The organism is Paenibacillus endoradicis (genome assembly GCF_024721975.1).
Map to the genome: position 1 here is coordinate 173,015 of NZ_JANQBB010000007.1, position 57,671 is coordinate 230,685.

Annotated in this window: 49 protein-coding genes, 1 riboswitch and 1 other annotated feature (2 of these 51 running past the window's edge); of the genes, 30 read left to right on the plus strand and 19 right to left on the minus strand. The window is 36.5% G+C overall.

Translation table 11 applies throughout. The features are described from left to right. Positions 1-3,595 carry the end of an immunoglobulin-like domain-containing protein gene (locus NV377_RS21125; protein WP_258202784.1) on the plus strand. 3,959 nt of this gene lie to the left of the window's left edge, so only the last 3,595 of its 7,554 coding nucleotides appear in the window; the start codon falls outside the window, past its left edge; the stop codon is at positions 3,593-3,595. A 338-nt stretch (positions 3,596-3,933) separates the two neighbouring features. Further along, on the plus strand, positions 3,934-5,352 hold the full coding sequence (gene wsfD / locus NV377_RS21130) for a glycan biosynthesis hexose transferase WsfD (protein ID WP_258202785.1): 1,419 nt from the start codon (positions 3,934-3,936) through the stop codon (positions 5,350-5,352). A gap of 94 nt (positions 5,353-5,446) precedes the next feature. On the opposite strand, the gene NV377_RS21135 is transcribed toward wsfD, so the two are convergent. After that, positions 5,447-6,109: a hypothetical protein gene (locus NV377_RS21135; protein ID WP_258202786.1), complete on the minus strand. Its 663-nt coding sequence runs from the start codon at positions 6,107-6,109 to the stop codon at positions 5,447-5,449. Between the two features lie 151 nt (positions 6,110-6,260). Between NV377_RS21135 and NV377_RS21140 the strand changes: the two genes are divergently transcribed. Then, the gene (locus NV377_RS21140) at positions 6,261-7,004 is read left to right on the plus strand and encodes a response regulator transcription factor (RefSeq protein ID WP_258202961.1); all 744 of its coding nucleotides are present in this window, start codon (positions 6,261-6,263) and stop codon (positions 7,002-7,004) included. Further along, positions 6,982-8,355 carry a sensor histidine kinase gene (locus tag NV377_RS21145; protein WP_258202787.1) on the plus strand — a complete coding sequence of 458 codons (1,374 nt, stop codon included), beginning with the start codon at positions 6,982-6,984 and terminating at the stop codon, positions 8,353-8,355. The genes NV377_RS21140 and NV377_RS21145 overlap by 23 nt, the downstream gene beginning before the upstream one ends. 81 nt (positions 8,356-8,436) lie before the next feature. Here NV377_RS21145 and NV377_RS21150 read toward each other — a convergent pair whose 3' ends face one another. Further along, positions 8,437-9,066, minus strand: coding sequence for a YfbR-like 5'-deoxynucleotidase (locus tag NV377_RS21150; protein WP_258202788.1), 630 nt, complete (start codon positions 9,064-9,066; stop codon positions 8,437-8,439). A gap of 319 nt (positions 9,067-9,385) precedes the next feature. Next, a riboswitch (cyclic di-AMP (ydaO/yuaA leader) is annotated at positions 9,386-9,560 on the plus strand. Positions 9,561-9,689: 129 nt separating this feature from the next. On the opposite strand from NV377_RS21150, the gene kimA reads away from it, so the two are divergent. Both kimA and NV377_RS21160 read left to right on the plus strand, forming a co-directional pair. After that, entirely contained in the window at positions 9,690-11,516 is a 1,827-nt protein-coding gene (gene kimA, locus NV377_RS21155; RefSeq protein ID WP_258202789.1) for a potassium transporter KimA, read from the plus strand. A 197-nt stretch (positions 11,517-11,713) separates the two neighbouring features. After that, the gene (locus NV377_RS21160; RefSeq protein WP_258202790.1) at positions 11,714-12,139 is read left to right on the plus strand and encodes a universal stress protein; all 426 of its coding nucleotides are present in this window, start codon (positions 11,714-11,716) and stop codon (positions 12,137-12,139) included. A 145-nt stretch (positions 12,140-12,284) separates the two neighbouring features. On the opposite strand, the gene NV377_RS21165 is transcribed toward NV377_RS21160, so the two are convergent. The 3 genes from NV377_RS21165 to NV377_RS21175 all read right to left on the minus strand — a co-directional run bounded on the left by NV377_RS21165 (position 12,285) and on the right by NV377_RS21175 (position 14,840). Next, positions 12,285-12,758: a MarR family winged helix-turn-helix transcriptional regulator gene (locus tag NV377_RS21165; RefSeq protein ID WP_258202791.1), complete on the minus strand. Its 474-nt coding sequence runs from the start codon at positions 12,756-12,758 to the stop codon at positions 12,285-12,287. 173 nt (positions 12,759-12,931) lie between these two features. Beyond that, positions 12,932-13,900: a serine hydrolase domain-containing protein gene (locus NV377_RS21170; protein WP_258202792.1), complete on the minus strand. Its 969-nt coding sequence runs from the start codon at positions 13,898-13,900 to the stop codon at positions 12,932-12,934. Positions 13,901-14,072: 172 nt separating this feature from the next. Continuing rightward, positions 14,073-14,840, minus strand: a complete 768-nt coding sequence (locus tag NV377_RS21175) for a YheC/YheD family protein (RefSeq protein ID WP_258202793.1) — start codon at positions 14,838-14,840, stop codon at positions 14,073-14,075. A gap of 173 nt (positions 14,841-15,013) precedes the next feature. Continuing rightward, positions 15,014-15,236 (plus strand) — a binding site (T-box leader). A gap of 112 nt (positions 15,237-15,348) precedes the next feature. Between NV377_RS21175 and tyrS the strand changes: the two genes are divergently transcribed. Both tyrS and NV377_RS21185 read left to right on the plus strand, forming a co-directional pair. After that, a complete protein-coding gene (gene tyrS, locus NV377_RS21180) occupies positions 15,349-16,608 on the plus strand; it encodes a tyrosine--tRNA ligase (protein ID WP_258202794.1) in 1,260 nt (419 codons plus the stop codon). Positions 16,609-17,060: 452 nt separating this feature from the next. Next, complete coding sequence (locus NV377_RS21185; RefSeq protein WP_258202795.1) at positions 17,061-17,300, plus strand: DNA-binding protein; 240 nt, start codon at positions 17,061-17,063, stop codon at positions 17,298-17,300. A gap of 207 nt (positions 17,301-17,507) precedes the next feature. Here the strand turns inward: NV377_RS21185 and NV377_RS21190 are convergent, their stop codons facing one another. Further along, entirely contained in the window at positions 17,508-17,696 is a 189-nt protein-coding gene (locus NV377_RS21190; RefSeq protein WP_258202796.1) for a hypothetical protein, read from the minus strand. Between the two features lie 261 nt (positions 17,697-17,957). Between NV377_RS21190 and NV377_RS21195 the strand changes: the two genes are divergently transcribed. Further along, positions 17,958-19,493: a glycine betaine uptake BCCT transporter gene (locus NV377_RS21195; RefSeq protein WP_258202797.1), complete on the plus strand. Its 1,536-nt coding sequence runs from the start codon at positions 17,958-17,960 to the stop codon at positions 19,491-19,493. Positions 19,494-19,604: 111 nt separating this feature from the next. Here NV377_RS21195 and NV377_RS21200 read toward each other — a convergent pair whose 3' ends face one another. Next, a complete protein-coding gene (locus NV377_RS21200; RefSeq protein WP_258202798.1) occupies positions 19,605-20,135 on the minus strand; it encodes a helix-turn-helix domain-containing protein in 531 nt (176 codons plus the stop codon). A gap of 208 nt (positions 20,136-20,343) precedes the next feature. Between NV377_RS21200 and NV377_RS21205 the strand changes: the two genes are divergently transcribed. Both NV377_RS21205 and NV377_RS21210 read left to right on the plus strand, forming a co-directional pair. Further along, positions 20,344-20,748: a DoxX family protein gene (locus NV377_RS21205; protein ID WP_258202799.1), complete on the plus strand. Its 405-nt coding sequence runs from the start codon at positions 20,344-20,346 to the stop codon at positions 20,746-20,748. Between the two features lie 23 nt (positions 20,749-20,771). After that, entirely contained in the window at positions 20,772-21,428 is a 657-nt protein-coding gene (locus NV377_RS21210) for an alpha/beta hydrolase (RefSeq protein WP_258202800.1), read from the plus strand. Positions 21,429-21,567: 139 nt separating this feature from the next. On the opposite strand, the gene NV377_RS21215 is transcribed toward NV377_RS21210, so the two are convergent. From NV377_RS21215 to NV377_RS21225, 3 genes are read right to left on the minus strand one after another with little or no spacing between them, the layout of a single operon-like run. After that, the gene (locus NV377_RS21215; RefSeq protein ID WP_258202801.1) at positions 21,568-22,479 is read right to left on the minus strand and encodes a MerR family transcriptional regulator; all 912 of its coding nucleotides are present in this window, start codon (positions 22,477-22,479) and stop codon (positions 21,568-21,570) included. A 21-nt stretch (positions 22,480-22,500) separates the two neighbouring features. Next, complete coding sequence (locus NV377_RS21220) at positions 22,501-23,274, minus strand: DUF1295 domain-containing protein (RefSeq protein WP_258202802.1); 774 nt, start codon at positions 23,272-23,274, stop codon at positions 22,501-22,503. A gap of 3 nt (positions 23,275-23,277) precedes the next feature. Next, entirely contained in the window at positions 23,278-25,104 is a 1,827-nt protein-coding gene (locus NV377_RS21225) for a DegV family protein (protein ID WP_258202803.1), read from the minus strand. Between the two features lie 229 nt (positions 25,105-25,333). On the opposite strand from NV377_RS21225, the gene NV377_RS21230 reads away from it, so the two are divergent. The 4 genes from NV377_RS21230 to NV377_RS21245 all read left to right on the plus strand — a co-directional run bounded on the left by NV377_RS21230 (position 25,334) and on the right by NV377_RS21245 (position 29,926). Next, positions 25,334-25,954, plus strand: coding sequence for an NAD(P)-dependent oxidoreductase (locus tag NV377_RS21230; protein ID WP_258202804.1), 621 nt, complete (start codon positions 25,334-25,336; stop codon positions 25,952-25,954). A 113-nt stretch (positions 25,955-26,067) separates the two neighbouring features. Then, positions 26,068-26,271 (plus strand): DUF378 domain-containing protein, encoded by a 204-nt coding sequence (locus NV377_RS21235; protein ID WP_258202805.1) that lies wholly within the window; start codon positions 26,068-26,070, stop codon positions 26,269-26,271. Between the two features lie 259 nt (positions 26,272-26,530). Then, entirely contained in the window at positions 26,531-27,400 is an 870-nt protein-coding gene (locus tag NV377_RS21240) for a hypothetical protein (RefSeq protein WP_258202806.1), read from the plus strand. Between the two features lie 114 nt (positions 27,401-27,514). Further along, positions 27,515-29,926: a hypothetical protein gene (locus NV377_RS21245; protein WP_258202807.1), complete on the plus strand. Its 2,412-nt coding sequence runs from the start codon at positions 27,515-27,517 to the stop codon at positions 29,924-29,926. 91 nt (positions 29,927-30,017) lie between these two features. Here the strand turns inward: NV377_RS21245 and NV377_RS21250 are convergent, their stop codons facing one another. Further along, positions 30,018-30,431, minus strand: coding sequence for a GNAT family N-acetyltransferase (locus NV377_RS21250; protein ID WP_258202808.1), 414 nt, complete (start codon positions 30,429-30,431; stop codon positions 30,018-30,020). Positions 30,432-30,546: 115 nt separating this feature from the next. Beyond that, positions 30,547-31,605 carry a M42 family metallopeptidase gene (locus NV377_RS21255; protein ID WP_258202809.1) on the minus strand — a complete coding sequence of 353 codons (1,059 nt, stop codon included), beginning with the start codon at positions 31,603-31,605 and terminating at the stop codon, positions 30,547-30,549. A 429-nt stretch (positions 31,606-32,034) separates the two neighbouring features. On the opposite strand from NV377_RS21255, the gene NV377_RS21260 reads away from it, so the two are divergent. Further along, entirely contained in the window at positions 32,035-32,235 is a 201-nt protein-coding gene (locus NV377_RS21260) for a cold-shock protein (protein ID WP_258202810.1), read from the plus strand. Between the two features lie 84 nt (positions 32,236-32,319). Then, on the plus strand, positions 32,320-32,532 hold the full coding sequence (locus tag NV377_RS21265; protein ID WP_258202811.1) for a cold-shock protein: 213 nt from the start codon (positions 32,320-32,322) through the stop codon (positions 32,530-32,532). Between the two features lie 107 nt (positions 32,533-32,639). Here the strand turns inward: NV377_RS21265 and NV377_RS21270 are convergent, their stop codons facing one another. Further along, on the minus strand, positions 32,640-33,578 hold the full coding sequence (locus NV377_RS21270; RefSeq protein WP_258202812.1) for a TRM11 family SAM-dependent methyltransferase: 939 nt from the start codon (positions 33,576-33,578) through the stop codon (positions 32,640-32,642). A gap of 761 nt (positions 33,579-34,339) precedes the next feature. Here NV377_RS21270 and NV377_RS21275 point away from each other — a divergent pair. From NV377_RS21275 to NV377_RS21290, 4 genes are all read left to right on the plus strand, one after another. Then, positions 34,340-35,782: a DEAD/DEAH box helicase gene (locus tag NV377_RS21275; protein ID WP_258202813.1), complete on the plus strand. Its 1,443-nt coding sequence runs from the start codon at positions 34,340-34,342 to the stop codon at positions 35,780-35,782. Between the two features lie 421 nt (positions 35,783-36,203). After that, positions 36,204-36,950: a hypothetical protein gene (locus NV377_RS21280; protein ID WP_258202814.1), complete on the plus strand. Its 747-nt coding sequence runs from the start codon at positions 36,204-36,206 to the stop codon at positions 36,948-36,950. 12 nt (positions 36,951-36,962) lie between these two features. After that, the gene (locus tag NV377_RS21285; RefSeq protein ID WP_258202815.1) at positions 36,963-38,651 is read left to right on the plus strand and encodes a vWA domain-containing protein; all 1,689 of its coding nucleotides are present in this window, start codon (positions 36,963-36,965) and stop codon (positions 38,649-38,651) included. A gap of 682 nt (positions 38,652-39,333) precedes the next feature. Beyond that, the gene (locus NV377_RS21290; RefSeq protein WP_258202816.1) at positions 39,334-40,473 is read left to right on the plus strand and encodes a toxic anion resistance protein; all 1,140 of its coding nucleotides are present in this window, start codon (positions 39,334-39,336) and stop codon (positions 40,471-40,473) included. A gap of 350 nt (positions 40,474-40,823) precedes the next feature. On the opposite strand, the gene NV377_RS21295 is transcribed toward NV377_RS21290, so the two are convergent. Together NV377_RS21295 and NV377_RS21300 are read right to left on the minus strand one after the other, a co-directional pair. Beyond that, a complete protein-coding gene (locus NV377_RS21295; protein WP_258202817.1) occupies positions 40,824-40,997 on the minus strand; it encodes a hypothetical protein in 174 nt (57 codons plus the stop codon). Positions 40,998-41,166: 169 nt separating this feature from the next. Beyond that, positions 41,167-42,477, minus strand: coding sequence for a uracil/xanthine transporter (locus tag NV377_RS21300; RefSeq protein ID WP_258202818.1), 1,311 nt, complete (start codon positions 42,475-42,477; stop codon positions 41,167-41,169). 304 nt (positions 42,478-42,781) lie between these two features. Between NV377_RS21300 and NV377_RS21305 the strand changes: the two genes are divergently transcribed. After that, positions 42,782-43,057: a hypothetical protein gene (locus tag NV377_RS21305; protein WP_258202819.1), complete on the plus strand. Its 276-nt coding sequence runs from the start codon at positions 42,782-42,784 to the stop codon at positions 43,055-43,057. A gap of 84 nt (positions 43,058-43,141) precedes the next feature. Here NV377_RS21305 and NV377_RS21310 read toward each other — a convergent pair whose 3' ends face one another. The 4 genes from NV377_RS21310 to NV377_RS21325 all read right to left on the minus strand — a co-directional run bounded on the left by NV377_RS21310 (position 43,142) and on the right by NV377_RS21325 (position 49,212). Next, entirely contained in the window at positions 43,142-44,035 is an 894-nt protein-coding gene (locus NV377_RS21310) for a carbohydrate ABC transporter permease (RefSeq protein ID WP_258202820.1), read from the minus strand. 38 nt (positions 44,036-44,073) lie between these two features. After that, complete coding sequence (locus NV377_RS21315) at positions 44,074-44,985, minus strand: ABC transporter permease (RefSeq protein ID WP_258202821.1); 912 nt, start codon at positions 44,983-44,985, stop codon at positions 44,074-44,076. A gap of 70 nt (positions 44,986-45,055) precedes the next feature. After that, a complete protein-coding gene (locus NV377_RS21320) occupies positions 45,056-46,672 on the minus strand; it encodes an extracellular solute-binding protein (RefSeq protein WP_258202822.1) in 1,617 nt (538 codons plus the stop codon). A 281-nt stretch (positions 46,673-46,953) separates the two neighbouring features. Then, a complete protein-coding gene (locus NV377_RS21325; protein ID WP_258202823.1) occupies positions 46,954-49,212 on the minus strand; it encodes an AraC family transcriptional regulator in 2,259 nt (752 codons plus the stop codon). Between the two features lie 473 nt (positions 49,213-49,685). Between NV377_RS21325 and NV377_RS21330 the strand changes: the two genes are divergently transcribed. From NV377_RS21330 to rfbG, 8 genes are all read left to right on the plus strand, one after another. Further along, positions 49,686-50,558, plus strand: a complete 873-nt coding sequence (locus tag NV377_RS21330) for a hypothetical protein (protein WP_258202824.1) — start codon at positions 49,686-49,688, stop codon at positions 50,556-50,558. A 496-nt stretch (positions 50,559-51,054) separates the two neighbouring features. Continuing rightward, on the plus strand, positions 51,055-51,840 hold the full coding sequence (rfbF, locus tag NV377_RS21335) for a glucose-1-phosphate cytidylyltransferase (RefSeq protein WP_258202962.1): 786 nt from the start codon (positions 51,055-51,057) through the stop codon (positions 51,838-51,840). 79 nt (positions 51,841-51,919) lie between these two features. Next, positions 51,920-52,615, plus strand: a complete 696-nt coding sequence (locus NV377_RS21340) for an LbetaH domain-containing protein (protein WP_258202825.1) — start codon at positions 51,920-51,922, stop codon at positions 52,613-52,615. After that, complete coding sequence (locus NV377_RS21345; RefSeq protein WP_258202826.1) at positions 52,612-53,508, plus strand: NAD-dependent epimerase/dehydratase family protein; 897 nt, start codon at positions 52,612-52,614, stop codon at positions 53,506-53,508. Before NV377_RS21340 ends, NV377_RS21345 begins: the two co-directional genes overlap by 4 nt. Positions 53,509-53,526: 18 nt before the next feature. Beyond that, positions 53,527-54,600 (plus strand): class I SAM-dependent methyltransferase, encoded by a 1,074-nt coding sequence (locus NV377_RS21350; RefSeq protein WP_258202827.1) that lies wholly within the window; start codon positions 53,527-53,529, stop codon positions 54,598-54,600. Between the two features lie 112 nt (positions 54,601-54,712). Beyond that, positions 54,713-55,285, plus strand: a complete 573-nt coding sequence (rfbC, locus tag NV377_RS21355; RefSeq protein WP_258202828.1) for a dTDP-4-dehydrorhamnose 3,5-epimerase — start codon at positions 54,713-54,715, stop codon at positions 55,283-55,285. Continuing rightward, a complete protein-coding gene (locus tag NV377_RS21360) occupies positions 55,278-57,101 on the plus strand; it encodes a glycosyltransferase family 2 protein (RefSeq protein WP_258202829.1) in 1,824 nt (607 codons plus the stop codon). The genes rfbC and NV377_RS21360 overlap by 8 nt, the downstream gene beginning before the upstream one ends. Positions 57,102-57,133: 32 nt before the next feature. Further along, positions 57,134-57,671, plus strand: the 5' end (the start) of a protein-coding gene (rfbG, locus tag NV377_RS21365) for a CDP-glucose 4,6-dehydratase (RefSeq protein ID WP_258202830.1). Its footprint extends 557 nt past the window's final position; the window shows 538 of its 1,095 coding nt (coding positions 1-538); it begins with the start codon at positions 57,134-57,136; the stop codon falls past the right edge of the window.

Genomic DNA, 57,671 nt, shown 5'->3' on the forward strand with positions numbered 1-57,671 from the left:
TAAGCCGACTGCACCTAGTATAAATCTGCAGCCTGATAGAGACTTCTATAATGATGAATACACGATCTCTGTTACACCAGGTCAAGATACATTATCTGGAGTAGATTATACAGAATATCGTATCATCGGGGCAGTAGAACAAGACTGGACGCAATATGAGGAACCGCTTGTATTTACTGAAGAAGGCACATATACGATTGAAACAAGAACGTACGATAATGTAGGAAATGTTAGTGACACTACTGTACGTACTATTGTAATTAATCGAGAAATTGTAGTATTTCCAAGTGTAAGTATTTCACCAGACGTTCCTTCTAGCAATGAGGATATTACGGTGACAATTTCAAAATCATTTGATGAAACAGCTGAAATTGAGGCAGAGCACTCTATTATTTACTACAAGCTTCCTGGTATGGATCAGTTTGTTGAGTACAATGGTCCGTTTGTCATTGAGCAGGAAGGACAAACTGTGATTGAAATTATGATCATTGATAGATCAGGAAATGAAGTCACAATTACTAAAGAAGTAAATATTGATAAGACACCACCTATTAATCAAGATCAAATTCTTGAAGAGGATGTCATTACACAAGGAAACACTTTAATTACGATTAAGCCTTCCGATGATAGTGAGGATACAATTTGGTTGGCACCAGTAGGAACAGTTTCATTTACAGAAGGTGAAACAATGACAAAAGCTTCTGGTGATGCAACGAAAATTGTTACACCACAATTGGATGGAGAGTATAAAATTTACGTTGTTGACAAAGCAGGGAACATTTCCTTAGCTAGCGACAAGACAGTAAAAGTAGATAATGTACCTCCAACGGTAACTGGTATTAAAGATGGCGAAACGTATAAGGAATACCCAACTGTAAGCTTTGATGAAGGAGTAGCTACATTAAATGGTGAGCCATTTGAAAGTGGTACCAAGATTGAAGCGAACGGTGAATATACATTTACTCTAACTGATGCTGCTGGTAACGTTACGGTTGTCAAAATTACAGTAGATTATGATAAAGAGTCTGTGGAGAAGGATACTGCAGCGCTACAATTAGGTTTTGCTCCAGGGGATCATCTTGAATGGGTATCTACTGACATTACACTAAGTGATGAAGGGTATTTTGGTAGTGATATTAAATGGAGTAGTAGTCATGAAGAGATTTTATCTTCAGAAGGAAAAGTTACAGCTCCATCAGTCGATACTGTCGTAACGTTAACTGCTACGATTACGAAAGGCGATTACACACTAGAAAAGACCTTTATTGTACATGTTATTGCGGATCCTGTTAAGCCTGTTATTGTATTGAATGGTAGCAGCAACATAATCGTTGAACAAGGCAAAATCTACGTAGAACTAGGTGTTCAAGCGATTGATAACATTGATGGTAATATTACAGATAAAGTTACTATGAGCGGTTATATTGATACTAAAACGGTTGGTGTATACACACTAATTTATACGGTATCTGATAACGCAGGTAATGTTGCACAAATTGAACGTACAGTTACTGTAGTGAAACCATCCATTCCAGCTAGCACAATTATTCATGTAGATGGTGACCAAAAATCTACAGATAATAAAATTAAAGAGGCAATAAGAGAAGCGAATAAACAAAAAATTGGTCAAATTACACTTGTAGTTGATGGAGAAGTTGAGAATGGCGCTCCTATTCAAATCAGCATTGGTAAAGATCAATTGAAAACGGCATATAATCAAAATACTAAAATTGAACTGCGAACAGATAATGCTACAATGATAGTGCCAATTCGTGACCTTGATATGACTCAATTTACTGGAAATTCTAGACTAGAATTAGTCATTGAAAAGGTTGATCTGGCTCAACCAGAAAATCAAGCATTAGTTACAGCTATTCAAAATAACGTTGCAATTTATAATAATAAGGTTTTTGACTTCAAAATGAGAATTGTTGAAGTGGATTCCAAAGGGAATATTATAAGTTCAAAGAATATTGAAAATTTCCAAACAACAGAAGACATTGTCTTGAAAATTTTCATTGGAACTAACATCAATGAGCAGCTATGTTTTATGACATTCTACTTTAATGAAACATTGAATGAATGGGAATATATCAGAAGCAGCTATGATGAACAATCTGGTAATATGATCTTATTAACAAATCATCTTAGTATCTACTCTGTTATGGAGCTTACTAAGGAGCAGAAGCAAATAGAATTGACTAATATTTTGAATAAAGAAAATATTACGGTCAAAGAAGTGCGTAGCATTCTTGAAGATCCAGATATGGACTTTGATAGTGATGCAATGAATAAGTATGATAAATTTACAGATGTTCACAAAGACGCTGTAGCTCAAGATATTATTAATAAAAAGCCTACTGGTGGTTATAATTACCCTTCACTTAGTGATCAAGTAACAAGCAGTGTAAATAGTAAGCACGATGCTATCACTACGGATACAGAAAAACCTGTTATTAAGCTTGTTGGTCCTAGTGTTGTGTATATATCTAGAGGTAATGCGTATGTTGAGCAAGGTGCAACTGCAACTGATAATCAAGATGGAGACATTACTGGTCGAATTATTTTGATTGGTTCAGTTGATACAACTAAAAATGGTACTTACATTTTGCGTTATCTTATTACAGATATAAAAGGTAACCAATCTGAAATTACAAGAAAAGTTGTTGTACAAAACCCTAGCTCAACTGAAGAAGTAGAAGAGCCAACATTGCCAGTAATTATTGTGGACAAAAATACTGGTTATGTCATTAAAGAAAATAAAGACAATGCAATTGTGTCTACGAAAGAACCACAAATGCAAATTGTCGGCCAAGTGTACAACGTTGAAGCAGTCTCAGAAAAGACTACTGGAAAAATAGAAGTACAATTTAGCTATGACCCAAGCAAGGTTACCAATCTTAATCAGCTTGCTGTCTATAAATACGATGAGACTGAAAAACGCTGGGTAGCTGTTGGAGGCATTATTGATCCTCAAAACCATACGGTTACTATTACTTTGGATTCACCTGCAACACTTGTGTTAATGGAAAACAAGGTAGTATTTAAAGACCTTGATGGACATTGGGCTAAGAATATTGTTGAATTCCTGGCAGCAAGACAAATTATTACAGGCGATAACGAAGGAAACTTTAATCCTAACATGGGGATTACGAGAGCGGAGTTCTCTACATTAATCGTACGAATGCTTAATCTTCCAATTAATGAATCTCAAAGTCAGTTTATAGATGTAACGGATAAATGGTATGAGTCTTACATTACAACTGCGCAAGAGTTTGGTATTGTAAAAGGTGTAAGTGAGACTAACTTTGAGCCTGAGCGAGTTGTTTCTAGACAAGAGATGGCAGCAATTATTATTAGAACACTTAAGAAATACAAGGATGTAACGATTACCGAAGAAGATCTGAACCAAATAGCTGAGTTTGCAGATACAGATAACATAAGCGCTTGGGCGTTTGAAGACGTGTATGCAGCAAGAAAGCTAGGGCTAATGATCGGTAGAGATGGTAATAGGTTCGCACCTCAAAGCCCAACATTAAGAGGAGAGGCAGCTTCAGTTATTTATAACTTATTGAAGGAGCTTCAACTTATTTAATTGTTATTGAAAAAGGCTTTCTATCTGTCCATATGACAGATAGAAAGCCTTTTACTTCTTCTAGTATTTCATTCTCAACTCCGAACCTTAAGGATGCTAGTAAAACTTTTATTAATGGCCTTACTAATGGCGGCTTATGTGTAGAGAGCAATTAGATACGAAAGTAGAGAATTGAAGTAATAGTCTCAATTTATTGAAAGGACGAAACGCAAAAGCGTTAGTACAGAAAGGGATTTCTGTACTAACGCTTTTTTCTGTCTTAATGGTATGCGTAGTTTTATTTACGGAATAACAGGAAAAGATGAAATGTATTACATTATTGAATAGGAGAGAAAGATATGAGGAAACTTTGGACATTTGAATTCACCTATTTGATCGTGGCTGCTTGCATTACGATATGGCTCCTCTTTGCGAAGAACTTTATTGGTGTTGCGGACAATGGTGATTTCTTACGAATCATGGGAACAGCAGGACTAAATTATTATGATATTTTTGAGATATACGAGGAGCGTTTTTTCTCTTTTTCCCATGCTAACTTTGCTTACGACAGCTTTTTTCGTGGTTTCTACCCATCTACGCAAATTATTCTAGTCGTAATGGCTCGAATAATTAGTCTGCTCTTTAATGGAGCAGTATTCGATATTCGTTTTCTTGGTGCTATATATGTCGTGCTGTTGCTCACGGCGGGGTTTTTGCTCATTAAGTATAATAAAGGGAAATCTCATCTAATAGCTGTTTCGATTGCTTTATTAATGTTGTTTATCTTTTCTGATATTGGATATTTAGCCTACTTTAATTCGTTGTATGGTGAACCAGTCTCTTATGTATTTCTTTTACTAACGTTCGCACTTGGGCTTAAGTTGACGAAGCAAAGGAATGCAACAAAACGGTTATTACTGCTCTTTTTTGTAACTGTTTTATTTTTAGTATGCTCGAAAACTCAAAATGCACCAATTGGCATTGTCTTTTCGATTCTTGTGCTTCGTTACGGCTGGATGAAGACAAATGATCCTCGTTGGCGCAAGCTCGCTATTATACTTTCTGCAGTGACATTTATTATTTCGATCGTTATGTATGTGGCTGCACCTAAAGATTTTAAGAGCATTAATATTTATCAGACGGTGTTCTTCGGTATTTTGAATGGTTCACCTAATGTTGAAGAAGATTTGCAACAATTGGGTTTGCCAAGTAAGCTATCGGTACTGGCTGGCACGAATTATTTTCAGACAGATACAGTAATTAAGCAAGATGATCCTATGCTAACAGTAGACTTTTATAATGAAATCTCCCATACAGATGTCCTCTTTTTCTACATGAAAAATCCCGATCGTTTGCTTAGTAAAATGGAATACGCTGCAGAGAATGGCATGAATATAAGAGCGTATTACTTGGGAAACTTTGAAAAATCGGTAGGCAAACCACCTGGTGCTATATCTTTTGAATACAGTGGTTGGAGTGAATTCAAAAGAACATATATTCCGAATACGATGTGGTTTATTACACTGTTCTATGTATTATATTATGTTGTTATTACATACGAATGGTTGCGTAGTAATGAAATTCGTACACGTATTGCAGTTGAGCTGTTCATAATTCTAGGTCTTATAGGAATTTTCAGCTTTCTCATACCAATTGTTGGTGATGGGCAGGCAGATCTAAGTAAACATCTGTTTTTATTCAATGTAGTTTTCGATATGATGATAGCATCGGCAATTGTATGGGTTGTTAATAAGCTTAAGTTAATATTTATCACTTAGATTGAAATATGCATAGGAAAAAGGTCCACTACCCAAGCGGGTGAATTGGACCTTTTGCTATGTTGTTGCAGTTATTTTTGAGTATCAACAGATATTACTTCTTTGATTCAGACTGTGCGATTTCTGACTTGTATTGTTCTAGTAATTTAGCTAGAGTTTGTTTGATAGCTGTTGTATCTTTTGATTTCACTGCTTCTTCTAAATCCATTTTTACACGGAAGAAAGCTTGATGTGGATCGTTAGCTTCATCCATCATAATCTCCGTCTTTATCAGATTTACAGCAGATACACTATCAGTAGATGATATAGAATTAGTAGGGGATATACTAATAGACCCACCTAGTGAAACGATTTCTTCAGCTGAAATAACTTCAGCTAATGTGGAACTGGACATAGCAGTAGAAGGTAGTGTGATGTTTTCTGATCCTTCTAGATTTAAATTAACAGCTTCAATAGTGGAAACGATATTGGTTTGGATAGTTCCAATCGTTTTTTCATATAAAGCTAAAGTTTTTGTCCAGTCCTCTACAGTGTCAGGTGCATACTTTTTCGCTAAGTCTAAAGGGTTACTAAAGCTGTTTGCAATAGTAACCATCTGAGTACCCTCAAAAGCATTGCTCAATATTGTCTTTTGAAACGTTTGGACCTGTGTGTTCTTTGTTGTATTAGCTGCATTCGTTATTGCAGGGTTAGCGACGATAGAGACTAGTAATGCTGTAGATAATGCGAATTTAGTTAACATTAATTTGTTACTCATTGTTTCACTCTCCTAATAGTTTGTGCTTACTCCATTTACTATATCGAACGAGTGTGGCAGAACATTGGTGTAATTATGGAAAAACGATGGCACGACCCATTTGGCATGATGATTTTGTTATACTTGTTCAAGAAATAAGCAGGAGGTAATGATGTTGAACAGCAATTTTCGGATCGCCATTGTTGATGATGATCTACATATACGTAATTTGGTGGAAGTCTATTTGCAGAAAGAAAACTATAAGACGATTAGTATGGAAAGCGCAGAGGAAGCTTGGGAGCTGTGGAAAGAAAATCCTCCGGATCTATGGGTGCTAGACATTATGTTACCTGGAATGGATGGCTATGAATTATGTAGTCGAATTAGACAAGAAGCAGAAGTTCCCATTATTATGATCTCTGCTAAAGATAATGTAGTAGATAAAATAATGGGGTTGGAGCTTGGGGGTGATGATTATTTGGTGAAGCCATTCAGCCCAAGTGAGCTAGTCGCTCGCATTAAGCGTCAACTACAGCGTTGGTACAAATTCAAACATCCCGAAGAGGTTATCGCGAATACTATTTCTTCATCGTCCCTTATTGAAGTAGGAGATCTGCAATTATCAGTAGCGGAGAGACGAGTGTTTTGGCAAGGGGAAGAAGTTGATATGACAAGCAAAGAGTTTATCATGCTTAAAGTGTTTGCAGAGCAACCTAATCGTGCTTTTACACGGGAGGATCTGTTGTCACTTGTCTGGGATGATGATTATTTCGGAAGCGATCGTGCAGTAGATCATTTGATCAAACGGATACGTAAAAAAATAGAACATTTACCTATAGAATCTGTATGGGGACATGGTTATCGGATGAGACTAGATCGGAGTGTGCATGAGAATGAAGCTCGTTCATCAAATTAATATAGCGTTTGGCATAGCGCTTGTACTCGTCATAAGTATTACTGCCATATTAATTCATTATGTACTGCTAGATCATTTTATGGTGACACAACAAGCGGATATGAAGTTGGTCGGAAGTGCATTGACAGATACTTTGAAGGCAGAGGTTATGACAGAGTCTTCAAATACTTTGGAATCAACTATTAATCCAATGATATCTACGCATGGAATTACCTCTATTGCTGCTATTGTAACCGATGCTCAAGGTAATATTATTGAGAACACCTTGTCTAATAGTTCTAGTGCACTTGAAATATTTTCATCCGTGGACGCGATTGAATCAACCAACCTACAGCAAATATGGAACGGCACAGATGAACGGTTTTTAACGGAAGTGAGCATCGTTCCCCAAGGAACGTTAACGCTGCTTACTCCTGTCAGCAAAATCAAAGCGATTGAACAGGATCTGTTCGGTAGATTGCTCATTGTGTTCTGTATAGGTGGGCTATTGATTATGGTACTGAGTCATTTCATAACAAAGAAATTAATCACTCCATTAATAAAATTGAAGGAAGAGCTGACTAAGGTAAAGGAGAGACAATTTGCCTCAGTTAATCTCGTAAAAGCAGGAGGAGAGATTGGTGCTGTAGCTCAGACTGTATATGAGATGGCTGATGAACTGAATCGTTTTAATCGCGCTCAGAAACAATTTTTTCAAAATGCATCTCACGAACTGAAATCGCCCTTAATGTCTATCGCTGGTTATACAGAAGGGATAAGGGATGGTGTATTCGAAGGTGAAAGTGTCCGCAGGGGATTAGATATTATTTTAATTGAAAGTAGCAGGTTAAAAAATATAATTACCGAAATGACACTATTAGCAAAGCTAGATAGTGAAGAGGATGTCTATAAGCCTTCTACCGTCAGTATAAAGGATTTGATGCAGGAGACGTTAGAACGAGTTAATCCGATGACCGTCAAAAGAGAAGTGACGTTACATTGTTCTTACGATGATGATGAACAACTGGAAGTATTCGCGGATCAAGATAAGCTACTTCAAGCTTTCATAAATGTTACATCCAATGCTATTCGCCATGCCCAAAAGCATATCTATATTCATGCTGTAATTAAAAAAAATAGGATTGAACTATCTATTTCTGATGATGGGAGCGGGATAGAAGAAGAAGTATTGCCGTACCTCTTTCATCGATTTTTGAAAGGAAAGAATGGTGATACTGGGTTAGGATTAGCTATCTCGCGTGCAATTGTTGAACGATGCGGAGGAACAATTACAGCTGAAAATCGTAAGGAAGGTGGAGCGCTATTCACACTAAGTTTCCCGATGATGACAGAACATCAGCTGACTGCTTAATATGAAGTGTTGCCGTTACCATGCTACAGTTTCTTTCGATGACAAATACCCTCATCTTCTTATAGATGGGGGGAAGAAATTTTATAAAGCCAAAGCTTCATTTGTTATTTTCTCAATATCAACATGACAATGTGAACCTTCGCTAACGAGATCAGGTAATATATTTTGAAGGAAATAAGCAACACAATGCAATTTGATTTGCTTGATTTTTATTAATGCGCTTCTATACATCACGATAAATTCTTTCTCTGTATTGCCTCGTTGCAGCTCCGTGAAAGCTTCGTAAATTTGATCAAGTTTATCGGCAACCTCTAAGATTAGCCCCTCCACGGAATCATCTTTACCTTCACGCAATTGTCTACGGAATGTAGGTTTGAATTCCTCAGGAATATGCTCATCAATGAAATGCTCAACCATGCCTTCTTCAACTTTTTGTAGCATGGCACGTAGCTCTAGTGAGTAGTGTTTAACAGGTGTTTTAATATCCCCGATAAATATTTCTCCGTAATCATGACTGCTCGTAATTTCGTAAAGTTTTTTCCAATCTACTGAAACTCCATTACTTTCTTCGATATCTGCTAATGTTTTGGCGTATTGTACAACCTTCCACGAATGAGCAGATACACTATGTTCCTCGAATTTGAATTTACCTGGACAACGAATGATACGTTCTAAATCGTTTAATGATTGAAAATACGTATGAATACCCATAGGATGAATTCCTTTCTGAATGGAATGTTATGAATGATGCCTTACACACAGTATAGGTTTTATTTGTTATAGGATGATTAACTTTAAATTGAAGTTTTTAGAAATTGTTAAGTACGTATTAAGTTTGAAGTGAATTTTGCAAACAACGATATTTCAAGAGAAACGATAATAATCGGAGCCTGAGAATGTGCGGAGGAGATGTATACGTTATTCATTAGATAATTGAGGTGAAATGAACGGATTTTGACTTCACATAAGTTTTACAAAAGAGTAAAGCAGGAGTAGTATTCAATTGAGATAATAACAATATATGGTTTTCAATTCTTATTCGCTGAGTTTCCATTATGGAAAACGGGGGAACCAATTATGATGAATGCTTGCTGCAGCAAGCACTTATTGTATGGGGTGAATCCTGATAAAAGTTTCTAATCAGGTAGGGCGACTCTTCCGCCCGAATCCGACAGCTAACCTCGTAAGCGTTGATAAAGAGAGGGTTGTTAACTTGTGTAAAAAAACACAGGTTATAGCCTGTGTTTTTGTTATGCCAAAATTCTGAAATGATCACATTAAAATTGATAATTTTGGAAATTATACGAAGCAAATAGAATAAGGAAGTGACATAAATGATGGCCACTCTTAAAAGGATATTAGTAGGTAGACCATTAAAAACTACAGAACTAGGAGAACAAAAGCTTAATAAAAGGAAAGCACTTGCTATTCTTTCATCTGATGCATTATCTTCAGTAGCTTATGGTCCTGAACAAATACTGATTGTATTATTTACAGTTGGTGCAGCTGCATTTTGGTATTCAATCCCGATAGCGATTGGGGTATTAATATTATTACTTGCGCTTATAGCATCTTATCGACAAATCATTTTTTCTTATCCACATGGTGGTGGAGCATACGTTGTATCTAAGGAAAACTTAGGTACATATACAGGATTAATCGCAGGTGGTTCTTTACTAGTAGATTATATATTAACCGTTGCAGTTAGCGTATCTGCAGGTACAGATGCGATAACCTCTGCATTTCCAAGTTTGCATGAGTACACTGTACCGATTGCTATTATTTTCGTCATACTTATTACGCTTTTGAATCTAAGAGGAGTTACAGAATCTGCATCAGTGTTAGCATATCCTGTGTATTTATTTGTTCTAGCGTTACTGTTATTAATTGGAGTCGGTATTTTTAATATTGTCACCGGAAATGTTCATACGAATGTACAACTTTCATTCGGTGAACCTATTGCAGGAATTAGTTTGTTTTTACTGCTTAAAGCATTCTCCTCAGGAAGTTCTGCTTTAACAGGTGTGGAAGCTATTTCAAATGCTATTCCTAATTTCAAGAGTCCCGCACCTAACAATGCCGCCAAGACGTTGGTCGCGATGGGAACGTTGCTGGCAATATTATTTATAGGTATCGTTGTATTAGCTTATTTTTATGGGGTTACCCCTAGAGGGGACGTTACAGTAGTTTCCCAAATAGCAGAACAGACCTTCGGCAGAAACTTTATGTATTTCTTTATTCAGGGTACAACTGCCTTAATACTAATTCTTGCTGCGAACACTGGTTACTCTGCATTTCCGCTTCTTGCTGTTAATTTGGCAAAAGATAAATTTATTCCAAGAATGTTCATGATGAGAGGGGATCGGTTAGGTTATTCTAACGGCATTATGATATTAGGACTATTATCTATCGTTCTAATTATTGTATTCAAAGGTCAAACAGAACATCTCATTCCGCTATATGCGCTTGGCGTATTTATTCCCTTTACTCTTTCTCAATCAGGGATGGTCGTCAAATGGATGAAGAGTAAACCCAAGGGTTGGATATCTAAACTTATTATTAATAGTGTGGGTGCAATCATAAGTCTAATTGTATGTATGATGTTTTTCTTAACGAAGTTTTCACAGGTGTGGCCCGTATTAGTATTCCTACCTATCATCCTATATTTCTTCCTTCGTGTAAGAAAGCACTATGAAGCAGTGGGTGAACAATTGAGCGTTGCAGCAACTGAAGCAAATATTCCAATCGAAGGGAATGTTATGATTATTCCTGTAGCGGGAATTACGCATGTCGTAGAAAATTCCTTGAACTATGCGAAGTCTCTACATCCTGAGCAGATTATTGCTGTATATATTGCGTTTGAAAAAGAGGAGGAATCAGCTTTTGAGCAGAAATGGAATCAATGGCAACCTGATGTGAGACTGGTAACGTTACATTCGCCATATCGAAGTATCATACAACCATTATCCAAATTTATTCACATTATAGAGCGAAAAGCTCATGAATCAAATTATCAAGTTACCGTTGTTATTCCCCAGTTCATACCAAAGAAAGGCTGGCACAATATTCTTCATAATCAATCCAGTTTCTTAATTCGAACACATCTACTTCATCATAAAAATGTTATCTTAACGACCGTTCCATACCATTTTAAGAAATAAGTATGTTAGGAATATAGCTTACCAATATATTGTTTTGCGCGTATCAGTATTTAACCGATACGCGCTTTATTATGTAATGGATATTCATAATTAAGGCAAAGCTCCATCGACAAACCAATTATGTAAGCGTTATAATGTAAATATGAAGCAATCATGTCAAGCTTACATTGTTTTCACTCACAAGAGGGGGAATTGGTATGTTTAACAAGATATTAGTTGCGATTGATAGTTCTACTATGAGTAAGAACGTATTGCAAACTGCACTACAATTTGCAAATGACCAACAAGCTCAAATTACATTAATGCATGTAGGGAAAGAGTTTGTGCTTCCACAAGGTGTTGTTGTAACTGATATTTCAGCTGTCAAAAAAGAAATGCGTCAAATGGGTATTGATCTTCTAGAACAAGCCAAAGCAGATTTGGCTAAACAAGGGTTAGAAGTTGAAACGTATTACACAGAAGGTAGTGCGCCTCGTCTAATTGTTGGCTATGCAACAAAAGAACAATTCGATATCATTGTTATTGGTAGCCGAGGGCTTGGAAACATTAAAGAAATGATGCTAGGTAGTGTCAGTCATAAAGTATCCAAATTAAGCACATGTCCTGTTTTAATCGTGAAATAGATTAGAAAAATGCACTTATTCCAATATATGTTCAATTCCATCGTTAATAGTTGTTAACTATAGTATCTCTTAGACTGTAAGCAAACTAGATAATTTCTAGGTTGCTTACAGTCTTTTTATTTAAGTGTAAGTTCACATATCGGGTTTATCTAGTATCTTCTTCACATGTTTCTGGAAGTTCTTTATTGTTAGTTAACTGCAATATAAGGTCAAAAAACTGCTTACGTTGTTCTGCTGAGAGATTTTCTAGCACATTATCAGCAACTTTAGCTTGGTAAGCAAGCACTTGCTCAATATTAGATTGTGCAAGTTCCGTAAGCTGAATCAATGTAGCTCGACGGTCAGTCGGATCAGGAATCCGGACGAGAAGTTTATCTTGTTCAAGCGCGTCGACGAAATCTGTTACCGTTCTAGCTTTGATGCCTAATTGATTGGCTAATTCGTTCATACGAATACTGCCATGTTCTGAAACGACAGAAAGTAAACGTAATCTAGGACCTGTGAGTTGATAAGGAGTATCAAGCTCTGATAACTGAGATTGGAACTCTCTTTGAATGTAGTGGGTTGATCTCATTAATACGTGAATAACGTCAATAGCCGCTGGATGTTCTGAGTTCATGAATCTAATAACCTCCTCGGTATATTCGTAGTTAAATGTTTTTATTTTTAAAGTAAGCAAATTATAAAAAATGATTTAATGAGTATCCTCAATATATAATACGATTATACTTCCTATTAAGCTACAGTTCAAATGTTAAGGATAGGGGATGTCTTGGAAGTTAGATTGTTACACTACAATGTTGAAGCTAGATGATGAGAGACTAACATAGGAGCGATATGTAGGCGGAAGAAATCTAACGGTGATAACCCCTTTTTGCGTTGTTCACGAGTCAATACAATGACGGTATCTAATGTTGGAACAATAATAATAAATTGCCCGCCAAATCCTCTAGCATAATAGTAGTGAAGATCACTTGTAATAGAATCTCCTATCATGTTCGTTACAGAAACAGAATCACACCACCAATGCCAACCGTAGAAACCACGCTCAGGTGGAACAACAGCAATGTCGGGTTTAGTAGAATGCTGTACCATCTCTTCAGCAATGAGCACCTTATTATTCCATACTCCCTTATGTAGATAGAGCAGACCAAATTTCAGCATATCGATTGCAGATAGTTGTAGCCCATACCCACCAGTATGAATCCCTTGAGGGTCACTTTTCCACTCATAATGCTCTATACCAAGCGGGCCAAAGAGATGAAGATCGGCGTATTGAGTAATGCTTGTCCCGGTGGATTGAACGAGTATTGCAGCTAGTAATTGTGATACACCAGAATTGTAGACCATTACAGTCCCAGGTTCATCAGACGTAGGTTGTTCGAGTACATAGGTTATCCAATCCGAAGATCGAGTCATTTTCGGAAAAGAATTAATTCCTCCAAATTCAGTCCAATTAAATCCTGCGGTCAAAGTTAATAAATGCTCTAAAGTAATAAGTCGTTTTCGCTTATCAAGATCTTGTTGCAACTGCGGGAAAAATTGAGTAATGTGTGTATCGGGTGAAGGGATTAGCTGTTGATCCATACCAATGCAGATTAACGCAGAAAGAATACTTTTCGTGCAGGAGTTAATCGGCATTAGATTAGAAGAAGCATGAAGTGATTTTTCATAATGATATATGAGTTCTCCTCCATAATGGATAATACAGCTACTAACGTCATATGGCTTGATCTCTTGTGACAATGTAATGGTATTCATATATTTCATTCCTTATGTGGTAGTATGGATTTTTTCACGATCATAGCAGAAAACTCTTTACTAGTGCATGTTTAATAAGCGGGATTTCGAAAGCTTAATCAATGGATATAGTAAAGTGCATGTCCAAGTTAGTAGTGCTGCACCAATGGACATGCACCTCAAGTTTTATTATTTACTTTGTTCTTCCATATTGTTTGGCATAGGAAAGTACTCGAGCATAAAGTCTTTGATCTTTCAAAGTTTTTAACGGTGCAATTTGAGGACGCGTATTTACCTCGAGAATCCAAGGGTAGCCTGTGGCATCTAATGCTACATCTAGTGCTACATCTAGTGCCAGCTCTTTGAAGTCATTATAATACTTTTCGAAATGTTCTCCCGTAGCAACACCAATGTTGTTTAATTGAATGTTGATACGTTCTGTCGTAATTGCATCAAATCCTGCTCTTATCATAGTTTCATGGAAAAGAGCTAATGTTCCGCCTTGATGATAGTTAGTGACTATTTTACCGTGTTGTCCAATTTTAACAGAAACAGCAGAACTTACCCAACTACCCTTATTCGTTTTTTGAACCATGATTCTGATATCAAAAGGATTTTTGTTGATTGTAGTTAGATTTATTCCTTTTTGCAATACATAAGATTGACTATTAGCAAATAGGAATAAATGTTGAAATAAAAGTTCTGGCGTAGAAAATTTTAATTTATTTAGATTGTATTGAATATGATAACCGTTGTCTTTAATATCAATTCTAATAATACGAGATCCTCCCGTCCCACCGGTAGGTTTGAAATAGACAGAAGAATACAAAGATAACATTAAGTCTAGATTTGTTTTGTTGAAAAGCATAGTATGAGGAACATATTTACTTAACTCTCGATGTTGTAATAACCATTTGGTTTTAATCCATTTACTTTTTATTGTTCTGCTTTCATATGTCATTTTCTAATCCTCCCTTCTTCAATATATATATGAATAGGGGAAAGGTTGTGCCTCCATGCTTGTCTAGGTATTATGTGGAACTGTTATGATGTTTATCTCATGTAAACCGTCTTTATAGTCTTAATATTGACAATGATTTTACATATCGGATATACTGTCTGTAATCTAATAGATTTTATACGTTGAAAGAGCGCAGTAACAACCTTGTCCATGTTACAGAAAGCTAAGGGTTGATGGAACTTAGCACATACAAGGCATGTGAATTACACTCTGGAGTATCTTGGGTAATGCCAAGCGGAGTAAGCGAACGATAATTCGCTTAGAGTGGCACGAATGATGTTTTATCGATCATTGTGCAATTTGGGTGGTAACACGGTTAATTCAATCGTCCCTATGTCTACAATAGACGAGGGGCGATTTTTTGTTTTAAAATCGCATAGGTGAACGAATTATTACGGTCTTATCTAAGATAGGTGTAAAAAGATCATACTCGAAGGAGATGTAATGAATGAATATTATTGATGAATTAGAATGGCGCGAAGCGATTAACCAACAAACGGATGCAGAGGGTTTACGTGAACTAACAACTACTAAGGCAGTATCGCTATATTGTGGTGTAGACCCAACAGGCGACAGTATGCATATCGGGCATTTGATTCCATTTATGATGCTGAAAAGATTCCAATTAGCAGGACATCGTCCGGTTATTCTAATTGGTGGCGCAACAGGTACAATCGGTGACCCAAGTGGTCGTCAATCAGAGCGTTCTTTGCAAACATTGGAGGAAGTTCAAGCTAATGTTGAGGCATTAACAGCACAACTGAAAAGACTATTTATTACAGATGGTGATAACCAAGTTCGTATGGTTAACAACTACGACTGGACACATAAAATCAATGTAATTGATTTCTTGCGTGATTACGGTAAAAACTTCAGCATTAATACGATGCTTGCGAAAGATGTTGTATCAAGCAGACTTGATAGTGGTATTTCTTTCACTGAGTTTGCTTACCAAATTCTACAGTCACTTGATTACTTACATCTATACCAGAATGAAGATGTTCAACTGCAAATTGGTGGATCGGATCAATGGGGTAATATTACAAGTGGACTTGACTTAATTCGCAAGAAAGAAGGATCTGAAGCGAAAGCATTCGGACTTACGATTCCATTAATGTTGAAAGCTGATGGTACGAAATTCGGTAAAACAGCTGGTGGTGCAATTTGGCTTGATCCAAATAAAACAACACCGTTCGAATTCTATCAGTTCTGGGCTAATACAGATGATCGTGATGTTGTGAAATACTTGAAGTACTTCACGTTCTTAGATAAAGAGACTGTTGAATCATTGGCTGAGAAAGTTCAAACTGAGCCTCATAAACGTGAAGCACAAAAAGCATTAGCAGAAGAAATGACGAAATTCGTACACGGTGAAGAAATGTTAGAACAAGCGAAACGCATTACTGCAGCATTGTTCAGTGGAGATATTCGTTCACTAACTGCTGATGAAATTGAACAAGGATTCAAAGAAATGCCAACATTCACAGTAGATAAAGAATCTAAAAATATTATTGATTGGTTAATCGATATCGGGATTGAACCATCTAAGCGTCAAGCACGTGAAGATATAACAAAAGGTGCGATCTCGATGAATGGTGAGAAGGTTGCGGATATAGAATTTACTGTTACTGCTGATCACGCAATTGGTGGACGCTTTATTATTATTCGTAAGGGTAAGAAGAATTATAGTCTTGTGAAATTAACTTAATTTAGCGGTAGTTCAAAAAGTGGGCTTTGATAACGATGACTATGCTAACGTAGTGTAATCGACTTCGAATATGCTCCCCATCGAAAGCCTGCGTGTGCTCACGTACACAATACGTACGCTGCGCTACTCGTTTCCACTGTGGGTCATATTCTCGGCTCTGAAAGCCCACTTTTCGAACCTTTATTGGAAGAGGTAGTTCAAAAAGTGGGCTTTGATAACGATGACTATGCTAACGTAGTGTAATCGACATCGAATATGAAGTGAATTTGGGAAGTCCGGTATTGGTGTAATAATTACAGTATTATGTAGTGAGTCTTTTCTCCATTAAATGATGGGGGAGAGGCTCATTTTAAATTGAAAAATATATGAATTAGTAGCATTTTAAGTTTAAGACCCATTTACATGATATAATGGATAGTGTTCAGCATGAAGAAGAATGAGAGGGCGCTAATATGCAGGTTTTTGAGGACTGGAATCAAAAGGTAAAGACTACATTTAATGAAACTAGTACGGAAGCAGTACTTACGGTTATGGAGGCAGGTAAACTTCTTGGCCTTTCCAAAGACCATATGAAGCTTTATGTGGAAAAAAATCGCTTAACTAAGGTTCCTATTTCAAGAAGCGTACACCGCTATTTGCTCTTGAAAAGTGAGATTGAACATATTGCTCAAACGAACAAAGTAACAAAGTAAATATTTGGGTTTGCTTAGCGTGATGTAGAGTTTCACAGCTATCGTATGCATCTACCCTGATCAACCCTGTCCAAATAAGGATGGGGTATTTGATCATTAAATTATTCCGCATTATCTGTGTTTATAATAAACTTAATCGTGTTAACAAAAAAAGAACCCAATCTTATAAGAATGGGTTCTTTTTTTGTTATTTTTCCAATATGAGAACTATTGTTGATTTTTAGAATTTTTATTGTTTTTCTGACGATCGCTTTGTTCGAATGCTTCTGCAGCAATCTCGGCAGAAAACTCATTAGAGAATTCAGTTGCATTATTTTCAGGGGTTGGAACTTTGTTAAGTTTTGTTGTTTGAACCTCTGCTTTTGTTGGTTGATTGTTATTTTGATTTGGTGTCATATCGTACCTCCTTGTCATTGTGATGATTACTCAATTATTGTTTCACAAACAAAGAAGAAGTATGTATTAAGAAATAATATGTTTTCGATCGGAATAATAGGAATAATGATACGTCAATCCTTACAACAACAGAGCAATAATACGTAAGGAACATGATCACTAGCTCAAATGGCTTTAAAAGTGCATACCTATGTTAATAATTGGACATCATTATTTAGTACAATCTTGATTATTGATTACATAGGAAGTACTGGTGATATAATGAAAAAAATCTCTAATGTGTTTTGGATTACGCTTGTTTTTGTATGTGCTGCAGTTTTATATGGAGCGCTAGCATCAGAAAGCTTTGAAGCAATAACAAATGCAATGAAGCAATACATAACTAATTCCTTTGGTTGGTATTATTTATTATTCGTTACATGTATCGTATTGTTCTGTCTTTTCTTTATTGTAAGTCCAATGGGGCAAATCACATTAGGAAAACCAGATGAACAACCTGAGTATTCAAGAATTAGTTGGTTTGCAATGTTATTTTCAACAGGTATGGGTATTGGTTTAGTATTCTGGGGAGCAGCAGAACCACTTTCACATTTTGCGATTAATCCACCTACTGAGCAACCAGGAACAGATGCGGCCTTTCGTGAAGCGATGCGTTATACCTTTTTCCATTGGGGAATTCATGCGTGGGCAATCTATGCCATTGTTGCGATGTCACTTGCTTATTTTCAATTTCGCAAAGGTGAACCTGGCTTAATATCTGCAACGCTAAGACCACTCTTCGGAAACAGAATTAACGGGGGAATTGGAACGGTTATTAATGTATTAGCGGTATTTACTACAGTTATTGGTGTTGCGACTACATTGGGCTTTGGTGCCATTCAAATCAATGGAGGATTGTCATTTCTATTTGATGTTCCTATAAAAATTTCTGTTCAAATTATCATTATTATCGTTGTGACATTCCTCTTTATTATCTCTGCTTGGTCGGGAATTGGGAAAGGCATTAAATATTTATCGAACGCTAATATGATACTCGCGATAGCATTGCTGATCTTAGTCATCTTTTTGGGGCCGACAGTTATGATTATGGATACATTTACAGATACGATTGGATCTTATTTGCAAAATCTCCCTCGTATGAGTTTCAGAGCAGCCCCATTAGATAATGAAGACAGACAATGGATTAATAATTGGACGATATTTTATTGGGCGTGGTGGCTATCCTGGTCGCCTTTCGTTGGGATTTTCATTGCACGAGTGTCCCGTGGCAGAACGATTCGAGAGTTTCTAACAGGGGTATTATTGCTTCCGACCTTAATTAGTTTCATATGGTTTTCGGTGTTTGGAACGACAGCAATAAATATTCAACGTAGCGGGGTAGATCTAACACATTTGTTAACAGAAGAATTACTGTTTGGAGTCTTTCAACAGATGCCCATGTCAATGTTACTATCGATCTTTGCGGTTTTATTAATTGCCATTTTCTTTATTACATCGGCAGATTCGGCGACTTTTGTACTTGGAATGCAGACGACTAATGGCTCATTACATCCGCCTAATATGGTGAAATTAACATGGGGGATTGCACAAGCCGCGATAGCTATTATATTGCTGTCTGCTAATGGGTTATCCGCACTACAAAATGCTTTAATTATTACCGCATTTCCGTTTTCGCTGGTCATTATTCTCATGATGGTCTCTTTGTATAAGGAATTGAACAAGGAACGTAAAGAAATGGGGTTAATGGTAAGACCGTATACTGCTGAGGAAATGGAACAAATAAGCGAATCAGAGTAGTTTAATATACTATAGTTTTTCTAAAGACAACAATAACCTCATCTCGATGCAGATGGGGTTATTGTTATATTTACAGCATTCCGCACTGTAGAAGATGAAAGATATTGATAGCTAAGATTCTGTATAGACGGTAATAAGTATCGTCGCTGTCTCATCACCAATGTTTTTCACCATATGAGGTGTACAAGCGTTCCAGCTGAATGAGTCACCCTCTGTAAATTCTGCTTCGTCTTCGCCTTGCTTAGCAAAGATCTTGCCTTTAATGACTACGTGTACTTCTTCACCTTCATGTGCATGGGGATCTTGACCTGTAGAAGAGCCTGGAGGCAACTCAACAATCATCATTTTTACCTTTTTGGTAGAGCTTAAATGTTCAACTTTTAATTTATCGCTACCACTACTCGTGATCATTCTATTTTCTTTTCTCACAATTTGCATACGATCTTCATTTTTCAATAATAAGTAAGCTAATGGCACGTTCAATGTATTAGCAATGCTTTCTAAGGTAGATATAGACGGTGATGTTTTATTAGTTTCTAATTGGCTCATAAATCCTTGTGACAATCCTGTTTCTTCACAGATTTGAGCAATGGTCATATTTTTTCGTTTCCGAATTGCTCGTATCGTAGAGCCGATGTCCATTTCATTTCCTCCTCAAAATATAAGTAATACGCATTATAAATTAATAATAACAATATTTTTGTTGACAAGCTAGTTTATTGTACGATAAATTAACTATACAAACATTATATTTCTATTGGTAATAATTTAGTTCGAAGAGGAGCTCATCTTCGAAATTATCAATCGAAATGAGATGAAATATTAATTGTATAGGGTGGAGAAATAAACGATGACAAGAACAACAACAATATCAACAATAATGCGTGTAGTATTGGGTATATTATTTTTGGCACATGGAATATCTAAGTTACAAATGGGTTTAAGTAATGTGGATGCTTGGTTCAGTTCTATGGGTGTTCCAGGGATTTTAGCTTATATTGCGGGGCCGCTTGAGCTAGTTGGAGGAGTATTACTAATTGTAGGACTATTTACTCGTTATGTATCAGTTTTATTTACAATCATGTTAATTGGTGCAATAGCAACTATGAAATTTTCAATGGGATTGCTTGGTACAGATGGAATGGCAGGGTATGAATTAGACCTAGCATTTATATTGGTTTCTATCTATTTGGTTGTCGCAGAGACGACGCCATTATCGCTTGATCATCTTATTTTCAAAAAGCGTAACGTATAAATGAAGTGAAAAGGAGCTTTCATATGAAATCTGCTTATCAATATGACATTCATCTTCCTGCTAATTATGATCCAAATCAGAAATATCCAACGATTTTCACGCTACATGGAAAAGGCTCTGATGAGAAAAATATGTTTCAATTGGTAGAACCGTTGAATGAGCAGTTCATTATTGTTGGTATAAGAGGCAATCTTAGGTTGGGTATGGGGTTTCAATTCTATGAATTAAAAAGTCTTGGTAATCCTATTCGAGAAATGTTTGATCTGGCGATACAAAATTTGGAATCGTTCATTAGATATGCTACAGAGAAATATCCAATCGATGCTAATAAGCGATACTTACTTGGTTTTAGCCAGGGGGCGATATTATCTATGTCGCTTGCTCTTACGATGGGAGATCAATTGAGAGGTATCGTGGCACTAAACGGATATGTTCCACATTTTGTGAAGGCAGAGTATTCGTTACAAAGCATAGAGGATGTCTCAATGTTTATCTCACATGGTGAATACGACTCTGTATTCCCTATTCAAATCGGATATGAAACAGCGGAGTATTTCCAGAAGAAGACGTCAAAGGTTACTTTCAATATCTATCCTTCTGATCATGGTGTAAGCGAGGGAAATCGTACTGATTTTGTACAGTGGCTTATGGAAGATGCTGAAGTGAGCATGAACAACTAACGTATTGGTAAGGAAATATTGTGAGTAGTGTACAACTATAAAACCGGCATGCAGATTGATTGTCAATTTGCATGCCGGTTTTCGAAATTACTAGGTTAATGCTAGTACTAGATTATTGAAGGGAAACATGAAGTGAAATTTATACATGTACTAATTGTTGCTGATACCAATGTTCCCACTCTTCATTGTGCTCGCCAATTAAAAACTTCTGATACGGGTGATTGCTATCTAACGCAGTAAAACCTTTTCCGCCAAGTATGATTTTAACTTGAGGTCGAATAGAAAGGACATGCTCGATATATTTCACAGTATCATCTAATCGTTTAGGATCTGTTAACGTTAAACATAACCAATTCGCATCACTACGAATAAGCATTTCTCCAATACCATCAACAGGAGTATCTGCCCCTAGATAGATAACGTCTAGTCCTTTGCGGCGAAGAAACAGTGAGAATAACAATAAGCCAACTTCATGACGTTCACCTGCAGGGCATAGTGCAATTACTTTTGGTAGCGATGGATTACGTTGAAATAATCTGAAAAACTGAATATAACGTTGCTTTACAAATTCGCTAACCATATGTTCTTGTGCAACAGAAATTAGTCCTTGTTCCCATTCATCGCCAACGCGAATCATAAGCGGAACTAATACTTTATGAATCATCTCATCTAGTGGATACAGTGAAAATCCAATATCGACTATATGTTCAGATTTTTCAATATCCATATTTAATAAGGAATGATATAAATCGTTCTGCACACTGATATAAGTTGATCTAGGCTCTTCATCTGGTAATGTAGCAGAAGGAGTAGAGCTTGCTTGGTTTTGTTTCAGTAGCAATTGAGATGCATGACTGATACTGAGCCCTTTTTCTTTTGTTTGAATGAGCAACCAGCGTAGATCTTCAACATCTTTATCGGAATAAAGACGATGTCCACCCTCACTTCTTTGTGGTTGGATGACTTGATATCGAGTTTCCCATGCCCGAATGGTTATAGGTGATAAACCTAATAGTTTTGAAACCATTTTGATGTTGTAAATTGTTATCACCCTCAATCGATTAATTACAACTTATTTTAATTTTGGGAACCAAGGAATGAAGTTATTGGTTTCTAGTTTGTATTGCTGATAAGCTGCATTGTTTGCGTAACGCTTATCTAGAAACGGTACACCAGAAACTTTTAGTAATAGTAGATTAATAAGTAAAGCGCTGATCAAAGATACAAAGCCCCATTGCAAAGGAAGTAATATAACTGCAATTCCCCACCACATCGTCGCTTCACCAAAGTAATTCGGATGGCGAGTATAGCGCCATAGACCAGAGGTAAGAACATCTTCTTTACTTTTACGTTTCTTCTTAAATGATTTTAGTTGAGCATCTCCAATAACTTGGAACAAATATCCGACAATCCATATTGCTAATCCAATATAAGCGGCTAGATCCAAACCATTACTTTGCTCTGCACTTACACGAATAATAGGATAAGCTAATAATAACATAATAAAGCCTTGCATCATAAATACACGGAAAAATGCAATAATAACTACATTTTTACCCCATGCTTTACGGAAATTAACATAACGGAAGTCTTCGCCTTGCCCAATAGCACGAATTAATATATATACTGCTAATCGAATACCCCAAAGACTGACTAATGCTAAAACAAGTAATTGTCTAGCATCATATCCTTTTTGATAGAAGAAAGTTGAGAAGGCAACAATAACAAATCCTAATCCCCATCCAATATCGACAATAGAATTATCTTTTTTTAATTGTGCAACTAGAAACAATATTACCATAAAAATAAAAATAGCTAACCCACTAATTCCATACAATGACCACATATATTAATTCCCCCTTTGATTAGCGTCGCTAAGTAACATAGCAACACTGACTGCGCCTTTACCAGCATTCAAACCTATAACAGCTGAAACACTTGTTACATACTGTGGCTTTTGACCAGTAATACGGATCATTTCTTTTTCACATAAAGAGCTATCTTGGATTGAATCTGCATGAAGAATAGCGTAGCTCTCGATTTTGTTAATTGCATTAATTTTTTGAGTGAATTGAAGTAATTTTTCTAGACTAGAACGCTTGAAAAATGTTTTTCCGTATAATAGCGATTTACCTTCTTGATCGATCGATACAATAGGCTTCATATCTAACCATCTTGCTATTTTCCCTTGTAGCGGACTAACTCTACCTCCGCGAATCATATGTTTCAAAGTTGGAACACTGACTAAAATTTCTGATGTTGGAATCCATGTTGATAACGATGTTTTTATCTCATCGATAGAATTCCCTTTTTCAATGGATTGGGCGGTTTTTTGTACAAGTAATCCATATGCACCCGACAACGTACGTGAATTCACAACATGAACTCTGGTAGCGTCAATTTGCTCAGCTGCAGAACGACAAGCCTCAAAAGTACCGCTTAATTCTTTTGAAAGATGAATAGAGATAATATGATCATAATTATTTAATAATTGGATGTAGAGATTCGCAATTGATTCTTGTGTAGGCTGTGATGTTTTCGGTTGCTCTGTTACTTTTTCGAGCTTATTATAGAATGTTTCGGGTTTCAATGTAACTTTGTCTAAGTATGTTGAGTTTCCAAGTTGTAGATGTAAAGGCAACATATGAATTTGATACTTATCCAACAAATCTTGTGGAATATCGCAAGCAGAATCGACAACGATAGCAATTGATGATTTTCGTTGATAGAGCGTTTCATGCTGACGTTGCATATCCTCAACTTTTTGATAAATGATAGAGCCATTTTCATTGATTACTTCAGCAACACGTTCTGGAGTATTCGTATGAATATGTACTTTACCTTGATTTTGATCCCCAACGACAATAAATGAATCACCGAGTGAAGATAATTGCTGTTTTATTTCGGTTAAATTTGTATTTACATCGAATAAAAACTCAGAACAATAACGATTTTCGATATGGTCTGTATCTGAAAATGTATGTTTTTCAACAACAGTCGAATATTTAGTAAGATCATCTAAGGAATTCCATTCCGCATTTTCACCATCAGTAGATATGTTATGATGATGTCCTGTTTTCATGGAGTCGATTAAGCCTTGCAAAAAATGTACAAAACCCTTTGCTCCGGCATCGACAACGTTATGTTGCTGTAGAACTGGTAATTGGTTCTTCGTATTTTCGAGTGACACGCACACTTCTGAGAACGAATCTTGCATCACGTCTAGAATACCAGAAGACTGGCTATTATTGTCCTTCATGACATTGACCCAATCTTTCATAACAGTAAGTACGGTTCCTTCTTGTGGTTCATTGACGGAGTAGTATGATCTAGCTACTGAATACTCGCACATTTCTATAAATTGCTCCGTTTTAATTTCTTTATGTTTGCTTAGAAAATCACACATTGAAATAATAAACTGTGAGAAAATCATTCCCGAATTTCCTCGTGAGCCACGTAGACAAGCTGTTTTCATTTTAATTAACATCTCAGTAGATGGCTCAGTCCATTTGGTCTCACGTACAATCATCCTCATTAAATATGCAAGATTACTTCCGGTATCACCATCAGCGACAGGGAATACGTTAATTTTATTCAATTCTCTTTCCTTGCCTATAATCTGCTGCGCTCCAGTTAAGATCATATGGTAAAACGTGCGGTGATTAATAAGTTCCATGGAAACACCTCTCTCATGCAGTCATTTCATTCATTTATATATAGGAAAATGATGTTGTAACTATATAGTATAATATTTGTATAACTTTTGTATAGATATTTGTTAAGAGGATGTTCATATTTAATGGAATGATGATATATGGAATTTCCATTGACTCATAATAAAGTTTATAGTTATAAGATAGAACTTCTGAATAAGTAATAGGGTAGCGGAAAAGGGGAAAGAAGGTATGGGAATGAAGCTATTTGTAATTGGGGCTACAGGTGGTGTTGGTAAGGAGGTAGTGAAGCAGGCTTTAGATAAGGGATATGAGGTAACTGCATTTGTACGTGATCCATCGAAATTAGTAATGGAACATGCTCATTTACATATTGTACAAGGTGATGGGTTAGACAAAAACAGCGTCATTACTGCAATGGAAGGTCATGATGCTGTTATCTGTACTGTAGGTGGGAAAAATCTTGGAACGACTACGCTTATGTCTACTGTTACGAAGCATTTAATTGAAGGAATGAAACAACATAATATCGATCGAATTGTATATTGTGCCTCTGCGGGTATTCATAAAGAACTAAAAGGTATAATGGGCAAATTGATTACGTTCGTACTTCGTAAAGTGTTAGCGGATCATACAAAAGTATATGAATCATTGGTTGCAAGTAAGCTGCATTGGACAATAGCACGACCGATGAGTTTAACGAATGGTCCTTTGTTAGGTTCTTATAATGAAGTGCTTCATGGAGGATCACCTAAAGGATATAGCATCGCGAGGGCAGATGTAGCGGTATTTATGTTAAAGGCAGTGGAGGATAATCAATATTTGGAACAATCTGTTGGGTTATCTTCTTAGAAATATGGAATTGAAGAGATAATAAATATATAAGTTTTATCCTCACATGCATAATTCATATCAAAATAGGGAAATTTCTTAATAGTACCATTATGATTGAGGAGCTGTTAAGAATGAAAACACTAAATATTGTGGCGCTTTTACTATTGATTGTGGGAGGTATTAATTGGCTGTTGGTTGGTCTCTTTAACTATAACTTAGTTGAGGGCATCTTTGGTCATGGTTTCTCTCGAGTGATCTACGTCATTGTAGGGCTTTGTGCAATTTACTCCATTAAGTTCTTCAGAAATGTAAGTGAAGAAGAACACGCTAGATAATTGTCCACTTTCAATAAAGATAAAAGCTCGATGTGTTAAATGTAGCTATAGTTTCTATAGCTAGAGGTCTACATGTTGTAATAAGTAATGAAAAGGAGTTGCACTATGTGTAACTTCTTTTTGTATTATGATAAGAAAATTGTATTGCGACATGAAAAATTGCGTTTTTTATTAATACTGTTAATTTATCAGTGTTGAGATAAAGGTAAATATGATACACTCTAGTCGTAAAAAATGTTGAATAGTTGGAGGGAGTTCTATGGCAATCCCATTAACTGAGAAAGAAGTAAATCGTTTGTTTGAATTATTAGATGGCAAGCAACGTTTGTTTCTCAATACATATCTAACACAAAGCAAAAAAAGTAAATGGTTGGAACAGTTAGCAACGAAAAAGGGTATTGTGTTAGACGGGGATATGACATCTGATGAAATATGGGACAAGTTAGATGATTGGGAACTAGCTGAAGTTCTTGATGGAGGATATGGAAATCGACCTTACCAATGTGAATGTGGCAAACCACTTCGGTTTTGCTATGTCATTCATCATAGAAAAGAGAATAAAACATACCGTCTTGGAGAAACATGTCTAGAAAATTATACTATGCTTTCGGCAGATTTAATTAAGGATATTAAGAGTGGTTTCCATACTATAGACCTTGAACGTGATGATATATTAAGTAAGTATGAGCAATGGTGGAAATTACCTGAAGAATATTTTGATCTTGATCTATCTAGGGAAATGATGGAGCAATTAGAGTTAGATTTACCGCTTTCTTATATACAACTGAACAAATTAGAAAAGCAATTTGAATATGAGTTATCCATGACAAGACCAGAGCAAACCGTGAAGAAATCGAATAAACGTTATAAAAGCAAACATTCTATAATCGTGAATACAGAGCCTGTCGTAGAACATATGGATATTACCTATGAAGAGCTAATGAGTAGGCATTCGGAACAGTTACAGCTCATTAAAGAAAATGAAAATAGAATAGAAAGTGCCTCTAAGCAAGAAAAATGGGAGCTTATACAGCGTATGTTAGGAGCAAGTGAGCGCAACAAAAGATTTAGCTACACTAAATTTCTAACTGAATTATTTGATTTGTTGTATTACTTGAAGCTCTATTGATCCACTCGACAAACATAAAACTCAAAAAAATATTATTCATATAACTAGCAACAATTTCCAGTTATTTTCGTCATATAGAGGAGAGCGTTATGACGGTAAAAGGGGATAACTGGAATGGGAATTAACAAGAAATTAATTATTACAATAGTGATTGGTCTTATTATTGTTGTTACCATTGGTTTGCTTTATTTACTTAACAGAAATACAGACCCGGTAGAACATCCAGCGATAGTAGATCCACATAATGATCCAATAATTTCAAAGTCTATGAGTCGTGAGTTTAATACGGATGTACAAGAAGCCATTGTTATATGGGAGGAAGATCAATCAAAGCTATATGTAGAAAATCTTCACCTATACTATAGCTCTGACGGTGGATTAACTAGTAAAGAACTTTACACATGGGCTCAAGGATACAAAGCACAAGCTTGGATTAATGGCGAGTATATTCTCTTTGGGGCACAATTGATCGAAGCAGATTCAGAGCAAGAAGGACATCGTGGGAGTTGGATGACGGTGAAGCTTGGTTCTGAGCCAACAGTAAGTGCAGAGGAAAATTTTCACTTTGGACTAGAAGAAATGCTGTCGATTAGTTTAGTCAAACAACCTAATTTATTTTTTGTTCAGTTTAGAAATGGTGGAGAATCTGTGAGTGAGATGGTCTACCAATCGTCGACGTATACTTGGCAGGTTATTAATCAAGGATTATATGATACGGTTGCCCTACCCAGGCAGGCTTTATCTGACAAATTACAGCCATTTATTAGTGAAAAGATCATTGATATGGGTAATGATGTGAAAGCTTATGTATTTATTGATGATATAGGCAGCATCGTATATACAGAGCAGCCGTATGAACTAGTTAAGAGATATGTTGGATATGACATGATCGATGCGAAATTAATGAAATTTGTAGATGGGATGGAATTAGTATTAGGACATTTTCGTAATGAAGCGGGAGACGAACGATTTTCGTTTTTGAATCATGGTTTTACATCAAATCTCCCAGCAGATTCTCGATTGTTAACTGGAGAATGGATTGCGATTAATTCTAGTACGTTCGCTCTGATCTCAGATCAACAAATTGAGATAGTTATGTTCAATAATGGCTATGATCTTATGGATAATGAATCACAATACCAAAAGTTTTCAACTAATGGAGCGACGTTAATTGGTTCAGAGGGATCGCTTGCTCGATACGAAGTAGAAGGTGAAACACGATATCTTTCACTTTATGATTTAGTTCATACGCAAAATGCAGATTTTCAATCGCTACTAACTACAGCGTTAACTGATTATAAGATAGACAGTGTAGATAGATTTTCTAAGGATGTTGTATATGAAACTCATCCTATACTTGAACTGGATTCAATCGGTGTAAATACGAATGAGGTGGTACCGGAAGAGCTAGATCGAGCTATTGATGCGTTATATGAGGAAGTAGATTATTCCTTTGCAAAAACGTATCGGAAGTTAGATGGTCTGTGGCACGTTATTGTAGATCGAAAACTATATCAATATAACGATGATACATTAGTTGAAATTGGGACATTGCCAATTACGATGACGACGCGCATAGGTGAAGGTTTCGAAGGATATGGAGTTAAAGATTTCTTGAGGATGAATGGTAAGTGGATTTTCACTGATACGGAAGCTTCAAGAATTATTATGGTAAATGATAAATTAGAAGTGGAGCAAGAATTAGCTATGCATCTGCCAAATCATTTATCGCTTCAAGGTGATCAATTGCATGTCACATCACCGACATGGAAGTACACTGTAGATAAGGATTTTAATCTTATTGATAAGAGGGCCATTGAATGCGCGTCTTCCGCAGATAAAAATTGGGTGGAAGTAGAATATTTTAGTCCGATGCAATATATGGAGGATAAAAAGACTGGTTTAACATGGTATATTCTTAATGGTTATATGTATCAATATAATGAACAGAAGCAACGGTATCGTTCATTCTATATAGGAAATGATGTGAATGCAAGAGGGACAGAACGGATTATTCCTTATGGAGACGAGATTTTACTGATGCTGGATACCCGCTTAGAGCGATTTGATCGCCAAGGGCAATGGTTAGGTATTATTAAATATCCACGTATCGAGCCTGATGGAATATATGACCGTAGCCCAGATGGAGAAAATTCGTACGTTCTTGATGAAGTCAAGGGAGTAATTTATCTAGTACAAGGATATCGAATTATTAGTATTGATTTGAATACTAGTGTAGTGAGTACGATATTTCAACAAAACTACAGTGATATCGGAAATATTCACCGCTACGGAAATACGATATATTTCATCCTTCATAGTAATTATGAAGATCGATATCATCCACTTCGCACACTTGAAGAAACAGATTATAGTCAGCACACCGAATTAGTCCAACTAGATATGAATTCATATGAAGCGAAACGTCTTCTAGTTAGCGGATATGTAGATGGCTTGGAAGTGAAAGCTGATCAGCCAGATCAATCCGATCAACCTACTATCCAATTATATCGTTACAACGAGTAAGCTACTCAAATCGGTAAGTGAATGTCAATTGGCTTAATTAGAAAGGCCCCATCAATGATGAGACGAAACTCATCATTGATGGGGCTTTTAATTATAAATCTAATGAGAATCGCACCATGTCAATACAGAGTAAACCATTCTCAAATATAGGATGATCGTAGTTTCTTATGAAGAAATTACGATCTATATACGACATTCTGAACCCGCATTTCTGATACAGGGCAATCTGATTAATGCTGGAGTTGCCTGTTCCAACTTCCATTATCGTGTATCCTTGTTCCCTTGCCACTTGAATGGCATGTAAAATTAATTGTTTTCCGAATCCTCTACCTTGAAATGGTTCAGCAACAGCCACATTTACAAGTTCACAAGTGTCAGGTCTGGTTGGGAGTAGAACATAGACGCCGATTACTTCATCATTATCGACTAATACATAACTTTCACCTCTAGTAAGGTACTCTTTGACGAGAGTCTCAGACGGATCGGCGAGCAGTAATAACTCCATTGGATATGAATCTACACATTTAATAATGTTAATGATATTTCACCTCTATTTTCTTATGAGCATCTTGTTAGTCTATTATCAAAGGTGATTATCTAGATGATCGTAACATATTGTATTATGCTGTCCAAGGCTCCATCATATAAGCGATAAGTAATGCTGCTGTATTAACAATAGCATCTGCATGTGTACGCTCCATACCATGAGAAGCATGCACACCAGGACCAATCAGCGCGGCTCGAATATTATTTCCGCCACGAAGAGCAGCAGAGGCATCTGAACCATAGTGAGGATAAATATCAACTGCATAAGCAAGTTGCTCACGCTTTGCTAGTTCAATAAGACGTGTTGTCATATTATAATCATAAGGGCCTGACGAGTCCTTCGCACAAATTGATACATCGCATTCTGTAGCAGATAGATCATCGCCAAGAGCTCCCATATCAACAGCAATCATTTCGGTAATATCAGCTGGAATATGAGCTGTTCCATGTCCTACCTCTTCATAAGTAGATAGAATGATTTTTACAGTACGTGTTGGCGTAATATCATTGCGATGAATCCATTCAAGAATGCCAAGCAAAGCAGCGACGCTAGCCTTATCATCCAAATGTCGAGACTTAACCCATCCATTCGGTAGTAACCGCGCACGTGCATCCCAAGAGATAAAATCACCTACGCTAATGCCAAGATTCTCAGTCTCTTCTTTGCTATTAACAAGTTCATCTATTCTCACTTCCATATTAGCTTCCTCACGCTTCCAATCACGAGCATCGGAATATACGTGAACAGAAGGCTTAGTAGACAGTACCGTTCCTTCATATGTTCTTCCGTCTCTTGTATGAATGAGGCAGTATTCACCTTCTACAGTTTGCATCGCGTATCCACCAATAGGAGTAAATCGTAACATTCCATTCGGTTTTATCGATCTGACCATTGCTCCTAAAGTATCAACATGTCCAGATAGTGCAAGGACATGATCGTTATCTTGACCAGGAATAGTAATAATAGCATTGCCTTTTGGGGTTAGTTCGATCTGAAATTTCAATCGCTTCACTTCTTGTTGAATCAATTTCATAATCTTCATGCAGTAACCGCTAGGACTTGGTATATTCAATAACTGTTCAAGCCATTCTAATATATAATCTCGGTTGAGCTTCGGTGTATTCGTAGTCATAATGTTCTCCTTTATGTGAATATATCATTAGCTCGATATATTCTTTGGTCAATGCTTTCATCTATATTGTATAATGCTGAGGTTATGATGCTCAAGTTAATAAGTTCTTATAAGTGACCGTTCATATACTGTATACATATTATTATGAAAGTGAAAAACAAAAAGCATAGTATTAATTGCTTCAGCATACTTATATTATTAGATGATAACAGCTTGTCTAAAACGCTATTTGATCGTTCAAAAACACCTTTGAAAAAATATTTTTTTGAATAGCTGTTATTATTTGAAAAGTGTGTTATAATAAAATTTGATTAAGAGCGACCTAATGGGTTCATCTTCATAGCAAAGTAATCTTACTTAGAAAGCTAAGCTGGAAATGAATTACTTAATGATATTTTAGGTGGTTTTGAGAAAAGGATGGTATTGAATATGGAAACAGGAACAGTAAAATGGTTTAATGGTGAAAAAGGATTTGGCTTTATCGAGGTTGAAGGCGGAAGTGACGTATTCGTACATTTCAGCGCAATCGTTGGAGATGGCTACAAATCACTAGATGAAGGTCAACGCGTTGAGTTCAACATTACTCAAGGTAACCGTGGTCCTCAAGCTGAAAACGTAGTAAAACTTTAATACAAACGATGTTGTCCCGATTTTAATTAATCGGGGCAATTATTATTTTGTACCAATAATTTCAGAATAGAAGGTAGGATGCATATGTATAACTCTCGTAAGAAGCCGCTTGAAGACGTAGTAACTGAATTGACAGTGATTTGGGCTTGTTCAAATGAGAATTGTATGGGATGGATGCGGGATAATTTTGCTTTCTCAACAACTCCAGTGTGTCCACAATGTAAATCTGCAATGGTAAAAGGCGAAAAACTGTTACCAGTTGTTGAAAATACTAGCCCTAGCCAATCAAAAGAATAGATTAATTTGAACCATTTGGTTTAATGATATTATGTAAAAAGACACCTTATCAGGTGTCTTTTGCTTTGTAGACATATTTGATTATAGGTTACGATTCAAAGTTTTAGCTACTGACAAACAATGATTTGTCTAATAAAGTTACTTTTTCTCGTTGTACAACGATCAAGTATTGTAAAGCCAACATCGGCAAGTAGGTCATCGATATTACCTACAGTTACAATAATCGCCTTGTCTGCAATACGACGAGCATGCTGTATGAGAGCTACTTGCGCTTCTGGTGTAGTATGAGAAAAATGGTTATATGGCAAATCTATAATAGCTACATCATAATGTTCCGTTACCTCTGCGATATCTCCACATTCCACAGAAGATTCATAATTGAAATGAATCAAATTTTCACGAGTACCTTGTACGACAAAGTGATTGATATCTCTACCGACCATATCAATATCCATAGATAAAGCTTCAACGAGCACAGTACCAATACCGCAGCAAGGATCAATTGCTTTCACTCCAGCAGGATCAGGAATGGCAATATTAACGATAGCTCTGGCAACGCGAGTACTTAGTGCAATCGAGTAGCTCTTTGGCTTTTTCATATGGGACAGCCAGATCGCTTTACTTTTAATATAGTATCCGAAGTACCAACGACCGCCTAAAGTTAGAATACCAAATGTTTGGTCAGGCTGACGAACATCAGCGTCGCCTTCAATAATCAAGCCTAATTTACGCTCAATGTTGCGTTGGTCATCATATTCGATTTTATCCGCAGCGGATAAATCATTCATTTTCATGAAGATGACTTTGAAGGTTTGATCGCCTAGCACGATTTGTGTAACTTGTTCATAAATATCTTCGAGTGTATTTCCTTCATAGAGAACTTCAAGCCGTTCTCGCATAAATGGACTACGGTCTGGGTTGATGCAAATATCACTCATCAAAACACCAGTTTCAGATTGTTTGCCGAACAGAGAACGCATCTCAAGTTGACATAATTCCACTTCTTCAACTCTATATCCATACGTGTATATATATTGTGTAATCATATTGAAAGTCGTCGCATCCTTTTCCATGACGTGCATAAGACTTTATTATACGCTATAAAGCACATATATATAAGAGGTAGTTCAAAACCAGTTGCTTGTGATCACGAAGTAACGCACTGTAGCTTAATCGGCGTCGAAGCTGCCATTCATCGGAAGCCTAAGTTGCTCGTGTACCACTAACGTACACTCCGCTACTCGTTTCCTAGCTTCATGGCACTTTCTTGATGCTGACAAGCGACTGTTATGAACTTTTATTGGAAGAGGTAGCTCAAAACAGTCGCTTGTGATCACGAAATAACGCACTGTAGCTTAATCGGCGTCGAAGCTGCCATTCATCGGAAGCCTAAGTTGCTCGTGTACCACTAACGTACACTCCGCTACTCGTTTCCTAGCTTCATGGCACTTTCTTGATGCTGACAAGCGACTGTTATGAACTTTTATTGGAAGAGGTAGTTCAAAAACAGTCGCTTGTGATCACGAAGTAACGCACTGTAGCTTAATCGGCGTCGAAGCTGCCATTCATCGAAAGCCTACGTTGCTCGTGTACCAACCACTTACACTTGCGTTTCCTCTTTCCACAAGTAGCGCTTCATCTTCTCGGTTCTGAAAGCTCGCTGCTATGAACCTTTATTGGAAGAGGAAGTTCAAAAACAGTCACTATAATAAAGCAGTTTTCCGAGTATAATAGATTAAGTAACATTTAATAACGAATTTATCCTATTTAAGATAGGTTAACTAATATACCGTAGAAGAGGTCAATAATGAGCGAAAAGAAATTTACAGATTATCAATTAAGTGAAGAGATTGTTAGAGCGCTGCATAGCTTAGGTTATGAAGAAGCGACAGAAGTGCAATCTAAAGTTATTCCAGTAGCGTTGCAAAATCAGGATCTTGTTGTAAAATCACAAACAGGTAGTGGAAAAACGGCAGCATATGGTATTCCACTATGTGAGCTAGTCGATTGGAATGAGAATAAGCCACAAGCATTAATTCTTACGCCGACACGTGAGCTAGCAGTGCAGGTTAATGAAGATTTAACGAATATCGGACGTTTCAAACGTATTAAGTCTACGGCTTTGTATGGTAAATCTCCTTTCCATGTACAAAGAGCAGAGTTAAAACAACGTACCCATATGGTCGTAGGTACACCTGGCCGAGTGAATGATCATATTGAAAGAGGTACACTTTCACTGGAACGTATTTCGTACCTTGTTATTGATGAAGCAGATGAAATGTTGAACATGGGTTTTATTGAACAAGTACAAGCGATTATTCAAGCTATTCCTAATGATCGAGTAACGATGTTATTCTCGGCGACTTTCCCTGAAGATGTAGCTAAGCTTTCTCGTCAATATATGGACAACCCTACTGAAATTGAGATTAAAGCGAGCGGTTTAACGACATCAACGATCGAGCATTCCCTTATTGAAGTGAAGCCAGCGGACAAGTTAGCATTACTACAAAATGTACTTATTGTAGAAAGCCCAGATAGCTGCATTATCTTTTGTCGTACACAGGAACATGTCGACCAATTGTATAGAGAAATGGTCGAATGTGACTACCCTGTAGATCGCATACATGGTGGTATGGAGCAAGTAGAGCGTTTTGAAGTGATGAATGCATTTCGAACAGGTCAGTTCCGTTACTTAGTGGCAACGGATGTTGCTGCTCGAGGTATTGATATTACAAATATTACGCATGTTATTAATTATGATATTCCGCTTGAGAAAGAAAGCTATGTTCACCGCACAGGAAGGACTGGTCGTGCGGGTAAGCAAGGTAAAGCGATCACTTTCGTTGCGCCTTCGGATGGTAGACGATTGAACGATATTGAAGAGTATATTGGTTTTGCTATCCCTCGTGTAAAAGCACCTTCCGAGGATGCTGTTGATCTTCGCAGAGAGGCATTCAATAATAAATTAAGTGCTGGACCAGAGTTGAAGAAAGACAAACGTGAGCAGTTGAATAAGCAGATTATGAAGCTTAACTTCAACGGTGGTAAGAAGAAGAAATTTAGAGCAGTTGATTTTGTAGGAACGATAGCGAAAATTGAAGGTGTAACTGCCGAGGATATTGGGATTATTACGATTCTTGACAATGTGACGGACGTTGAAATCTTGAACGGAAAAGGACAACTTGTGCTTGATGTCATGAGAGAAACTACCGTTAAGGGTAAGCAATTAAAGGTTCGTAGAGCAAAATAATTTTAAGTTTTATTATAGAAGCACTATCAATAATTAACGTAGTTAACGTTTATTGTTGATGGTGCTTTTTTTGTTATGTGGAACATAGATATTATGGTAGTAAAATAACTTAGTATTGAGGCATATGTGAAGCAATTTAATAGATACATAATGAAAAAGCTAACCCTCAATGAATATAGTTGTGGGTTATTTATTTTTATACATTGTTTAACGAGATGATCATGTGATCCTGCATTAAAAATTGAAACGATCCACTACAAAACACGTATCAAAGTGTTAAGTTTCCATTTGAAGAAAATAAATAACGATTATCCAAAATTTATATGATAAAATAGTAAGGGAATTACTGAATTTCTTTTGCAGACGTGTGCTTAAGCAATAATTCAAGTCTCGATTAAGGACATCCTTTGAGGAGGTATGTATGGTGAGTAACATCAAGGTAGTAAAGCTGTTTGGACTTGTGGTAGCAATTGTATTAATTAATATCATCATGCTGTCTCCTGGATTAGTAGGATTAACAATAGGGGGAAGCAATGCTATTGAAACAGCTTCTAGTATAACGATTTTAATTATTAGTGCCCTTGTGCTGATATATGGAAGTTATACATTACTATTCAAGTCTCCTGTAGTGTTAGCAGTCAAAGATATTAAGTCTCAAGAAGATTATAAGGAAGGTCTGCTGCAATACAGACACAATAAAGTACTGAAGCAGGAAATTGATCTGTCGATTGATCAATTAGAACGAATGGAGAAGAAGAAGGTTACGTTACATGACATTCTTAATGAAAGATTTGAAACAACAGAACTTAGTTACAAAAAGTTTGCTGCAGTTATTATAGCAGTGGAAACATTATTCCTATCCAATATTAAAGGAATTATTAATAAACTAAATGTATTTGATGCTTCGGAATTATCAGAGTTTATTGCCGAGCCGAGATCAGCTTCTTTTTCTAATAAGCTAATGCAACAAAAGTTTGAGCTCCATAATGAATATGTCAATTATGTAAAAGGATATGTTGGAGCAAATGAAGAGATTTTGCTAAAGCTAGATAAATTACTTCTAGAAATTTCACTATTAGGTAGCTCAGATTATAGAGATGTTGAGGAGATGCCTTGCATGAAAGAAATAGATGAATTGATCGGACAAACAAAATTTTATAAGCAATAAGGGGGATTGGAAATGGCGAATAAAGGAAAAGCGTTTGCTATATTAATAGTTATTACAATCATTGTATTTGGACTTGTATATCTAGGAATCACTTTGACATCTAATATAGGAAAAACGAGTACGGAAGTTTCAGAGGAAGATGCAGACAAAAAGTTAGATAAGCTATACAAAAATATTAAAGTTACAAGTGCAGAACAGATTAAAGGTCAAGTTGATCTAGATCCTGTAGCTGTTGGAGATTCTTTACCCGATATCTCTAAATTCGGTATATCCGTAGAAAATACAACGGATAGTTACATAGAAATATTTTCATCTATTGAGAAATCAGGTACAGGTATTGACGGTTGGTTAAATGAAGTTGCCAATGAATTTAATAAAGCAGGAATTCAGGTTGATGGGAAGACAGTTTCGGTGAAGATTCGAAATATTGCTTCGGGTACAGCTACAGATTTTATTAGATCAGGTAAGTATATTCCTGATGCATTCACTCCATCCAATGAGCTTTGGGGAGAGATGGTGAAAGCGGAAGGAATACAAACAGAGCTTGTAACGAAGCGACTTGTAGGTAATGTACCAGGGATTGTATCAACTAAAGCTAAATACGATGAGTTAGTAGATAAATACGGTGCGCTCAATGTGAAGACGGTAACCGATGCGATAGCAGACAATGAATTAGCTATGGGCTATACTGATCCGTTCGCAAGCTCAACGGGATTAAATTTTCTAGTAACAACTTTACAGACATTTGATAATGAAGATTTATTAAGTGATAAGGCTGTTCAAGGGTTTGAGAGATTCCAAGCCAATGTTCCTTTTATTGCTTCTACAACGATTCAAATGCGTGAAGCTGCGAAGACAGGTATGTTAGACGCATTTGTATTAGAATATCAGACGTTCGTAAATACAGCTGACTTGAAAACAGGCTATGTATTTACTCCATTTGGTGTGAGACATGATAGTCCATTATATGCTTTAGGTGATCTACCACAATTCAAAAGAGATATTATTAAACAATTTGCTGAATTTGTCGCACAAGATAAATATCAAAAATTAGGTAATGATAAAGGGTTTAATGGTCTAGAAGAATATCAATCTGAGTTAGAACCGGTAGAAGGTACATTATTAACTGCTGCTCAGAAGCTTTGGAAAGAAAAGAAAAATGGCGATAAGCCAGTTGCGGCAATGTTTGTTGCAGATATATCTGGAAGTATGGATGGTGAGCCACTTAACCGATTGAAAGAATCGTTGATGAAGGGGCAAAAGTATTTGGGAAGAGATAATAGTATTGGTCTTGTATCATATTCTAGTAATGTGACGATCAATCTTCCTATTGGTAAATACGATACGAATCAGCAATCTATGTTTGTAGGTGCGGTTGATAGCTTGCAAGCAGGTGGTGGGACAGCTACATTTGATGGCATTGTTGTAGCAATGAAGTTACTACAAGAGCAAATGAAGCTTGACCCTAATGTGAAGCCGATTATTTTCGTGCTAAGTGATGGGGAAACGAATGAAGGACATTCATTGAAAGACATTAAAGGCTTGATAGAGACTTACAAAATTCCAGTATACACGATTGGCTACAATGCTAATATTGAAGCGTTAAAGAGCATATCTAGTATTAACGAAGCAGCTAGCATTAACGCTGATACGGATGATGTGGTGTACAAAATAAGCAACTTGTTAAACGTCCAAATGTAGATGTATCTCAAAACATCCGACAGTGATCACGATGATTAGCTTCGAGGTTGATTCGGCGTCGAATATGCCCTCCATCGAAAGCCTGCGTGTGCTCGTGTACCAATAACGTACACTGTGCTACTCGTTTTCGCTGGAGAGCATCTTCTTGGTACTGACAGCCGAATGTTTTGAGCCTTCATTGGAAGATGCAACTCAAAACATTCGACTGTGATCACGATGATTATGCTAACATAGCTTATTCAGCGTCGAAGATAATGCCTGTCGGAAGCTTGCATTTGCTTGTGTACTAAAGACGTACACTCGCTTGGTATGAATTTCGAAGAAGAAACTCAAAACATTCGACTGTGATCACGATGATTAGCTTCGAGGTTGATTCGGCGTCGAAGATAATGCCTGTGGGAAGCTTGCATTTGCTTGTGTACTAAAGACGTACACTCGCTTGGTGTGAATTTCGAAAAAGAAACTCAAAACATCCGACTGTGATCACGATGATTATGCTAACGTAGCTTATTGTCGAAGATGATGCCTGTCGGAAGCTTGCATTTGCTTGTGTACTAAAGACGTACACTCGCTTGATGTGAATTTTAGGTTGATATTACATAAACAGAAGCTGGTGTACTTGAACGGTACACACCGCAAGACCATGCAATCTTAATAACCAAAAATTATAGGAGGCTATGCTATGACATTTTCTATGGAAGTTGTAACACCTGAAAAATTAAAGGCTGTAATTGAAGAGGAAGTTAAACCTGAACCAGCTGAGGTAACACAGTTAAAGGAATTAGCTGCTAACAATGTTAATGCAATTTTAGCGCTAGATATTGAATCGTTCGAAAAGCGTTCGGAAGTACTGCAATCGATTGAAGGTTTCGGTATGAGTACGATGAGATCTTCTTCAGAAAAAAATTCAATGTTACAAGTTTCGGTTGGGAATTTATCGAAGACTGGAGATGAAGGCGGTCAAGTAGCTAAAGGACTGACTGAGCTTCATTTACAATTAAAAGATCTTGATCCTAGTATTATTGACTTTACTAAAACTGGCTTCTTAGGTAAGTTGTTCAATCCTTTACGTGTTTACTTTGCAAAGTATCAAAAAGCAGATTCGATGATTTCTGAAATTGTTGTTTCCTTAGATAAAGGGAAAACGGTATTGAAAAACGATAACACGACGTTAGAATTGGAACAACAAACGCTTAGAGAGTTAACGAAAAGGTTGCAGAAAGAAATTCAATTAGGTGTGTTAATGGATGCAGAGATTGAGACTCAGATCGAAGCAGCTAAGCAGCGTAATGAAGATGAGAATAAAATTAGATTTATTACAGAAGAGGTATTATTCCCTCTACGTCAACGTGTGATGGATTTGCAACAAATGCAGGTTGTTAATCAACAAGGAATTATGGCTATGGAAGTGGTTATTCGTAATAATAAGGAGTTAATTAGAGGGGTAGACAGAGCAAGGAATGTTACGATATCTGCCCTGAAAATCGCAGTTACTGTAGCGAGTGCACTTTATAATCAAAAGATCGTATTGAAAAAAATTGAATTACTTAATGAAACTACAAATAATCTAATTAGCGGTACTTCAAAAATGTTAAAGCAACAAGGTGCAGAAATTCATAAGCAATCGCTGGAAGCAAGTGTTTCAGTTGATACGTTAAAGCAGGCTTTCACCGACGTGTTATCGGCGCTAGACTCGATTAGTACGTATAAGCAGGATGCTCTACCAAGAATGAGGGATACAATTAACCAATTCAGAGAATTAGCTGATAAAGGTGAACAACAAATTTCTCGTTTAGAAAGAGGAAATAAGGTAGGCTTGTAGTTTATTGCTGCTTAGAGGCAGTTTAAGTTGCCTGAGTCACTTCGTTATCAAAGTCCGCTTTTTTGAACTACCTCTTTCATAAAAGGTTTTAAAAGCAGGCTTTCAGAACCGAGAAGATGAAGAGCTACTTGAGGAAGGAGGAAACGCAAGTGTACATAATTGGTACACGCGTACCGGACTTGCCAAGTTCGCTTCATATTCGACGTCGATGATACTACTAAGCCAATCATCGTTATCAAAGTCTGCTTTTTAAACTACCTATTTAATAAAGTAAGGTCGAGTATAAGGGATGATTAACGCTCCCTATACTCGACCTTTTTTGTTCATATGTTCTCCTGAAATTCATACGGTTAGAATGCATACTGTCTCAGTAACTCCTCAGTTGTTAGGTTTGCTTCCAATTTCTCATCTTGCAATTCGTTTTCTGTCCAGCAAGCTCTACATTTTTCTTCAGTTTCACAGTTTGGCGCATCAGGGCAAGTGTAGCAGAACTGTAATAAGTTTTTCGTTGTATGATCAGTCATTGTAATCACTCCATCTCTTTGTTTGATAAGTTAAGTATAAATCATAACTTCTGAAAATTATGTGATTTTTTTCACAATATTAACAAGAAAATGATTACACGGAAAAAAATATGAAGCTGCATCCATAACGTCATGTGAATGACGGTACGAACAGCTCCATATCTACGCTTTATGATGAGGTTATCTTTTCTTGCTTTGGCTTGTCCCATTTCACTGTCGTTTCCAATAGTATGGATAGCAACACTCCAACAATAAAACCATTACTTAATAGAGGTTGAACAAGTGATGGAAAGTTAGAGAATATTTTTGGATCAGTTGCTAATAAACTAACTCCAACTAATATCGGTATCGCAATACGGTGAATAGAAATAGAGTTGAAGGAATATCCTTGTACTCCCTTTAATGCTGTTCCAAGTAGCTGCAAATATGCAATGAACAGAACCGCGTTTCCAACTGTAATCGGAATGGTTGCTAGCATTAGACCAAGAGACGGAATAATTCCAAGAACAGTTATAATACCGCCAGCAATTAGAAATGGCTTCTTATCATAGATTTGTGTGCTTTCCAAGAAACCTACGGATGAAGCAAATGGAGCATACGATACTAGACCAAACAATGAAGCAACGACGCTATATACTCCAGTTAAAAACAGTGAATTACGAAATTGCTTAGGTTTCGGTGAACTATTATCTAATTTAGATGCTGCAGTAATTGATGCGTAAGTATTACTCATATTAATCATACAGCCAAGGAAAGTAATAAAGATAATTCCATACTGTAGATTTGGCTTACCTAATGGGAACAAGCTAAATGCAGGTTGTGCTCCCTCGCCTGTTGTCATCATACTCTCTGTCGGGAAAATCAAAGCATATGCTATCCATCCAACAATAATACCAATCAAGAGTGAGAAGTTACCGATTAACGTATTTCCTTTGATTTTAAGAACGGCTACAAAAATCGCAACGATGACTGAAAAGACTGTAATGGCAACATCAAGTGTCCCATCAACATTAATTTTCAACATTCCTTTGAAGAAGATAAATGCAAGTTGGAATGTTAATAGCATTAGAAATACATTCATAACCATCGGGCTAAATACTTTCTGAATGATTGGGGTAGCACCGCAAACAGATAGTAGTATAATGACTGCACCTGCCAATAACATACCTGTTGCTATGCCACCGCCAACATCTATTAAGCTTAGTCCTAGCGTAGGTGCTGAGGCAGCTAGATTCAACATTAATGCCCATATAACGCCGGAGTGACCTTCTAGTAGTGGATACTTATGACCAATCAATCCCTGCAATATACAAGCGATACCCGTAATAATTAGAGAGCTTCGTAAAATTGTTACCACTTCATATGTAGGTAGATCAAATGCCAATCCGATAGAAATCGGTACGACAACAATGTTTGCAAAAATAAAAAATACCCATTGAAGCGAAGCAAAAAATGTTACTTTTGAAGAATTAACTTTCATATTCACCCTATCCTTTATCATGCTGAATAACTTTGATCATTGTACTAAACTTTCTTTCATTTGTATAAGGGTAATCATGAAACTAACAGATTCTTGTGAGACAATAACAACAAGTATAGCATGACTGGGTAAATTAGTTAGTGAGATTACCTATAAGGAGTATTCACTGCATAAGTATAATAAAATTCATTAATATTGAATGTAAATAATTAGCAACATTAACTAATTCAATGACGTTATTTATAGTGAAAGCAATATTAGAACTGTAAGCTAACCACAATTATAAGTTAATAGGAGGGTTTAAATGTTACAAACTAATAAAGCGTTTATTGTAGTAATCATGATATGGATTAGTATTTTAACTATATGGGCAGTAAATTCATTAACGAATGGTGACCAACGTTCAGTTCATGTTACAGGTGTACCTCAAAATTATACTCCGCAGCAAATTTCCGTGGTCCAAATGGATAAGGATACGGTATGGATTGTTAATCCCAATAGTAACTACATACAAGTTATTAAGCATGATGAGGATGGTTATCATATAACAGGATCAGAAATGTCATTTCAAGAAGAATAGTTAAAACCATTATTATAAATAAGAAGGAGAAGCTCATCTGTAGTTGGAACTGCAGACGAACTTCCCCTTTTTGATTCATGAGTATTAACCTTTAACAGAACCGATCATTACGCCTTTATCAAAGTATTTTTGAATGAAAGGGTAAACAGTAAGAATTGGCAATGTTGAGATAATAATGACACCGTACTTAATCTGATCTGCATAACGTTGCGCATAACCGCCTGCACCGCCGCCTGAACCAGCTCCACTAGAGAAAACTTGGTTAGATAGTAGAATATCTCGTAAGACGATTTGCAGTGGTTGGAGCTCATTACTGCGAATATAGATTAGACCTGTAAAGAAATCATTCCAGTGACCTACGAGATAGTATAGTCCAACAACAGAAATCAATGCTTTGGAAAGTGGCAAAGCTACTTTGATAAAGTAGGTGAAATGTGAGCAACCGTCCATTGCAGCTGCCTCATATACTTCTTTTGGTAATGAATTTTCGAAAAATGTTCGTGCGATAATGAGATAGAAGACGTTCACACAGAAAGGTACAATAAATACCCATATCGTATTAATAATATTTAAATCTTTCATTAGTAGATAGGTTGGGATTAAGCCACCATTAAAGAACATTGTAAAGACAAAGGCAAACATAATAATTTTCCCAGCTTTGAACTCTTTGCGAGAAAGCACATAGGCTGCAGGTAATGTGACAAGTAGATTTACTGCTGTGCCTGCAACGGTGTAAAGAATAGTATTGCGATATCCTACCCAAATACGGCTATCATTAAAAATTTCCCCGTAACCGAAGAAGCTTACGCCTTTAGGGAATAATAAAACTTTTCCCGTTGAGACTAGTACAGAATCACTAATAGATGCGATGATAATGAAATATAGTGGGTAAGCAATTAATAAGAAAATGAGCACACAGAGAATAGCTAATGCAATCGTAAAGCATATTTCACCGATAGATTTTGATTTGAAGGTCATCGCAAATCTCCTTTCTGTTTACGTGTATGCAAGGTTGTCTAATATAAACTTGTATCCGATACTTTCTTCGATATGGCATTCATACTAATTAGGAATGCAAAATTGATTACTGTATTGAACAACCCAATGGCTGAAGCATAACTGAATTGGTTAGATACGATACCAATTTTATAGACATAGGTTGCAATAACTTCTGATACAGGAAGGTTAAGATTATTTTGCATAAGGAAGATTTTTTCGAAACCAGTACCAAGTATATTTCCCATACTTAGAATAAAGAGAATGATAATTGTCGGTTTTAAGGCTGGTAGATCAATATGACGAATCATTTGGAAGCGATTAGCTCCATCTATTTTGGCGGAATCATAAAGTTGTGGATCAACAGTTGATAATGCTGCTAAAAAAATAATGCTATTCCATCCACAATGTTGCCAAATATCCGATAGAACATAGACCGGAATGAACGAATTGACTGAAGCTAATAGATTAATATGTCCGAGTCCAAGCGCTTTCATAAAATGGCCTACAATTCCCGTTTCTGACGAAAGTAATACATTCAACATACCCACAAGAACAATAATGGAGATGAAATGTGGTAAGTAAACGGTTGTTTGCATGATTTGCTTGAACTTCTTAATTCGAATTTGATTCAACAATAAAGCAAGAATAATTGGAGCAGGAAAGCCAATGATGATCGTTGCAAAACTAATGATAAAAGTGTTTTTCATTAACGTTCCAAATTGATAATTGTCTATAAATTGCGTGAAGTAATGAAAACCTCGAAACTCTCCTCCAGTTAATCCTTTACTAAAGTCGAAATCCTTAAAAGCTAACTGTATTCCGTACATTGGAATGTAGTTGAAAATAATAATAGCGATAATTGCAGGGAGAACCATTAACCATAATTGATAATCTCGAATCATAGATTTCGATTTGATAGCTAGTTTCATATGCATACTCCTTATTAAATAGAAGAGGAGGGGATCGTAGTAAGTGTAAATACCCTCCTCTAGTTATTCATTAGTTTTTAGCTTTGTACTCGTCGAAATATTTCTGCATAATCTCTAGATTTTGATTCAATCCAGCTTTAACCGCTTCATTAACATAGCCATCCCACTCTGCTTGAACGCCGTCAGATGTTATCCATTTTGCAAAGTTTGTATTCGCTAAGTTCATAATATTAGTGTTGTTAAGACTCATGATGTTATTATCATCGCTCGTGTATTTAATAAATACGCTTGGGAAAATATCTTCTTCAGGATTAATTTTTCCTAGTGCATCTTTAAGTATTTCAGAATCATTAAGCACTTCTTGCATGTCTGTACCTAATGTAAGCTTAATGTCATCAGAGATGTAGAATCCACCGTTATCTGCCCATGTAGACGTCCATTTCCAAGTACCTGGGTCCATTTGAGCTTCTTTAGGAGGTAGTACTGCATAAGAACCATCATCATTTTTCGCAATATTAGTTCCGATTGAACCGAATAGTACTTGAATACCTACTTCAGGTGCATATAGTTCATTAATGAAGCGCATTGCAGCTTCTTTATTTTTAGATTTTGCAGACATTACAATATTATTAGCAGAGTAGTTTAATGTATTGGAATCATAACTCCAAGATACATCACCAGTGTACGCACTACTTGATCTTAGTGGAGCCATAGACGTATATTGAGGAGCTAGTTGCTCACCGAATCTGTCAGATCCTACCCAACCCCAAGTAAATCCTACTTTGGCATTATCACCTTCGCCACGAGATACGGATTGGAATTTCGTGTAATCATGCGTGAACACTTCAGTATTAATGAGCCCAGCGCTGTACAATTTGTTAAGGAAGACAACTAATTCTTTATAGCGATCGTCTACAAGATAGTTTTTCACTTTACCATCTTCAACGAAATAACCTTGACCACTGATATCGGAGGAAAGATTAATTCCTGATCCACCTAGCATAACAGCTGGGTTGAAGAAGCCACCAATACCACCAGTCCAATCCATAGGGATTTCATCGGTAGTATCACCATTACCATTCGCATCTTGTTCTTTGAATGCTACAAGTACGTTGTAGAGTTCATCCCAGTTCGTTGGCATTTCTAATTGAAGATTATCTAACCACTCTTGGTTAATATATTGACGGTTTACAGAGTCTGGCCAGAAACGTTGATATTTTGGTAAACCTAATATACGACCATCGGTTTGTGTAGCAATAATTTTTGTTTCTGGTTTATCAGTGAACATTTTTTCGATATTAGGGGCAAATTCCATCAGTTCATTAATATCTTGGAACAAACCATTGAATTGAGCAAAATCGGCATCCGTAATTACGGTAGGACCAACAAATAGATCAGGAATGTCACCACTTGCTAACATTGGGCCTTTCTTTTGATCCCAGTCTGCCGTGATTTCTTGCCATTCAATTTCCACGTTCGCTTTCTCTTCAATTTCTTGAAGCCATTCCATTTCTGCTAAAGGTTTCGTTAGAGGATGTTTAACAATAATTGCAGTTAGTTTAGCCTTTTTTCCATTGCTTCCAGTTGGGTCAGAACTGCCACCGGTATTTTCTTCTGACTTACTACACGCTGCAACTAATGATGCACATAACATGATGACAAGTAACATAGAAATAACTTTTTTCATAAATGTTCCCCCTATATTTAAGTTTGCCGAAGAGATAAAAAGTATGGAGATATTGTTCTTGGCTCCCTAACTTTATCGTGATTGCAACGAGGCTGTAAACGACCAAGAATTGAGTCGTCAACAATTATTGAAAGCGCTTTAATTGACTGTGGTTATGCGGTTATATACGATATACAATTTTCTGAATTTGAAAATTGTATATTCTACGAAAATTGTGGATCATCTGATAGAAAAACCGCTGATTACTTCGCTTATTCAAAGCGAAGTAATTAGCGGTAAGTTTACTTCATATTCTCTCGATATTGCCCAGGTGTAGATCCTGTTATTTTTTTGAAGGATCGAATAAAGCTAGAAGAATTCATATAGCCAACTTTAAGTGCAATAATTTCGATCGGTTCATTAGATGATTTCAAATATTGAATAGAATGTTGAATTCTTAACTGATCGATATACTCTTTGAAATTATGACCGACTGTTTTTTTGAAGTGATAGCTAAAATTTGACACAGACATCTCAAAGTGATCAGCCATAAATTGTAATGAGAGATTAGAATCATGCCAGTACGAATCAACGAATGCTAATATGTTTTCACTTGATGCTTTTCGTGATGTAGGAAGGGTAAGCTTAATAATCTCACATAGCTTATTCGTTGTATCTGTCATAATAGATAGCATCTGATCCAAGGAGTAGCGATTTTGGAATATGAATTCAATATTATGCAGAGAAGTATCGTTATCTTTATTAAAGCGTTCGAGTGTATTGAATAATATACTCATTGTATTGAGATATATCGTTCGAATAACATGTGCAGGCATTCCTGTGCCACCCATATACGTTTGAATATGTTGAATTAGTGATGCAATACGATCAGCATCGTTTTTTAATATCGCTAATTCTAATGTTTGCATTAATTCAGTTTGGTAAGACACGACACCAGTAGAAGGTTGCTGAGCGTCATTATAAGTAACAATTGTGTTGGTTCGCTGGAATCGAATTTGCTCTATACTACGTGAGGCTTGCAAATAGCCATAATGAAACACTTTAATATTATCTTTGTGATGGCTTAAACTAATGCCAATTAGACTATTTAACTCGAGAACTTCAAGTAGCTCTTGTTGTAATAAGGAAATATAAGATTGTAATGAATCCATTGGTTTATGAGAGATTATAATGATAATTTCATGATTATATTGGCTTTTGAACACATAAGGAATAATTCCGTCTTCCAACAATTTGAACTTGGCTTTGCAATGTTTAAGAATCATTACACTATTATGATCACTTTCAGCAGAGAGTATCACTACGGTAATACATTCGTTAGAGAAATTAATATTGTACAAGTGAGCTTCAGATTCGAATGCATCCCAATTTTCAAAATTACCTAATACGAGTTGGAATAGAATATTATCTCTAATTTTAGGTCTAGTCTGTTCAAGTTGTTCCCCTAGTTTCTCTTTTGTCGTTGATAGTTGATCAAGTGCATAATGGATCGTTTCAATTTCATTCTTCGGAGTTCTACTCTCGTCAGCAAATAGTTTTGTAGATAACTCAACGAGTCTTTTTATCGGATGATAGTTATAACGCAACGAAAAATAAATAATTAATGCAGTAATACTAATGATGACCCCTAATAATATTAACGTATTGAACTGAATGCTTCTTATATCTTGAATCGTATCTGATATTGGTAACAATCGAATATAGTTCCACTGATTAATTTCGGATGTCGTTCTTGAGATGATATATTGCTCTTCATTAAGTGTAATAAATTGATGATTATCAAATTGTTCATCAGTGTAGGACAAGAGCTGATTGAACTCAGAATTTATAATATCATTGCAGCCTATTGATGAGACAAGACAACGCTGATTGTCATCAGTAATCATAAAGATACCATTATAAGTATCACTGCTAGATTCCATCATATTCAGAATAGTAGATTCTTTCACAAGAATAAGCATTGAGCCAGGTGAATTACTTCCACCTATTGGCATAGGTAATACAAAACTAAGTAGATTAACTTTATGACCACCAGGGACATATACAGTTTCAACAGGTCTAATGATAGGTTCTGTAGCGTTATTCAGATCTTGGTACATTTGTTCAGTAGACCATTGTTCATATACATAACCTACCCCTTTTTTTGAAAAATCATCTATTGTGTATGCGCTTCCAGTTTTGCTGAAAAAATAATCGATATTATTAAGATACAGTAATGAATTTTCTATAAATGCATCCGTAATATTATATTTGCGCATCTCACTAGCGATAATAACTTTCTGATATTCATTTTCAGGAGCCATATATGGTTTGATTGCACGATTTTGCATAATTTCTGCGGGGAGATTGTAAGCATACTTCGTAAAGATATCCATAGAGTTCATCAGTTGCTCTGTCACATGCATGTTCCAAGCACTAGCTTTATCTTTAACGATAGCAGTAGAATACGGATAATAATATGCCAATATAGCGGCAATCGGTAGTATAAGAATGGATAAGTATGAGATCAAAAATTTAATTAATAACGGTTTTTTTACCATTAACACATCTCCAATCACTTAAACTATTGAATTTGATTATAACATAGGCATTATTTAATTAGATGTATATTAAGTATTAAATTTTTGGGCGTGTTATTAGTATGTTGCAGGGGTAAGTAGTACTATAATAAGGATGGAGTATTATTTTTACGTGCAAGTTTGTAATGCCCATAATTGGAAAATTCAAATCGACAAAATTAACCAATTAAAGGTAAATATAAGTTATAATAATATAAGTAACCTTAATTTGTTCGGAAGAGAATGATGCATGAACTGCGATATTGCAGGGGGAACAACGATTGGTCATCGCAGCGCCAGGTAATGAAAAGTTAAGTGTATGCTTCCGATGTTACTTTTCATCTATTAAGATGATTGTCGAGAAGTAATGAAAAGTTAAGTGTATGCTTCTGATGTTACTTTTCATCTACTAAGATGATTATCGAGAAGTAATGAAAAGTTGTAGGAGGAACAAAATGAAATTATTATCTTATAAGTGGAAAATGGTGTTGGTCGTATTAATAATGATATTAAGTGCATTACTATTCGTAGCATGTGGTGTGCAAAGTAAAGAACTAGATAAGGAACAAACTGTAGACCAGAGTAAAGGACAATCTGCTGTGTCGAGCAATGATGAAGATGGAGTACAGTTAGGTAAGGATGAAAGTGTTCTAGAAATAGATGAGACAACCGAAGATCTAGAATCGTTATTTACTAACCCTGTAGCTGAAATTTCAGGGGGAAATATATATATGGATATTACTGAAACTGGAGAGTACATGCTTCAAATCAATGATCAGAGCTATACATACAATTGGACAGGAATGACGCCAAGAGGTATTCTACCGAGCATGGCACTAGAAGATTTTGATAGAGACGGACAAGATGAACTAGCTGTCATACTATACGTAGGTTCTGGAACGGGGATATCAATATCTGAGTTACATATGTTAGAAATTAATCAGGTTGGAGATGTGCAACAAGTTTATGAATATTTGTATCAACCTGATCAATATATTAGTGAGCTTCAAGAAAAAGCTAGTATTCGATTATTCGAACAGGCTTCTCTATTGAAGGGTGAACTAGCGTTTGGTGAAAATAGTTTTGAGGTTGATCTTCAAGATCTTCAAGCTCCCGATTATGGAACGATTAATGACACATTAATATGGGGGAACATTACAGAATTTTCTGTAGAAGATCAACAATTAATTGGAACGTTTGGTGTAGCAGTTGGTGCAGAAAAGATTGTTTCTCCTATTTACATTGGGAAACTGAATACAGTCATTAGTTATAAAGACGGCGAATTCACAATGAGTCAGTATGAATTCGAAGAGTATGAAAACAAATAAAACGAGAATAAGTTACAGGTGTATCTTTCCTCCTGTGGAAATTGAAAAATAGCTCTGTCACATTATTTGTGACAGAGCTATTTTTCAATTAGGGAAAAGGTTGAGATGGTCTGGATTGTTCCACCATCGCATGTTGTTAACCTGCAATTTATAGTAGTAAGTGTCAAAAGCTCGCAAAGTAGCTTTGCCTTCATTTATACCTCCATAGTCGCTACAGCGAAGAGAATTAATCACTAGTGGAAAAGCGAAGCGTTCGTTTTTGTCCTGGGATTTATACCGCTATTAATTTTTCAATAAATCCGAGGACAACGGCGATTGGAACAGTGATTTTTTCTCGAAGCGAGTGCACGGTGACTCCGATTGGAACGGTGATTTGTTCTCGAAGCGAGTGCACGGTGACTCCGATTTATAAACTTATCTCATATTGACAGTCATATTGGTACATCTTTCTTCCATAAGATAGATAGTAATAATGCTTTATTTAAGGAGGAGAATGATGAAGGTAGTTATCCTTGCAGGAGGAAGAGGGACCCGTATTAGCGAGGAATCTCATCTTAAGCCTAAACCAATGATTGAAATTGGAGATATACCGATACTACTTCACATTATGAAGACTTACTCTTTCTACGGATACAATGAGTTTATTATTTGTCTTGGTTATAAAGGTTATGTGATTAAAGAATATTTTGCCAACTACTACAGGCATATGTCTAAGGCTGTTACTTATGATTTCTCGTCTGGGGATACCGTTGAAGTTCATCATAATACAGTAGAGCCGTGGAAAGTTACTCTAGTGGATACAGGAATAGATACCTTAACGGGAAGTCGTGTGAAACGGGTGGAATCCTATATTGGCAATGAAACCTTTATGCTGACATATGGGGATGGTCTAGCTGATATCAATATTAATAACCTCGTTAAGCATCATCAACAAGGCAAATGTTTGGCAACGATGACAGCCGTTCAACCGGATGGTAGATTTGGCAGACTAGAACTCGATGGAGATCAAGTTATTGGCTTTAATGAAAAGGTAAAAGGAGATGGCGCTTGGATTAATGGTGGTTACATGGTATGCGAACCAAAAGTATTTTCTTACATTCACAGTCTAGATGATTCGATATTGGAGCAAGGTCCATTACAACAATTAGCTGCAGATGGACAGCTCCAAGTATATAAGCACGATAAGTTTTGGCAACCGATGGATACGCTCCGTGAAAAAATTGTACTTGATGAACTTTGGAAAAATAACAAAGCACCGTGGAAAGTATGGCGTGATGACTAAACAAATAAGGTCAAATAAAGTAAACTGTGAATTGTAATAATGGTGCTGATGAATGAGGTTGGAGTGGGAGTGAAGTAACATGAAGATGTCTCTTACGAATGCACAACTTAAACAGTATATATTGCATCAAATTATTCATTTTTTCCCGGATGATAAATCATACTCAGGAGATCAATTGTTCGAACTTGCCTTGCAAAGAGCACTTGAGCGAACGGAATATTGCTTTCAACATGTTGCTTTGCCAGCATTTCATCAAGACGGAATCACTAAATTTTCTCACTTACATAGTGACCAATATACGCTGTTTTTATGGTTTTTGTCTAATGAAGTGTGGAAAGGTTATGAGGATACAGAACTTGCTTCTAAGTTGTTTTATTTGAACAAAATATTAAACGGTGTGCTCTGTATGTACGATGCCGGAATGCCTAATATATTTCTCATTGTTCATGGAGGTGGGGTAGTTCTAGGCAAGGCGCAATACGATGATTTTTTTGTGTGTTACCAAGGTTGTACGGTAGGAGCAATCGAAGGGGTCTATCCTGTACTTGGAAAAGGTGTAGCGATGGCCCCACATTCGAGCATCATTGGACAATGTCATGTTGGTCATCGAGTAACGATCGGGAATCAAGCTTTACTTCGCAATACTAATGTACCTTCTGATAGCTTATATTTATCCGATATTACGACAGGTGCTCACCGACAGCAATCATCTAAATCGCCTTGGGCACAACAATTTTTTAATGTGCCGATAAGGAGTGACCTTAAGAAAATATGAAACAACCTACCGTATTAATAAGTGGTGCAAATGGGTACATTGCGCAGCATCTCATTGAGAGGTTAAGAACCAAGCAATATCAGGTTACTACTGCTTCAAGAGGTGGTAATAGTGACTTCTATATGGACTTTTCTCAACCTTATCAAATCTCTCTGCAAGATATTACAAATATTGATGTAATGATTCATACTGTATCTCCGAATGAAGAACTGTATCGCACTGATCCTTATCGAGGACTTTCCGAGAATGCAACAGGCATTCATGCTGCATTAGACTTTTGTGTTCGTAATCATATTCCTCGATTTATCTATTTCTCAAGCTTTCATGTATTTGGTAAAAGTGTAGGTGCATTACGCGAGCAAACATCTCTAGCTCCGATCAATGATTATGGGCTTGCGCATTCCGTTGCCGAACAAACGGTAGCGATGTATGACCGTCAACAGAAAGTTAACACTTGGATCATTAGACCATCTAATTTATATGGTGTTCCTATAAATTGCGATGCGTTCACTAGGTGGTATTTGATCCCTTTTAATTTTTGTACGCAAGCGGTGCAGCATCGTAGTATAACGTTACAATCGACGGGACAACAGCTACGTAATTTTGTAGCAATACAAGATGTATGCTGTGCTGTAGAGCGGATTATAGAGCAACGACCTGTAGAGAGAATTCATCATGTTTATGGCAAAGAGACATTAAGTGTGCTGCAATATGCCCAGCTTGTACAGCAGATAGCTTGGGAGAAATTCAAACTTGAGATTGATGTGAAATTTGCTGAAGGGAATGAGCAAGTCGTAACATTCGATTTCGGTAGTGAACATCCATATGAGCCTAAACATACGATCGCAGTTTTTGTAGAAGAAATGTTAAGCAAGTTATTAGCCCAGCAATGAAGGGAGTTGAGTAAAGTAATGAAATGTAGTATTTGCGGTAATTCAAGTGTATTAGTTGAGCGTTACGATGATGCGCCACACTGCATTATGGGACAGTATGATGCCCCGCAACTTCAGTTGCGAGACTTGGAAATATATCATTGCGAGCATTGCGGTCATTCACAAATTCCAGCACATGTGAATGAAGATTATTATGAAGAATATTCAATGGGGTCTTACTGGGGAGCTAGCTTTCGTGCGTTAAGATCGAAGCAAATCGAAAGGTTAGTCCAGCTTGCATCTAAGCAAGAGCGATTTCTTGATATTGGCTGTGGCGTAGGTCATTATTTAACGTTAGCTCAATCACATTTCAGCCAATTGTATGGGGTAGAACCTTCTTTAACTGGGGTGCAGGCATCAAGAGAAAAGGGCTTTGAGGTCATTCACGATTACTTTCATGAAGGAATAAGTTTTGATGAAGGTTTTGACGTCATTACTATTATTGAAGTGCTTGAGCATTTAGAACAACCTACTGATTTTCTGCAGCAAGTAGCTAAGTTACTACATGACGATGGAATATTGCTTATAGAGGTTCCTAACGGACAACGTATAATGGAGCAACGATTATTCTATAATCTGTGTACTGATCATATCCAATATTACTCGGTAACTAGTTTAGCGGAGTTGGCACGACAAGCTGGGTTGACGATAATCGCAGTACAAGAGTCGGCAGATCCTAATTTATTGGAGTTATATGTTAGGCAATCAAAGAAACCACTACCTGATTTTACTGCAAAAAGAGAGCAGGCACTAACGGGGCTATTAGATCAGATAAGTTCTAATGAGAAGATCGCAGCTTGGGGAGCGGGAGCAGAATCTATCTGTTTTATTGCGATGTTGAGCGATCGAATTCCACTCAACTGTATCTTTGATAGTGATCTAGCAAAGCATGGGCATACACTAGCGAATATACCTATTGTCCAAGCAACGAAAGAGCGAGTTAATGATTTCGACTATATTGTATTGTTTGCAAATGCTCATTATAAGCAGATAGCTACACAATTATCTGAATTAGGCTACAGTGGACAGCTATTAACCTTTCAGCTCACATAATGCTATTTCTCAAGGTAAGACGCGTTAAGGTGATAAGGTGAATGCTTCACTTAGTTAGATTTCACAAAGAGCGAGAGGCTCAGTAGTTAGTGAAAGGTTGAGGAGGATCGTTATGATTGTACATTCCACGCCACTTCTTGGAGCGAAACTGCTAGAAATAGAACCAATTAAAGATCAAAGAGGATATTTTGCGAGAACCTATTGTAAAAACATATTAGCCCAACATGGCATTGATTTTGAACTGAAGCAAGCGAATATCGCATTTAATGAACATACGTTAACGTTAAGAGGGATGCATTTTCAACGTCCACCATATTGTGAAGAAAAAATAGTCACCTGCTATCAGGGAGCATTATACGACGTTATTATAGATCTTAATAGAAATAGCTCCACATTCGGACAATGGTATGGGGTAACATTATCAGCAGACAACCAGTTATCACTTTATGTTCCAAAGGGATTTGCACACGGTTATGTTACTCTGCAAGCCAGTACGGCTATTCACTACATGGTTAGTGAATTTTATACTCCTTCACATGAATCAGGAATTCGTTGGAATGATCCTGCCATCAATATTGAATGGCCACAACGACAAAACTTATCGATATCAAGTAAGGATCAACAATGGGAATGGTTTGATATGGAGCAAGGAGGCATTCTGATGAAGGAGGGGCACAGTGGCTAATTTGACTTCAGATCAATTACTTAAATCTTGTGAGAATATATATGAAGATATGCTTCAATTATTAGAGAGTATAGAACGAAGTGAAGTGTATAGTGGACTTGTAACAGCATTATACAATAATCATCAAGTGCTTCAAACAATTGAGACTGAAGCGAGTAATTATACTAGACCACATCGTGTACCACAACTTACTGCGAATATCTACTATTATGAGGAGCAGTTACAACTTTATATCCAGCAAGAGGACAAACAAAGTATATACTATCATTTAAGGTATCATTATTGTAATCTCATACGTCTGTTATGCTATGAAATTGCTTATATTGTAGAGCAGGACGTAGATATTAAACATTATCCTAAGTTGTATCCTGATCTAACAGCTATTAATCATCAATACATTATTGAACAAGGAAAACAAGCGAAATATGAAGTAAGCGTAGTACTACTTGCATATAATAATTTGCAATTTACTAGTCAATGCATTGAAAGTATTATACAAAATATGGATGGTATTAATTATGAATTAATCGTTGTAGATAATGGATCGACAGATGGGACAAAGACATACTTCGAGTCACTATCAAATGCAAAAGTTATTCATCTAAACAGTAATATTCATCTCGTTAAAGGCTTCAACATTGGCATGATGGCAGCTGAAGGGAAATATATCGCTGCCGTATGTAATGATTTTATATTTACTCCGAATTGGCTAAGCAATCTACTTATTTGTCTAAAGTCTGATGAAAGTATCGGTTTCGTATCCCCAGGTGCCACATACATTTCGAATTATCAATCCATCAACATTCCATTCCATTCTATTGAAGATTTCCAACAACGTGCCAGAGAATATAACGTAAGTGATACTAGTAAATGGGAAGAGCGTGTTGTGTTGCTTCCTAATGTATTATGTTGTCCTACTGCATTACTTGATGCTATTGGTTATTATGATACTCGGTACTATCGTGGTGAATTTCTAGACGATGATATTAGCTTCCGTATACGTCGAGCTGGATACAAACTAATTTATTGTGGTGATACGGTAACCCATCATTACGGTAGCTTAACAACAGCGTCTGATCATGCAACGAATTCACTACAGGAAGGCCGTAAAATATTTAATGATCGCTACAATATTGATGCTTGGTTAGATGCTCGTAAAAACCAAGCATGTCAATTTATAGATTATAGTGGTTTTACTAATGTCACAACCATTCTAGGTATTGATGTGAGGTGCGGATCGTCGCTGATTGATTTGAAAAATAAGATTTGGGCGAATCATGGTGTTAAAACGGAAGTTTTAACATGCACAAGTGAAACGAAGTATATAACCGATCTGCAATCCATTTCTAAGCGAGTGTTTCATATTGAACAGCTAACGCAATTGCCTCATGAGCTTAAGCATTCGGTTGATCTAATCTATATAGAACAGGGGATAGATCAATACGAAGGCAATATCGATGAAATTTTTCAATCATTAACAGAGCTATTACGTCCAAATGGTCAAGTGATATTTTGCTGTCATAATCGCTTAAGTGTAGAAATGATGAAAGAAACGTACGTTCAATCGCAAAGACAAAGTAATTTTTGTCGATTTTCTATACCCGAAATTAACTGGATAGCGAATAAACATCGATTAGAGCTAACTTTTCAAAAAGATTTTGTACCATTAGCGGATGAGAAACGATCGCAAGCAATTATAGCGCTAACTCAATTTATTGCGGGGATTAACTATAATTATGCTATACATCTGGAATCACAAATGAATTCACACTATAGCTTGTTACAGATGAGCTATCGTACAGAAGAGATGATATAGAATTTATGAGATGGCGGTTAGGAGTGTCAAAAATGATAAATGGATCTAACATTGACGCATCTTTCTGGTCTGGCAAACGAGTATTCGTTACTGGACATACTGGCTTTAAAGGAAGTTGGTTATCGATATGGCTACATCGACTAGGTGCTAAAGTAACAGGTTTTTCATTGCCTGCATCAACGAACCCTTCACTTTATGAACTTGGGAAGATCGGAGAATTAATAGATCAATCTATCATAGGTGATATTACGAAGTATGATGAGTTAGTTAATGCTATACAGCAAGCTAAGCCGGAAATTGTTTTTCATATGGCAGCTCAGCCATTAGTGCGTAAATCTTATGATGATCCGATCGCTACGTATCAGACTAATGTAATGGGTACTGTTCATTTATTAGAGGCAGTACGTTCATGCGAGACTGTAAGGGCGGTTGTAAATGTAACGACAGATAAATGTTATGAGAATCAAGAATGGTATTGGGGTTATCGAGAGAATGACAGATTAGGTGGGTATGATCCTTATTCGAATAGTAAGGCTTGCGCAGAGCTTGTTACATCTGCTTACCGACAAT

Bases quoted from the DNA above. Each gene is read 5' to 3' on its own strand.
- wsfD (WP_258202785.1), top strand. From the start codon at position 3,934: ATGAGGAAACTTTGGACATTTGAATTCACCTATTTGATCGTGGCTGCT.
- NV377_RS21135 (WP_258202786.1), bottom strand. From the start codon at position 6,109: ATGAGTAACAAATTAATGTTAACTAAATTCGCATTATCTACAGCATTA.
- NV377_RS21140 (WP_258202961.1), top strand. From the start codon at position 6,261: ATGTTGAACAGCAATTTTCGGATCGCCATTGTTGATGATGATCTACAT.
- NV377_RS21145 (WP_258202787.1), top strand. From the start codon at position 6,982: ATGAAGCTCGTTCATCAAATTAATATAGCGTTTGGCATAGCGCTTGTA.
- NV377_RS21150 (WP_258202788.1), bottom strand. From the start codon at position 9,066: ATGGGTATTCATACGTATTTTCAATCATTAAACGATTTAGAACGTATC.
- kimA (WP_258202789.1), top strand. From the start codon at position 9,690: ATGATGGCCACTCTTAAAAGGATATTAGTAGGTAGACCATTAAAAACT.
- NV377_RS21160 (WP_258202790.1), top strand. From the start codon at position 11,714: ATGTTTAACAAGATATTAGTTGCGATTGATAGTTCTACTATGAGTAAG.
- NV377_RS21165 (WP_258202791.1), bottom strand. From the start codon at position 12,758: ATGAACTCAGAACATCCAGCGGCTATTGACGTTATTCACGTATTAATG.
- NV377_RS21170 (WP_258202792.1), bottom strand. From the start codon at position 13,900: ATGAATACCATTACATTGTCACAAGAGATCAAGCCATATGACGTTAGT.
- NV377_RS21175 (WP_258202793.1), bottom strand. From the start codon at position 14,840: ATGACATATGAAAGCAGAACAATAAAAAGTAAATGGATTAAAACCAAA.
- tyrS (WP_258202794.1), top strand. From the start codon at position 15,349: ATGAATATTATTGATGAATTAGAATGGCGCGAAGCGATTAACCAACAA.
- NV377_RS21185 (WP_258202795.1), top strand. From the start codon at position 17,061: ATGCAGGTTTTTGAGGACTGGAATCAAAAGGTAAAGACTACATTTAAT.
- NV377_RS21190 (WP_258202796.1), bottom strand. From the start codon at position 17,696: ATGACACCAAATCAAAATAACAATCAACCAACAAAAGCAGAGGTTCAA.
- NV377_RS21195 (WP_258202797.1), top strand. From the start codon at position 17,958: ATGAAAAAAATCTCTAATGTGTTTTGGATTACGCTTGTTTTTGTATGT.
- NV377_RS21200 (WP_258202798.1), bottom strand. From the start codon at position 20,135: ATGGACATCGGCTCTACGATACGAGCAATTCGGAAACGAAAAAATATG.
- NV377_RS21205 (WP_258202799.1), top strand. From the start codon at position 20,344: ATGACAAGAACAACAACAATATCAACAATAATGCGTGTAGTATTGGGT.
- NV377_RS21210 (WP_258202800.1), top strand. From the start codon at position 20,772: ATGAAATCTGCTTATCAATATGACATTCATCTTCCTGCTAATTATGAT.
- NV377_RS21220 (WP_258202802.1), bottom strand. From the start codon at position 23,274: ATGTGGTCATTGTATGGAATTAGTGGGTTAGCTATTTTTATTTTTATG.
- NV377_RS21225 (WP_258202803.1), bottom strand. From the start codon at position 25,104: ATGGAACTTATTAATCACCGCACGTTTTACCATATGATCTTAACTGGA.
- NV377_RS21230 (WP_258202804.1), top strand. From the start codon at position 25,334: ATGGGAATGAAGCTATTTGTAATTGGGGCTACAGGTGGTGTTGGTAAG.
- NV377_RS21235 (WP_258202805.1), top strand. From the start codon at position 26,068: ATGAAAACACTAAATATTGTGGCGCTTTTACTATTGATTGTGGGAGGT.
- NV377_RS21240 (WP_258202806.1), top strand. From the start codon at position 26,531: ATGGCAATCCCATTAACTGAGAAAGAAGTAAATCGTTTGTTTGAATTA.
- NV377_RS21245 (WP_258202807.1), top strand. From the start codon at position 27,515: ATGGGAATTAACAAGAAATTAATTATTACAATAGTGATTGGTCTTATT.
- NV377_RS21250 (WP_258202808.1), bottom strand. From the start codon at position 30,431: ATGGAGTTATTACTGCTCGCCGATCCGTCTGAGACTCTCGTCAAAGAG.
- NV377_RS21255 (WP_258202809.1), bottom strand. From the start codon at position 31,605: ATGACTACGAATACACCGAAGCTCAACCGAGATTATATATTAGAATGG.
- NV377_RS21260 (WP_258202810.1), top strand. From the start codon at position 32,035: ATGGAAACAGGAACAGTAAAATGGTTTAATGGTGAAAAAGGATTTGGC.
- NV377_RS21265 (WP_258202811.1), top strand. From the start codon at position 32,320: ATGTATAACTCTCGTAAGAAGCCGCTTGAAGACGTAGTAACTGAATTG.
- NV377_RS21270 (WP_258202812.1), bottom strand. From the start codon at position 33,578: ATGATTACACAATATATATACACGTATGGATATAGAGTTGAAGAAGTG.
- NV377_RS21275 (WP_258202813.1), top strand. From the start codon at position 34,340: ATGAGCGAAAAGAAATTTACAGATTATCAATTAAGTGAAGAGATTGTT.
- NV377_RS21280 (WP_258202814.1), top strand. From the start codon at position 36,204: ATGGTGAGTAACATCAAGGTAGTAAAGCTGTTTGGACTTGTGGTAGCA.
- NV377_RS21285 (WP_258202815.1), top strand. From the start codon at position 36,963: ATGGCGAATAAAGGAAAAGCGTTTGCTATATTAATAGTTATTACAATC.
- NV377_RS21290 (WP_258202816.1), top strand. From the start codon at position 39,334: ATGACATTTTCTATGGAAGTTGTAACACCTGAAAAATTAAAGGCTGTA.
- NV377_RS21295 (WP_258202817.1), bottom strand. From the start codon at position 40,997: ATGACTGATCATACAACGAAAAACTTATTACAGTTCTGCTACACTTGC.
- NV377_RS21300 (WP_258202818.1), bottom strand. From the start codon at position 42,477: ATGAAAGTTAATTCTTCAAAAGTAACATTTTTTGCTTCGCTTCAATGG.
- NV377_RS21305 (WP_258202819.1), top strand. From the start codon at position 42,782: ATGTTACAAACTAATAAAGCGTTTATTGTAGTAATCATGATATGGATT.
- NV377_RS21310 (WP_258202820.1), bottom strand. From the start codon at position 44,035: ATGACCTTCAAATCAAAATCTATCGGTGAAATATGCTTTACGATTGCA.
- NV377_RS21315 (WP_258202821.1), bottom strand. From the start codon at position 44,985: ATGAAACTAGCTATCAAATCGAAATCTATGATTCGAGATTATCAATTA.
- NV377_RS21320 (WP_258202822.1), bottom strand. From the start codon at position 46,672: ATGAAAAAAGTTATTTCTATGTTACTTGTCATCATGTTATGTGCATCA.
- NV377_RS21325 (WP_258202823.1), bottom strand. From the start codon at position 49,212: ATGGTAAAAAAACCGTTATTAATTAAATTTTTGATCTCATACTTATCC.
- NV377_RS21330 (WP_258202824.1), top strand. From the start codon at position 49,686: ATGAAATTATTATCTTATAAGTGGAAAATGGTGTTGGTCGTATTAATA.
- rfbF (WP_258202962.1), top strand. From the start codon at position 51,055: ATGAAGGTAGTTATCCTTGCAGGAGGAAGAGGGACCCGTATTAGCGAG.
- NV377_RS21340 (WP_258202825.1), top strand. From the start codon at position 51,920: ATGAAGATGTCTCTTACGAATGCACAACTTAAACAGTATATATTGCAT.
- NV377_RS21345 (WP_258202826.1), top strand. From the start codon at position 52,612: ATGAAACAACCTACCGTATTAATAAGTGGTGCAAATGGGTACATTGCG.
- NV377_RS21350 (WP_258202827.1), top strand. From the start codon at position 53,527: ATGAAATGTAGTATTTGCGGTAATTCAAGTGTATTAGTTGAGCGTTAC.
- rfbC (WP_258202828.1), top strand. From the start codon at position 54,713: ATGATTGTACATTCCACGCCACTTCTTGGAGCGAAACTGCTAGAAATA.